Consider the following 57,671-nt stretch of genomic DNA (forward strand, 5'->3'; position numbering starts at 1 on the left):
CGCTGCTGGTTTTTGATCTCGATAACTTTAAAAAAATCAATGACTCACTGGGCCACCAACTAGGCGACACCCTACTGGCAAAGCTTGCCATGCGCCTCAACAAGTTAGCGCGTCAGCAAGATACCTTTTACCGCCTTGGCGGCGATGAGTTTGCACTTATTATTACTGGCACCAACGACATTCACACCATAACCCGCACGGCAAAACAGTTTCTAGCCGCGATAGCAACACCGTTTCGCATCGCCAATCATGAGCTGGTGATCACCTCATCGGTAGGCATTGTGCTGTGCCCAGAGGATGGCAAATCGCCAGAAAGCCTGCTGAAAAATGCCGATACTGCGATGTATCACGCGAAACAAAAAGGCAACCACTACTTATTTTTCAACGATTCGATGAATGAGCAAGCGGTTAAGCGGTTGCAAATAGAAAACTTGATGCGCTATGGCCTTAAAGAAGATCACTTCGTGGTCTATTACCAGCCTAAAATGAACATCAAAACCGGTGAGCTGGTTGGTATGGAAGCATTAGTGCGCTTTATTACGCCCAAAAAAGGCGTCATCAGCCCGGGAGTTTTCATTCCCATCGCCGAAGAAACTGGGCAGATTATCGACATTGGCGAAGTGGTGCTCGATAAAGCATGCCAAGACGTTAAACGCTGGATAGACAAAGGGCTGTTTAATGGTCGAGTGGCCGTCAATCTATCAGCGAAACAATTTAGCTTACCAGACTTAACCACTCGCATTGATATCATTTTACAAAAGAATCAACTGCCGTCTTACTTCCTTGAACTAGAAATCACGGAAGGCACGGTAATGGATGACCCCAAAGAAGCCATCGACATCATGCAGTCACTCAGTGCTCGCGGTATACATTTGGCCATGGATGACTTTGGTACCGGCTATTCGTCATTGGCCTACTTAAAACAGTTCCCACTGAATACCCTCAAAGTGGATAAAGCCTTTATTGATGACATGGGGAACGAGCGTGGCCGTAACATGGTCGATTCCATCGTTACCATCGCCCATAACCTTGACTTACATGTCGTTGCCGAAGGCGTTGAGCAAAAGCAGCAACTGCAATTATTGGAGCAGCTCAACTGCCAGACGGTGCAGGGATACTACTTCTCAAAGCCTTTATCTAGCGCTGAGTTTGAGCAATTCCTACTGCAACACCAGCAACCCGAACATGCCCCGAACCTGCAATTAGTGCAGTAACACTCATGTCTGTTATGGCAACCACCTCACCAAATTGCCACAACGTCGTAACCAAGCTCTACGGTAGTGCACTCGAAATAAGATTAATGCAACTGGGCCACTGAATAACGCCAAGGTGAACCAGCGCCGTTGCGGCATCCCGGTTTTCAGCGCTTGGGTATAAATGGTTATGGCACACAGTAAAGCTAGGATGACAAAAATCACGGCGACTCCAACAAATCGTTTTCAACTCAACAGCATAGCTGCACACATCGTTAGTGATAACTCATTTCCATGTTATGACCTTGAACTGCAAAGTACGGCAAAGTCAATTAGCTACTGCTTTGTTTCTTAATAAGTATTTTAAAGCCACCAAAGGCTAATACCTATTTCTAGGGTACCACAAAGCAAGGTTTACCAGGCTGTTTACTAACGCGGTCAGCGAGTCTACACAACGCTCACTATTTAAGCAACAAAAGAAAATATTGTTGCAAAATTTTGCATTATTTAATTTAATAGCGGACTGTCTTATGGATTTAGCAGTTCATCTTGGTTATGTCTTAAAGCAATTAACGCCATGGCGTTGCGGCTCAGTGTCGATAACCGCTTAAGATAACCGCAATACGGTGCTGCTGAACTGAGGTTCAGCAAAACACGCCGGGCAAGTCAAAGTGAACGCTATTTCTGTCACCAAAACGCACAAGCATGCGAATTAGCACACGTGCTTTGGTGAACTCCCCCGCTGGGGATGTGGCAAGTATGGAAATAAAGCGTTGGCAATTGTTTCCAAGCATTGTCCACTTTAGTTATGAAAGTTAAGCCGGATATTAAGTACCGTTAGGAAGGCCGCAGTCAGAAAGTTAAAATAGACTTTCTAAAACCCTATCTTAATGAATAAAAGTACTTTTTATTGCAGTCTTACGATAAATTGAGAGTTGTATAGAAAAATCATGAAAAGTCTGTACTTATTCAAGAATTTTCTGCGTTATCACGCTTTGGTATAGACGATCTGATAGTTTTTACCGATACACAATTACAGTATTATCCTTAGAGCTGCTAAACTTAACTTCATGTTGTATTAACTGTTACTTCAAGGACACGGGCTATGGATCAGAAAAGCGTACATGAATATTTGCAGGCCAAACCTGCAACGTTTATTACGAAACCTTTCGCACAAGATGTAGATGTATATAAGGTTCAACATAAAATGTTTGCCACTTTGACTGAGGGGAAAGAGGGGCAAGTCGATGACAATGGTGAACCGGTTTGGTGGTTAAATGTAAAGTGCGACCCTGATGAAGCCTTATTGTTACGTGATAAGTACGAATCAGTGGTACCTGGTTATCACATGAACAAGCGACTGTGGAATACAGTGATTTTAGATGGCACAGTACCTGCGGACGCGATTAAAAAAATGATCGATGACTCCTACCAAATTGTGGTAGACAACCTACCTACAGCACAACGCGAAGAGTTAGAAAAAAAGATCGCACAGCAATAACAGCAAACGGCACAGTGCTTGATTACTGCGCCGTTTTCTTTTCCAGCCTCTTCATAATACCAATCTAGATCAACTTGATAGCCTGCAGATATCGTAGTATACCATTACCATGATCACCTAAGCGCCATTCAAGGAATGCCCTATGAGTAAAAAGATTGCCATACTAACCAGCGGCGGCGATGCCCCGGGAATGAACTCTGCTATTCGCTCAGTGACACTGTCAGCGCTACGCTGTGGGTTTGAATGTATTGGCTTTTATCATGGCTATAACGGCTTAATTGAACAAGAGTTCTGCAACCTATCGGCGCAGAGTGTCACCGATATAACGCAGCAAGGTGGCACCATTTTAAAAAGTGCTCGGTGTCCGGCCATGCACACTGAAGAAGGCGTACAACAAGCGGCAAACAGCTTGCGTAAACTGCACGTAGATGCCCTTATTGTTATTGGCGGCGATGGCTCATTTCGTGGCTTGGAGGCGCTTTGGCAACATTGGCAAGGGACGCTTATTGGTTTGCCCGGTACCATAGACAATGATTTAGCCGGCTGTGATAACACCATTGGCTTTTCTACAGCGGTCAACACAGCCACCAGCGCCATTGATAAAATTCGGGATACCGCCAATGCCTTTGAACGCGTCTTTATCACTGAGGTGATGGGTCGCCACAATGGCCACATCGCTTTTCACGTTGGTATTAGCTGTGGCGCCGAGGCCATCTTGTCCTTTGAGAACTGTGACCCCAACAACCACCAAGCCATCGAAGCACAATTAATTGCAGCCATTACTAAACAACAGCAAAAGCATGGCAGCTTTATGATAGTACTGGCTGAGAACCTTTGGCCCGGAGGCGCACAAGCCCTAAAAGCACAGCTGAATAACCAGACCGAGATAAACGCGGCCATGTGTGTACTTGGCCATATTCAACGTGGTGGCGCGCCAAGCGCAGAAGACCGAATTCTCGCCACTGAACTGGGAATTGCCGCAGTAGAAACCATAACCTCAGGCTCGGTGACGACCCCCGTGATGATTGGCAAAGTACAAGGCCAGCTGCTGCAAAGTGATATCGCCGAGATATTACAACAGCAAAAACCCGTTTCACCGCAATGGGTTAAGCGCTACCAGAGTTATTTGGCAGAGCTGTAAAAACACAGCTTTGGCCGCCAGACTAACCAAACACACTGAAAGCCCCCTCGTTTAACCACAGGTGGCAAACAATGCTCGCGGCATAGCCTAAGAAAATAACCGGTGTCCATTTTAAATGACCTAAAAAGGTATAATAACCTCGAGCTTGCCCCATTAACGCCACACCTGCTGCGGAACCAACCGACAACAAACTTCCCCCTACGCCAGCGGTAAGTGTGATCAGCAACCAATGGCCGTGTGACATCTCGGGTTGCATCGCTAATACCGCAAACATCACCGGAATGTTATCGATAACAGCGGAAATAATACCTAAAAAGACATTGGCATAAGTCGCTGACCATTGCCCATATAAAAACTCTGACATAAGACTTAAATAGCCTAAGAAGCCAAGGCCACCAACGCACATGACGATACCGTAGAAAAACAGTAAAGTGTCCCACTCGGCACGAGATACCTTACTAAAGACATCAAATGGCACCACACTACCGAGCTTTTCTAAGCGCTTTTTATCGCCTTCACGCTCTGCCATAGCCCGCTTTCGCGCTAATGAACCTGGTAATGTCATGCGCAAAAAATAGCCAAAAAATTGCAAGTAGCCTAATCCCATCATCATGCCCAATACCGGAGGCAGATGCAGCAGGCTGTGGCACAACACCGCGGTGGCTACCGTAAGTAAAAACAGCGCCAAAATTCGCAATGCGCCACGTTTGAGCTCAACGCGCTCATAGACCGCAGACGGTTTTTTTGCCGCGACGAAATAACTCATGATGGCCGCGGGCACGAGGTAGTTCACTAAAGCAGGCACAAACAGCACCAAAAACTCACTAAAATGCACCATGCCAGATTGCCACACCATTAAGGTGGTAATATCACCAAATGGACTGAACGCGCCACCGGCATTGGCAGCAATGACAATATTGATGCAGCTAAGGTTGATAAAGGCCCTGTCACCTTCAGCCACTTTCATCACCACCGCACACATCAGTAATGCCGTAGTTAAGTTATCGGCAATGGGAGAAATAAAAAAGGATAAGAAACCGGTGATCCAAAAAAGATTTTGATAGCTAAAGCCTTTTTGGATCATCCATGCCCGCAGGGCATCGAATAGGCGCCGCTCTTCTAGGGCATTGATATAAGTCATGGCCACCAGTAAAAACAGCATTAGCTCGGCAAATTCTAACAAGTTATGGCGAAAGGCGTGCTCGGTGACATCTGGCTGGCCCTGATTAACATAAAACGCGCCGATCATGAGCCAAATCAAACCAGCTGCGACCAAAACCGGTTTAGATTTTCGCATATGGAGTTTTTCTTCCAACATCACTAGGGTATATGCTAAGACAAACACAATAATACAAAGCATGCCTAAGGTGGAGTCAGTGAGATCTAGGGTTCCTTGTGCTGCTAGCGCCTTAAATGGTAGGAGCATGAGTCCAGCACAAAGAAAAAGCAGTGTTCCTGTGGTTTTCATTTTTTTGCCCATTGATGAGTGCAGAAGGATGGCAATTCAGCCGCGCTCACTTTAGCATAGTAAAATGAATATCAGCATTGGACAGAAGTCTAACACAACCAGCAATAGGTACTTCATGCTTCAACTTACGCAACAGCAACAAGCTTCATTACAACAACAATTAACTAGCGATGGCTTTGCGCGCATAGACAATATCTTGGCAGACAACGACGCCGAACAGTTGCACCAATGCTTGCTCGGATTAGACTATAACACCGCACTTTTTCACCAAAATAAGGTAAAAACAGTCACTGATCAGCAGCTTGGGGCGCTTACCCCACAGGAGCGCCAAGTACTATTTGAAGATATCTATAGTGACGCCGCCCAAGGGCTCGGGTTTATGTACTGCAGACACTCAGTTGGAGCGCATAGTCCGAGCGTCTTAAACCAATTGTACCAAAGTCTCAATGCTGCCGCCCTGCAACAACTGATCTCAGACATCAGTGGCGAGCAGATCATTCACACCTCAGCGCAGGCCACTCGTTACATCAGTGGCCAGTATCTCACTCGCCATACCGATGTAGTTGAATCTGAAGGCCGAGTGTATGCTTATGTATTGGGTGTGAGCAAAAACTGGCACCCGGATTGGGGTGGATTACTGCAGCTGTTTGAAAGAGATGGCACGCCAACCACCAGCTACGCACCAAGGTTCAACTCCTTAGTGGTGTTTGACGTCAAAAAATTGCACTCGGTGACTTATGTCGCCCCTTATGCCAAGGGACCACGGCTATCTGTTACTGGTTGGTTTCGTACCAAAGCATAATAATAGCGGGCTCTGCGAGTAGTGCAGAGCCGTTTTTTAATAGCGCTGAGAAATTTTCTCTATGGCGAGAATAAGCGCCAAACCGGCGACCGCCAGCAGCACACAAGCAAGGGTTTGCGGTGCTTGGCCATAAATCTCGCTGTACTGCCATGGCCAAATGTTTGCTTGAGTCAGCGGTTTTTCTACGCCACTGGAATTAACATAGGTGGTGAGTACCTGCTTCCATGGCCACAAAAGGTTTAAGGAACCAATTAAAAACCCCGACAACAGCGCAAAAGTCACTTGTTCATAGTGCTTAAATAGCCAACTTAGCAACCGCGAAAACGACATTAAGCCAACCACACAGCCCAATAAAAATAAACCAATCAGCAATATTTGTAACTGGGTTACTGCCAACAGCACATGGCCATACATGCCCAGTAACAGCAAAATAAAGCTGCCTGAGATCCCCGGTAAAATCATGGCACAAATGGCAATGGTGCCAGATAAGAAGAACATCATGGGTGAAGCCTGGGCTTCTGCGGGCGAGAGCGAGGTAATGATAAAGGCAATCACAGCCCCGATAACACAAGCACTGATATTTACTAACCGCCAACGCGTCACTTGTTTTGCTACGTGAATAAACGACGCCACAATTAGGCCAAAAAAGAACGACCACACCAACAACTGATAATTAGCGAGTAAGTAAGTAATAACTTTCGCCAATGAAGCTGCGCTGACAATTAAGCCAGAGAATACCGCAGTTAAAAAGTTGCCATCGATGTGCTGCCAAGTTGCTTTCACCCCTTGTTGTTTGAGCAGCCGCAAGGCCTCTAAATCAACACTTTTTATCGCCGCTAAGAAACGCGCGTAAATTCCGGTAATAAAAGCAATGGTTCCACCAGAAACCCCAGGGACTACGTCAGCAGCGCCCATTCCAGCCCCCTTCAGAAACATCCAGAGATAGTCGCGTTTGCTATCTTGATACTGCACTCATGCTCTCCTTTGTATTTTTATGGCGCTAATCTTACCGTAATTTCACGCTAAATAGCGACCGCTAAAGCTTTTCACTTCGTTGCCGATAATTAATATCAACCCGCATTAATACTTGCTCAATTTGAGGGAGTAAATCTGACGCTAACTGCGCTAAAAATTTCTTATTTAGAACAACTAAATAGCAAAATTTTTGCCTGGTTATCGACACATTTTCTTGCCTCAAATAGACCACTTAATTAAGCGAGTTGATATTATCATGTTTGTGGATGCTATTACGTTATGATTATCATCGTTTTCTTATTTATTGTCTGGGGTTTATGTGGCACCGCCCTAGCTGCTGAGCACATTAATCCGCCGCCACTTGAGCATTTTTACCAACAAGATGCCGAACGTTTTTATGAGTCCTCTGAGCTGTTAACATTGCAATCAGAGGGCGAGGATTTTTATGTTTTTCATCAGCCCTACATGGCAGCCGCCAAAGCTGGGACAGTGGTATTAATCCCCGATATGCTAGCGCCGCCACTCAACAGCAGTGGCATTAGCTTTTTAGCCCAGCGCTTAAGTGATGACGGCTTTGACACCTATACCATTAGCGCTCCAGGGGTAAGCAGCAGTGCTGATATTTTGCCCCCAGATCTAGGTGCTCAGGCTCCTGAAGAAAATCAGCAAGCAGGCAACAAAGTACTTACTGGCGTCAGTGAGCGCAACCTTGATGACTACAAAACCGCCCTAATTAGCCGCTTTGAAGCGCTCTACAACACCCTTAGCAAAAGCCCAGAAGAGCAACTGGTGGTGGTGGCCTTTGGTAACAGCGCGGGCGTATTTGTAGAGCACTTAGCTACCTTACCGAGCTTGCAAATCGATGCGGTGACGGTAATAAGTCCACAACTGCCTAATGCCGCCCGACAAAAGCACCTTGCTGCAAACTTATCTTTGGTGAGCCCAGCATTACTGGATATCTATTATTCTTTTGACAACCCCAGTGTGGTCGACAGCACCAACATGAGAAAGCGTTGGGCGCTGCGTAATAATAAATACGACTACCGCCAACGCGAGCTATTTGGGGTTAAAACCGATCCGCTTCAGCATCAACGTTTACGCAAAGAGTTGCTGGGCTTTTTACGGGTACTTTAGGTTGCCGCCTTAGGCGCTTGCTTTTTTAAGGTACTCGTAAGCGCTTTGAATATCTTGGCTCTTGCGTTTAGCCACTTCCATCATGTGCTCTGGCAGGCCTTGCGATACCAATTTATCGGGGTGGTGTTGCGCCATCAATTTGCGATATGCCTTTTTAATTTCGCGTTCACTGGCGCCTTCACTTAACCCCAGCACCGCTAAAGCTTGAGTGCGACTCAAGCCCGGATCGGCAGCAGCTTGGCGTTGACCACTGTGGCGTTGCCCTTGCCCTGTTGCATTCGAGCGACGGAATTCAAACTCAGCTTGGTAACGCTTTAATAAAAATAAGAAGTGCGTTTCAGCAAAGCCTAAAGATTTTGCCACTTGCTTAAGTAAAGTTTTCTCAGCATCGGAAACGTGGCCATCACAAAACGCCATTTGAATTTGAATTTCTAAAAACAGCTGGCGTAAATCATAACGCCGAGCAAAAGCTTCTTTGAAGTCGCCCACCGCTTCTTTAATCGAAAAGTCAGCTGCTTTTCCGGCATTGAAGGCACGTTGTGCTTCGCGGCGCTCTTCCCCTTCAAGTCCCATTTCGGTCATAAATGCTGATGCGGCTTGAATATGAATTTCACTGACGCGACCATTTGACTTGGCAATATGTCCCATTACCGCAAAGCAACTAGAGAAAAACAGCGCCTGACGCTCATGAAGGTCTTCCCCTTTCATAAACCCTTGAAAGCCGCCTACTTTGTCAAAGTCTTGCTTTAAACCACGGTCAAATAAGTGCCCCAGATAAAAGCCTAGAATCGCGCCTAACCAGCGCCCAAATAAGAACCCAAAAATGGTACCGAGTAACTTACCCCACATGCTAACCTCTTCCTACTTTGTCATTTATCAACGCCAAACGCTCTGGGGTGCCAATATCATCCCACTGACCAAGATACAGCTCGGTTGAGACGCAATGATTATTAAGGCCTTCTGCAAGCATAGGGCCCAGCTTTAAAAACTCAGCCGTGTGATGGCCAAAAAAATCGCGATGATACTTACCTATGCCAGCAAAGGTGTACTTATTACTGTTCAGTGGCTGATGCGCCAGCGCAAAGTCGCCATCAGGGTTATGTGCTGGGTTTTCCACCAACACAATATGCGCTAAACATTCGCCTGGGGTATCACTGCCCAACTGCAAAGCAGTTAAACTGCTGCAGTCATAGTCCGTGAACACATCGCCATTAATCACCACAAACTGGTCACTGTCTTGGCATAATAACGGCAAGGCTTTTATAATCCCACCTGCAGTCTCCAACCCCCCTTCGGGCTCCTGACTATAACTAATAGTGACACCAAACGCGCTGCCATCACCAAAATAGTCTTTAATGGCTTCGCCCTGCCATGCCAAATTAATCACCACCTCGTCAATGCCGGCATCACGTAAACCTTGCAGGTGGTGCTCTATTAGCGGTCGACCAGCGACCTCCAACATGGGTTTAGGCTTGCTTGCGGTCAACGGCATCATGCGTTTGCCTCGCCCCGCGGCTAATATCATTGCTTTCATGTGTTAACGCTTTGTTTGAGTCAGTTTTACTGCCACTTGAGGCATTATGTCATTTTCGATCCAGCTTGCAAGCCATTGAAAGCTTTCGTGCTTTTTAGACACATCGAGAATGTATTGCAGTGTTGGCTGAATATTGTCGAGGTAACCTGCCTTGCCGTCCCGTTGTAATAGCCGAGTAAAAATCCCCGCCGCTTTTAAGTGGCGCTGAATACCAGTAATATCAAAGTAAAACTGATACTCATGGTAGGTCATGTCAGCCAGTAGCTGAGCGTCTTGCAGTAGCTGATAGCTGTATTGTTGTAACTGGGCAAATTGTTCCGCCGGTAATCGCGTATAACAATCTCGCAGTAATGACACGGCATCGTAAGTGACAGGCCCGGTGACCGCATCTTGATAATCAATTAGAAACCAGCGCTGCTGATGCCAAATCAGATTACGGCTATGAAAGTCACGATGCATGGTGACCTGAGGCTGTTGCAACATCAGCTTGACTAAACTCTCGCTTAATTGTTGCCATTGTACTTGTTGGTAAGGACTCAGCTCAGAGCCAAGCCACTTTTCCACCAACCAGTGACGAAAGATATCCAGCTCCATAGCAATAAAGTCCGCATCATATGGCTTCATTAAGGGATGATGAGGGGTCTTAGCAATGGCAGGGATCTGCTGTAATAAGGCTTGATAGTCAGCGTTAACACTGTCGAGTTCAAGGCGGTCGGCAAGGTGCTCGGTACCCAAGTCTTGCAGTAGCAATAAGCCATTGCTACTGTCTTCGGCAATAATCTTTGGAACATTCAGCCCGTGCTGAGCAAAATGTTGAGTCAGTTCAACGAACACAGTATTGTCGAGTTTATCGGTTGGGCTTTGCATTAAAACCCAAGCATGTTGGCCTTGCCAGACACGAAAATAACGCCGAAAACTGGCATCTGAGGTGATCGCTTGGTAACGGTAGTCGCGGCCGCCTAAAGCCGACTGTAAAAAGACATCAATGGCCGTTGGATTATTCATGAGGTCGTTGTCACACCTTGTTGTTGTAATTGTGTAAATGCTACTGTATTTCGGACCGTTTTCATTTATCATGAGCAGTCTAATCGTAAACGCTTGGCAAATAGGTTATTAAATGCGCAAAATTTGGGGCTTAGCTGTATTTTCGTTATGTCATACTGCAGCTTTTGCTAATACGAACATTGTCGCCGCACAATGTAAAGACTATATGCGACCAGCGAGCTGGAAGCCAGTCGCCGATCTGCCCCAAGGTGCTATTGATATTGTTGCCAATGACGTAGAGCTACAAGGCGTAGACAGCGCCGAATTTTCAGGCAATGTGGTGATTAACTCAAAGACCATGAGTCTTGAAGCTAAGCGTGCGCTTATTGACAAAAAAGAAGGCCTGTTAAGTGCTTCAGGGCCACTGCTGTATCGTGATAAATTTACCAAAGTCAACAGTAACGGTTTGTTTGCCGACCTCAATGCTAACACGATTAGCTTGCTTGGTGCTGAATACGAGTTAACCGAGCAACGCGGCCGCGGTGGTGCGGAAAAACTCTACGCCGCTGATAATCAAATCTCATTACAAAATTCGAGCTTTACTACCTGCCCAAGCACTGAGCCATTTTGGCAAATTGAAGCCAGTAACATAGTGTTGTCACGCGAAGATGGTTGGGGCAAAACTTACAACACCGTATTCAAAATTATGGATACTCCGGTGATTTATTTACCATACTTCACCTTTCCCATTGATGACAGACGTAAATCTGGGTTACTCACACCCACCATTTCCAGTTCCAATAAATTTGGTTTAGAGTTAATTACGCCTTATTACCTCAATATTGCCCCTAACTATGATGCCACTTTTTCGCCGCGCTACATGGCCAATAAAGGGTTGCAGCTGATCACTGAGTTTCGTTACTTAACCGAACAGCACCGTGGTAAAGTCGCCGTTGAATATTTACATAAAGACGATTCTGAGCCGCAACTGGATGAGCGTTATTTAGTTAACTGGCAGCAAAAAAGCTACCTATCTGAGCAGTGGCGTGCCTATGTTGATATTACTAACGTCAGTGACGATAACTACTTAACCGACTTGTCATCAGACTATGCCAATGACACCGATACTCAACTCTATCGCACTGCCAGTTTAAGCTACTTGGGCGAGTCGTGGCTCATCGATATGAAGCTACAAGATTTTGAGGTGCTGGGCGACCATGTTGAGTCTTACACGGCGCTGCCACAAATTCGTTTTAGCACCCGAGACGGCTATGAAATGCTGGGATTGGATTGGAACTTTGATGGTGAGTTCGCGCACTTTAAGAACGACAGCTTAACCATTACCGATGCTACTCGCTTACACCTCGAGCCTAGAGTGTCGTTTTCACGTAATGAATACGCTTGGTCATTTACCTCTGAGGCACGATTACTGCACACTCGCTACCAGCAAGAAGGCGACTTTATTAACAGCGACTACCAAAAGTCAGTGAGCCGCACCTTGCCTAGCGTTAGACTGCATGGTCAATTAAACTTTGAACGCAACACGGCTTTTTTCTTTGATGAGGGCACGCAAACATTAGAGCCACAGCTGCAGTATTTGTATACTCCACACCGCGAGCAAAGCCAAATAGGCTGGTACGACACCACCAAGCTGCAAGATGACTTCGTGGGGTTATTTAGAGCAAGACGTTACTCAGGCTATGACCGCATTGCCCAAGCCAATCAATTTACCCTTGGTGCCACCACCCGTATTTATGATGACACCAACGTTGAACGCTTTAATTTCAGCGCTGGTCAAATCATCTATTTAGAATCGTCTGTAAAGCCAACTGCACAGTTACTCAGTGACGAGACTAACTACAATGCACTGTTTGCAGCCGAAACCATGTTACATTGGCACAAACGTTGGTACCTTTCAGGTGGCGTACAATACGACGCTGACAGCAAGGAACTGGTACAATCACACTTTACCTTAGACTACAAAGGCGATGATAATCAATTAGTACAATTGAACCATCGCTACGTTAATGAGGTCTCAGACTACGAAATCGACCAAGTCGGTCTATTCACCAGTTTACCAATTGACGAAAACTGGCAGTTTGTTGCAAGCTATCACCGCGACATGACAGCAGATAGAAGTGTAGAGTCATTTGTTGGCATACAATATCAGTCGTGTTGCTGGGCGATTCAGTTAACTGCAAACCGTCAAATTGAAACCGATTTAAACCAAACACTGAACCATGATGAAGCAGTGTTTGATTCTGGCTTCAGCCTGAAATTTGTTCTTTCAGGACTGGGAAGTCAAAGCAGTGGTGATGCGAGTAAGCTCCTTCAACAGGGGATTTTTGGCTACCGTAGACCGTATTTTTTGAATAAATAGAATTTAGAAAGCCGTATGAATTTAAAAAAGTTGTTATTAGCTGCGTCATTGAGCGTTAGTTTGTTATCTCCGGCACATGCCGAGCGAGTAAAATTAGATAGCGTCGTTGCCACCGTCAACGAAGGCGTGATCCTAGAAAGCGAAGTTGAACAAATCATCAACCGTGTAAAAGAGCAGGCAGAGCAACAAGGTACAAAATTGCCCAGTGAAAAAACCTTACGCTTGCAGGCCATCGATAAGCTTATTGAGCAATCGTTGATGTTACAACTGGGTGAGCGTATGGGCGTGCAGATCTCCGATGCTCAATTGGACCAAACCTTGGCTAACATTGCCCGCGAGCAAGGTGCCACTATCGCCGATATGCGTCGTACCATTGAAGCCACAGGGGAAAGCTTTCAAGCCTATCGCGAAGATATTCGTAAAGAAATTACCGTGAGCCAAGTGCGACGCGCTAACGTTGACCGTCGTATTTATATCAGTCCACAAGAAGTCGCTAATTTGCAAAAAATCATCAGCGAGCAAGAAGGTGGCGGTGAAGAATACGATATTGGCCATATCTTAATTAAAATTCCTAGCAAAGCGAGTCCTGAAGAAGTTGAGGATGCCCGCGAGCGCGCCGATAACGTAATCAAGTTTTTGCGTGAAGGCAAAGACTTCAAACGCATCGCCATTGCTTCTTCAAGTGGTTCAAAGGCACTTGATGGTGGTCAACTAGGTTTTATGAGCATTAATGAAATGCCAACGCTGTTTGCTGAAGCAGTCAAAGGCGCGAAGAAAGAAGAAATCGTCGGCCCACTGCGCTCTGGTGCCGGCTTCCACATCTTGAAAGTACAAGATATCCGCGGTCGAGAAGTGGTTGAAACGGTAGAAATGCGCTCGCGCCATATTCTGATTAAACCATCGATTATTCTCAGTGAAGAAAAGGCCAAGTCTATGCTAGCTGGGTTTGTTAAAGATCTTCGCGCTGGCAAAGCCGACTTTGCCGAGCTTGCCAAAGAATATTCGGAAGACCCAGGTTCGGCACTAAAAGGTGGCGAATACGATTGGACTGATCCAACTACCTATGTGCCTGCGTTTAGAGACACATTGATGTCATTGGACAAAAATGAAATCAGTGAGCCATTCAGAAGCTCTTTCGGTTGGCATATTGTGCAACTGCTAGACAAGCGTGTGGCAGACAAAACTGAACAGGCAAAAATGAACCGTGCTCACCGCCTGCTATTTAATCGTAAATTTAAAGAAGAAAGCTTTAAATGGATTAAAGAAATGCGTGAACAAGCACATATCCAAATCATGACGGCGGAATAATACCATGACGCTTAGAATCGCAATCACACCGGGCGAGCCGGCGGGCATTGGCCCCGATCTGGTGATCAAACTGGCTCAACATGAGTGGCCTGCGCAACTGGTTGCGGTTGCCGATAAAAGCATCTTAGAAAAGCGCGCTCAAGAACTTGGTGAGCAGATAACCTTGCTGCCATTTGATGAAACCGCGGCGCCCACGGTGGCGCCTGCAGGGTCGCTTTATTACCTGCAAGTGGATAAAGGCGCAGAGGTGGTTGCTGGCCAACTGGATGACGCCAATGGCTTATACGTATTAGAAACGCTTAGAATCGCTTCGGAAAAGAACATGGACGGCACTTTTGCCGCCGTAGTGACCGGTCCGGTGCATAAAGGCATCATCAACCAAGCCGGCATCTCTTTCAGTGGCCATACCGAATATTTTGCGCAGCAGTCTGACACCGCCGATGTAGTTATGCTGTTAGCCACCCAAGGTCTGCGTGTTGCTTTGGTCACCACCCACATTCCTCTGGCTTACGTTGCTAAGGCCATTACCCCAGAGCGCTTAACCAAGGTGATTAATATTCTTAATCACGATTTACAGACCAAATTTGGCATTGAACAGCCAAAGGTCTTAGTATGTGGTCTTAACCCCCATGCTGGTGAAGGCGGTCATTTAGGTCGTGAAGAAATTGAAGTGGTTGAACCCACTCTAGAAATGCTTAATAACCAAGGCATGAATTTAGTTGGGCCACTGCCGGCGGACACCCTATTTCAAGCGAAATACCTAGATAATGCCGATGCCGTGCTGGCAATGTATCACGATCAAGGTTTACCTGTGTTAAAATATAAAGGATTTGGTAACTCAGTGAACATTACCTTAGGCCTTCCTTTTGTTCGTACCTCGGTGGATCATGGCACCGCATTAGACTTGGCAGGCACTGGGGATGTAGAAGTGGGTAGTTTTGAATTAGCGATCCGAGAAGCAATTCAGCTCGCAACGAAAAAAGCACAGAATGCATGACAGATAAAGTACATTTAGGACACAGAGCGCGTAAACGCTTTGGTCAAAACTTTCTTCACGACAACAACATTATCGACAAGATTGTCACCGCAATAGACCCTAAACCGGAAGATAATCTGGTTGAGATTGGGCCAGGCTTAGGTGCAATCACCGAGCCGGTCTGTGACCTTAGCGGTCAGCTAACGGTTGTGGAGCTGGATAAAGATCTTGCTGAGCGCTTGATCCACCACCCGTTTTTGGGACCTAAGCTAACGGTACACCAAGGCGATGCCATGAAGTTTGATTTTGCATCGTTACTGAAAGACGGTGGTAAACTGAAGATTTTCGGTAACTTGCCTTACAATGTCTCCACTCCCTTGCTGTTCCACTTGTTCGAGTTTGCTGATGACGTAGAACACATGCACTTTATGTTGCAAAAAGAAGTGGTTAATCGCATGGTTGCCGGCCCAGGTAGTAAAGCCTTTGGTCGCTTGAGCGTGATGACGCAATATTATTGTCATGCCATTCCTGTGATTGAAGTGCCGCCTAGCTGCTTTAAACCTGCGCCGAAAGTGGACTCCGCAGTGGTACGCTTAGTGCCAAAGTCGCCGGAGCAACGCACAGCAAAAAGCACAAAAATTCTTAACACGGTGTGTTTAGAGGCGTTTAATCAGCGCCGTAAAACGTTGCGCAACAGCTTGTCTAACCTATTAACCGAAGAACAGCTTCGCGATTTAGGCATAGACCCCACACTGCGCGCAGAAAACCTGTCTCTTAATCAATTTATCAACATCGCCAATTGGATTTATGACAACGCAAACTAATATGGGCTCTCCTATCAAAGTATCGGTAGAAACCTTTTATGTTGAAGCGCAATCACAGCCAGAGAAAGACAAGTATGTGTTTGCCTACACCATCACCATTAAAAACCACAGCCTGTGTAATGCTAAGTTACACAGCCGCTACTGGCTAATCACCGATGCCAACGGCAAAGAAACTGAGGTGGAAGGTGAAGGCGTGGTGGGCGAGCAACCTACCATTCGCCCTGGAGAGAGTTACAAGTACACCAGTGGCGCTGTGTTAGACACGCCTGTGGGCACCATGGAAGGCTACTACTTGATGCGTAATGAATTTGGTAACGAGTTCAAGGCGCCGATTGATGTCTTCAGGCTTTCTTGCCCTAACATCCTGCATTAAAACACCTTAATAAATGGTGAGAGAGCCCAGAGGGCTCCCCCACCAAAATAGCACAAGGCGAGTCATGGCAAAGTATGCAATAGGCGATATTCAAGGCTGTTTTAGCCAATTAGTGACATTGCTCGATCAGGTGGATTTTAACCCCAGCCAAGATCACTTATATTGTGTTGGCGATATCATTGCCAGAGGGCCAGACTCACTGGCTTGCTTAGAGTTTTTGCATAATAACGCGGGCGCTGTAAGTATTACCTTAGGCAACCACGATTTGCACTTTTTAGCCTGCCTAGCGTTAAATAAATCACCCAACCCAAAAGATAAGCTAGCGCCGTTATTTGCCAGCCCTAAGTGCCATACCTATGCCGAGTTCCTGCGCGCTCAACCACTGGCAATTTGGCTACAAAAGCAGCAAACCTTTATTTCTCATGCCGGGCTGCACCCACACTGGAGCATTGAACAAGCCTGCGAGTACGCCAAATTTGCCGAATCGATGTATCAAGGTTCTGACGCCAAAGACTTTTATCGCCATATGTATGGTGATCACCCCACTAAGGCGCTTACTCAGCTAGAGGATAAAGATAAGTTTAAAGCCATAGTTAATACCTTTACGCGCATGCGTTTTCTCACTCCTGAGGGAGCTCTCGAGCTTAATAACAAGTCGGGGTTAGATAAAGCTGGAGGCCTAGTGCCTTGGTTTGAGCTTTGCCAACTGCCACCCCAGATGCGGGTGTTGTTTGGTCACTGGGCTGCATTAGAAGGCAAAACCAATAAACCCAACATCATCGCCTTAGACACCGGCTGTGTTTGGGGCGGGGAAATGACGTTAATGAACATCAAAACCGGCGTGTTTTATCAACAACGTTAAGCGTAATTCTATGCCGAAGCATAACTTTTGAATTTTTAAAAAGTTAAGGCACATATTTTCGATAACCAAGACTTTCCCCTTTCTGGACGTTAATTTTTGTATTACAGCCTTTTTTACTGAAATTTTTAGTCACATCTGCTATAAATACTTAACTTATCAGCAATAAAACCGATAAGTACTCATATCGCTTTGTAAATTTTGTAGGAAAGCCATGAACTTGACTGTTAGCCAACGAATTTGGGGTGGTTTTATCACCATCACCCTGTTGCTTCTTCTTATCGGGGGCAATTCTCTATTAAGAATTGCTAACATTGACAACTCTACTCAACAAGTAAATAACCTTTCACTCCCTGCACTGGCAAAAAGCTCCGAGCTTAAGGTTGAGTTTACGGTAATGAGTAAAATGGCTCAGGGTAGTTTTTATGCCCGCACTGAAGACGAGCTAGCGCAACTAAAGCAGCAGTTTGCTCAGCGCCAAAAAATATTCGATAAAACCTACTCGCAATTACAAGATGTGGTTTCAAGTGATGAGCAGTTATCGGCCAGTAGCCGCCAAGTTGGCAATAGCTACACCGCCTTTGTGAAAGCCATGAATAGCCTAGTGGCTGAAAAGTCCTCTGAGCTATCTCTTAAAAACCGTTTAAAAGATCAGCTGTTTGAGGTCGATATTGCCGCGGAAGATGCCACCATGGTTACCGTCGATATCATCGATTTAGACGGCCTTGAAGCTGCCGATCAGCGAGCCTATCAAGCAGCCACTAAGATGGAAACCAACTTTACCTCCATCGTGGCCAGCGCCAACGATATGCTTACCATACAAGACTTGAACACCCTCGAGATTATTCGCAGCGAGCAACGCTTTGTGATTGAAGAAATCGAGGGCAACATCGAGCTTATGCGAGAACCTGTCAGTAATTTAGATGATGCCCTGCTGAGTGACCTAGAAGACTATTTTAGCACCTTAAAAGAGCAGATCATTGGCAGTAATAGTATTGGCGAAAACCAAAAACGCCTAATACAGGCTCAAGAGCAAACCCGTAAGCAATTAAATGACGCTGAGAAAACCACGCAAGCGGCACTTAAACAGCTAGATGAATTACTGGCTCAGGCTAGCGACGTTGCTTTTGACCTGCAAGAGGGCGTGAGAAACGACGTAGGCACGGCTAACCTGTGGACTTGGATTGGCATGACAGTCGCCACTTTAATGGCAGTAGCTGTGGCTTACATTACCGTAAGTCGCATCACTACCCCGCTTTCTGAGGTCAACCGAGTGTTAAACATTGTGGCCAGTGGCGACATGACTCAACGTTTAGATGATTCAGCCAAAGATGAATTTGGTGAACTGTCGCGCAGCTGTAATACCCTGATCACTAGCCTACGAGAGCTTATTACCGGTATTGTTTCACGCTCTACGCAATTGGCCGCGGCGTCTGAAGAGACTTCGACCATCACCACAGAGTCAAGCCAAGCGATTAAGAACCAGCAAGCCCAAGTTGAGCAAGCGGCGACAGCAACCACAGAAATGAGCAGTACCTCTCATGGTGTGAGTAATAGTGCGCACCAAGCGTTACAAGAAATCAAAAATGCTGATAAAGAAGCGGAACGCGTTAAAGGCATTTCGCAAGAAAACAAACACACCATTGAGCAGCTTGCTCGCGAAGTAGAAGAAGCTTCAACGGTGATCAACAAGTTACACCAAGACAGCGCCTCTATTGGCGGTATTTTGGATGTTATCCGTGGTATTGCCGAGCAAACTAACTTACTGGCGCTTAACGCCGCTATTGAAGCCGCGCGTGCCGGTGAACAAGGCCGAGGCTTTGCAGTTGTGGCCGACGAAGTGCGTTCTTTGGCCAGCAAAACCCAAGAGTCGACGCAAGAAATTCAGTCGATGATTGAGTCGCTGCAGTCGGGCGCCGAAGAAGCCGTATCAGCAATGTCAAAAGGCAAACAACAGGCTGAGTCTTGTGTTACCCAAAGTGACCTTGCTGACGAAGCCCTAAATTCGATCACCACCGCCGTATCACAAGCACATGACGTCAGTGAAGAGATTGCCAGCGCCGCTAATGAGCAGCAACAAGTGGCACAAGAGATCAGTGAGCGCTTAGAGTCTATCGTGACGATTGCCGAGCAAACCGCTGAAGGCTCAAGCCAAACTTCTATCTCGAGCTCTGAAGTGGCAAAACTTGCCGAAGAACTGCGGTTATCGGTGGATCAGTTCAAGGTATAATGAATTAATCAAGCAACAAAAAACCCATGCAGTGCATGGGTTTTTTATTGCTCATTGATTCTGTCCAGCGCTAAACTGGACAGATACCATTGGCATTAGAACAAGGCATTGGCCTTTTCTACTACGTTGTCTACGGTAAAGCCAAATAGCTTGAACAGCTCGCCTGCTGGTGCTGACTCACCAAAGGTAGTCATGCCAACAATTGCGCCATTTAGGCCAACGTACTTGTACCAGAAGTCAGCAATGCCCGCTTCAATGGCAACACGACGTGTTACCGCGCTTGGCAGTACGCTTTCTTTGTACTCAGCAGATTGCGCATCGAAGACGTCAGTCGATGGCATAGACACAACACGTACCTTTTTACCGCTAGCACGAAGTTGCTCGGCTGATTCCACAGCAAGCTGTACTTCTGAACCTGTTGCAATCAAGATGATTTCTGGCTCGCCATCGCAAGACAGTACGTAGCCACCTTTCTTAATCGCTGCTACCTGCTCAGCACTGCGCGGCTGTTGCTCTAGGCCTTGACGCGTAAATACCAACGCACTTGGACCGTCTGCCCGCTCAACCGCTTGCTGCCATGCTACCGCTGATTCAACTTGGTCACATGGACGCCAGCTGGTGAGGTTTGGTGTGGTGCGAAGGTTGGCCATTTGCTCTACTGGTTGGTGAGTTGGACCATCTTCACCTAGGCCAATTGAGTCGTGAGTATAAACAAAAATACTTCTTTGCTTCATCAGTGCCGCCATGCGCACCGCATTACGAGCGTACTCCATAAACATTAGGAAAGTAGCACCGTAAGGAATAAAGCCTTTATGCAGGGCAATACCATTCATGATGGCCGACATACCAAACTCACGCACCCCATAGAAAATGTAGTTGCCTGAAGCATCTTCTGCAGTAACGCCTTTTGACTGATCCCAAAGAGTTAAGTTAGAACCTGCGAGGTCAGCAGAGCCACCCATAAACTCAGGTAAAATTGGGCCATACGCGTTTAGGGCATTTTGTGATGCTTTACGCGTCGCTGGGTTGGCAGGGTTTGCTTGTAGCTCGGCAATATACTGCTCTGTCTTTTGTGACCAATCAGCCGGTAGCTCGCCTTTCATGCGGCGCTCAAACTCGGCAGCTAGCTCAGGATAATGCGCTTGGTATTCAGTGAACTTAATCAGCCACTCGCTTTGCTGGTTTTGACCACGTGATGTTGCATCCCACTTAGCATATACATCTTCTGGTACTTCAAATGCGCCATGTTTCCAACCTAGGAATTCACGTGCTGCTTTGATTTCATCATCACCTAGCGGTGCACCGTGGCAGTCGTGGCTGCCTGATTTATTTGGTGAGCCATAACCAATGACGGTTTTACAACAAATAAGCGTCGGCTTATCCGATTCAGCTTGTGCCGCCTCAATGGCCGCTTTAATGGCGTCGCTATCGTGGCCATCCACGTCAGCAATAACATGCCAGCCATAAGACTCAAAACGTTTTGGCGTATCGTCGCTGAACCAGCCCTCAACTTCACCGTCGATTGAGATGCCATTGTCATCCCAAAATGCGATTAACTTACCTAAGCCCAATGTGCCTGCCAGTGAACAAGCTTCATGGGAAATACCTTCCATTAAACAGCCGTCGCCTAAGAAGGTGTAGGTATAGTGGTTTACAATGTCATACTCGTCGCGGTTGAACTGCGCTGCTAGTGCTTTTTCGGCAATCGCCATGCCCACTGCATTGGTGATCCCTTGGCCTAATGGACCCGTAGTGGTTTCAATACCAGGGGCGTAACCATACTCTGGGTGACCTGGGGTTTTTGAATGCAACTGACGGAAGTTTTTCAAATCGTCGATTGATAAATCATAACCAGATAAATGCAGTAGTGAATAAATCAGCATTGAACCGTGGCCGTTTGACAGCACAAAACGATCGCGGTCAAACCACTCTGGGTTGTTAGGGTTATGTTTTAAAAAGTCGCGCCAAAGTACCTCCGCGATGTCAGCCATGCCCATAGGGGCTCCAGGGTGACCAGACTTGGCCTGTTGTACTGCGTCCATGGAAAGAACGCGAATTGCATTAGCAAGTTCTTTGCGAGATGGCATGAATTCTCCTACCTTTATATGTGTTTCGCGGGATGTAATACCTAAATACCCTCGACAGGCTTATGGCCAAGCACTTCATTAGCGGACCGCTAAGCGTATTGATGTCGCTTGCTCGCGGGCTTCCTAAACAGTGAAGTGGTTTGAGGGCACTTGGGTATATCAGCCCATTCTTACTTATTTGTATGGCGATGTGCAACGGCAAAAGTCATAAAAATGGCCAAAATTCGACTTTTTGCACCGACAAAAAAAGATTAAACCATTTTGGACGTCTAGGCGTAAAATAGCTGGTCAACAATATGGTTTATTGGTTACAATACGCCCCTTAATTTTTAGCGCTGTTCCTGATGTCTGTGAAGCGCAATATTTGTGAGCATAAATACAATGGCAAAACATTTATTTACTTCTGAATCTGTTTCTGAGGGTCACCCGGATAAGATTGCCGATCAGATCTCTGATGCGGTACTCGATGCCATCCTTGAGCAAGATCCAAAAGCACGTGTTGCGTGTGAAACGTACGTAAAAACCGGCATGGTCATGGTAGGTGGCGAAGTCACCACCAGTGCTTGGGTTGATATCGAGGAACTTACTCGTAAAACCGTGCGCGAAATCGGCTACACCCACTCAGATATGGGCTTTGATGCCGATTCATGTGCAATTTTAAATACCATTGGTAAACAATCACCGGATATCAACCAAGGTGTTGATCGCGCTCGCCCAGAAGAGCAAGGCGCTGGTGACCAAGGCTTGATGTTCGGTTACGCCTGTAATGAAACCGATGTACTTATGCCGGCCCCAATCACCTATTCACACCGCTTAGTTCAGCGTCAAGCACAAGTACGTAAAGACGGTACTTTACCTTGGCTTCGTCCTGACGCTAAGTCGCAGGTCACTTTTGCTTATGAAAATGGCAAAGCAGTAGGAATTGATGCCGTTGTGCTTTCAACGCAACATTGTGATTCAGTGTCACAAGACGACTTAGTGGAAGCGGTAATGGAAACCATTATCAAGCCTACCCTACCGGCAGAGCTTATCACCGACGCCACTAAATTCTTTATCAACCCAACGGGTCGCTTCGTAATTGGTGGTCCTATGGGTGACTGTGGTCTAACTGGCCGTAAAATCATCGTTGATACCTACGGTGGTATGGCACGTCACGGTGGTGGTGCTTTCTCTGGTAAAGATCCATCAAAAGTTGACCGCTCAGCAGCATACGCAGCACGTTACGTAGCGAAAAACATCGTTGCGGCTGGGTTGGCGGATAAATGTGAGCTGCAGGTGTCTTACGCGATTGGCGTGGCTGAGCCAACTTCAATTAGCATTGAAACCTTTGGTACTGGTAAACTGGAAGAAGATCGCCTCATTGCCTTAGTACGTGAGCACTTCGACCTGCGTCCATACGGCCTGCTAAGTATGCTGAACTTAGAACGTCCAATTTACAAGCCAACGGCGGCATACGGTCACTTTGGTCGTGATGAGTTTCCGTGGGAAGCAACAGACAAAGCCGACGCTCTGCGCCAAGCTGCGGGACTGTAACCCAGCAGCGAATGAGTTTAAAAGGCGCCTATGGCGCCTTTTTTGTTTCAGTTGATAAAAAGATCATTAATGTCGTCTTTTAAATCTTGATACTCGTCCTCACTGAGGTTGAGCTCCACCATTACTCTGTCTCGAAATACATGCCAATCAGCACAACTACGAAAGTGTTTAGCTTCAAAGCAGAGGTTTTCAGCTAATTTCAACGCCGCAAAGGTTTGCCAATACTCCACCCCATGTGACTCGTCTAAATAGCTGACATCATGGTGACGTAAAATCATCTGGCAGGTTTCTTTTGGTAGGTTCCAAGAGCTGGCTAAAAAGTATCCCACCACAGTATGGGGAGCTGGATAACGCTGCTCTTCGTAATACACTAAGGTTTGTTCGGGGCGCTCAATAGAGCAAGTGAACACTTCGTTGTAGTCTGGGTATTTTACCGCCATGGCGGGTATGCCAGCATCGTGAAACAATCCCAACATCTGCAGGTTTTCAGCAGGCACGTCCGACTTTAAATAGCGCGCTATCACCATAGCAGCTTGTGAAATGTCAGCGGCGTTATCCCAAAATTGCTGCAACGAAATACAGCATTTCGACTGATCAAAGGCATTTTTCAGTAAATACCCCGTCACCAACTGGGTAATACAAGTCACCCCCAAGAACATCACAGCCTGCTTGATATCGGTGATGGTTCGGGCTAAGCCATAGGCGGGAGAGTTAATCACCTTTAATACCGCGGCTGACGCCCCAACATCCGCAGCAACAATATCAGCCACGGCAATCAGCTCAGGTTCGGGTTTTGCCAGTTCATTTTGCAGTGCTTGTAAGGTTTCTGGCTTTGCAGGTAGGTTAAAGCCACCACGCAGGTCGCTAAGCACTTTTTCATCTATATCTATCATTGGAGTACCTCAAGATGGATATAAAAAAGTGTAGCCCAGCAAAAAATAAATGTGAGAAATTAAATTAGTTTTTTGATGACATAAGCAGTGGCGTAAGCCACTGCTATAGAGTGTGTCTTTATGCCCAGTAAGGTTCGCTGTTCATCGACGATTGTCGGCTTTGCTCCATGGCACTGATGAGAAACTCGGATTTTTGCCGTAGCCATGATTGCACTTCTTGCAATGCCTCAGAGTTTTGGCTTTGGCATAGTTGGTGTAGGTACGCCAAGGTTTCTAACTCGTAAATACCATAGACAATATCAATCCATGGGGTGCGGAACGCTTTACGCGCCTCTTTATCGTACAGCTTACCTAAGCAGTTACCGCTTAACAGGGTGTTTTCCAGTTTCACCCGAACTTGCAAATAATCCTGCTGTGTTAGGGTGCTGTTTTCCGGTAACAAGGCTTTTAAATCATGCCAATCTTTATCAAACAGCTTAGCAGCAATGTCTTTTACCGAGGCTTCTGCCGCCGTCATGGCTTTTTGATCCCAGTTCTTACGCCATGCTTTATCTACTAACCAACGTGTCAGTGACAAAATTAAGCGGTTATAGCGGGTGCAGTGAAATAAGTCTTCAATGTCGGTGGCGGTGGGTTGCACGTCTTTTAAGTCATTAATGACTTGCGCCAACTCTGGGAATTGATTGAGCTTTTTATAGTAAGCATGACGCTTAGAGGTGTAAGTTTTAAGGTGGATGGCGTTTTCAACCCACGCAAGTTCTGACAATAGCCACTTCAATTCATTGCGAATGTGTTCGGTGGAGCTCTTGTCTACAATGTCGTCGAATAACCAAAATGCATGGCGGATCAAGGCAATGCCGTCAATCACGCGCTTCAATGTGCGTAAACTTGCTTTGTTAAAGTAACATTGCTCATGCTTTTGCACGAACTGAATGCCATAGCTCACTGCTGCAATTAAGGCCTGCTCTTGCGTGACGTTTTGCTCCAGTGGCACAAAACCAATAAAGCGATCGGACTTTAATGGTTTGTCGTCGGCGATGCGATAGCCTCTGGCCGCCTTAGAATAAAGCCCTAAGCGCATACCAGCTTGTTTAATGAGATGATCGGCCAGTAAAAATAAATCTTCTCGGCTGCCTTCAACCAACTCGATTTCCATTTCGTTAATGGCTTCAACTTGGCCATTGGCAGCAATTTCACCCTTGTCTAACACCACTTCAATCTGGCTTCCTGAATCGGTTTCAATTAACCAGGTGCGGCGAATAAAGTTGGTGCTAAAAATCGGGTAAATGTTGTCGGCTATGGACTCCAACTGCATACCATGGGGCCAAATATTGGCATCAAAAGCATGGAGATCAGGACGGCCTGACTGAATAGGTAAGTTGTACTCGGGGCGCTGATGGAGCCCACCAACGACCTCCCCTGCCAGTTTTATAGTTTGTTCACAGTCATCATTACAACAACGCGTTCTTAACCCTATGTCTAACGCTCGTAACTCACGATTTGGGGTATCGAAATACGCATTGGTAAGGTTTTTCGCAGGCTTGTTGGTGACCGTTTTTGCAAACTGGGTAATTAGTGCAGGGATCCGCGGAACTTCATTATCTGAAACCAAGAATTTCAGTTCTATTTCAGTATCCATTAGGGCTTTGTTTTACCTATTTGTCTAAGGGAGGATCAAAATATACAAAGGTGACGGGCTTTGCAATCTTTTTATCCGATAGAAATGACCATTAATATGAGTCAAATCAATAAGCATGGCAGCCCTATTGTCACTTTGATTCTAATAGGGCGTTGGCACTTAGCTTAAAAGCACAATAAAATTATTCAGTTACCTGCTGTTGCGATGGCCATAAAGGCAACTAGCTCTTGCTATTAAGCGGCGAAATCCCTACTATTTTGTTAACTTTACGTCCGAAAAGAATAAAAGGCCAACGCATGTTCAACTTAAAGCAATTTTTCATTGCGAGCCTGTTCTTCAGTTGCTTTACTGCTTTTGCTGAGGAACCTGCGCAAACCAGCACCACAGAAGGTGCAAATCCAAACGGCTATATAAGTGACGACTTATACATTTTTATGCACACCGGTCCGAGCAAAAACTATCGCATTTTAGGCTCGGTAGATGCCGGCACGCCGATTACCATTATGAGCGGTGCCGAAGATGGTTTTGTCCAAATTAAAGATGACAAAGCACGTGAAGGCTGGGTTGAGAGCAAATTTATTACCACTGAGCCGGGGCTAAAACAACAACTAGAGTCGGTTAACCAAACCTTAGTAGACACTCAGGAAGCGCTCAATCAAGCGCAACAACAACTGCCAGTGCTGCAACAAAACAACACCAACCTACTGGCTGAAAACGCCGCACTGCAAGACACCATTGATGGCCTAGAGCAACAGCTTGAAGAAGAGCGTCAGATGCAGCAGCAAAAAGTACAAAAAGAACAGCACTTATTGCTTACTTATGGTGGTGGTATTGGTATTGGTGGCATTATTATCGGAGTGATTTTAACGCTGTTTTTATCGCGTCGACGCCGCTACGACGGATGGTAACCACAGCATTAAGGTAGTACGAGCGCAATACTCGTACTACCACAATAATCACTTTTCTTTATCCCATACCCCAGGCTCCGTACTTCCTTGAACCTTTACTTGTAATACCTCAAACTCTGGTTTTTTACCGCTGCGCTGTTGCTGATGATAATCTGCTGTGACGGCCAGTACTGTAGGGGTTAAGCGCACGATGGCGATAACGTTTACCACCGTCATTAACCCCAGGGCAATATCGGCCAGATCCCACACTTGCTTCAAGGTGGCCGACGCGCCCCACAGCATCATGGATAAATAACACACTGTGTAGATGCCGCGGCCAAGCTTATTATCTAATTTAAATAAGTGCAGGTTACTTTCGGCGTAGGCGTAGTTAGCCACCACCGAGGTAAACGCAAATAAGGTAATGATCGCCGCAACAAAATACACGCCCCCTGCTGCGAGATGCGCTGTCATTGCTGATTGGGTTAAGCGGATCCCCTCCATTTCACTGCCAATATCAATATCGGCCAGTAAAATAATCACCGCAGTACAGCTGCACAGTACGATGGTATCGAAAAACACCCCGAGCATTTGAATGTAGCCCTGAGTGGCCGGGTGATTCGGGTTAGGTGTGGCACAGCCTGCGGCATGCGGTACACTGCCCGCCCCCGCTTCGTTAGAATATAGCCCCCGCTGGATACCATTTTTAATCGCTGCCCCCAGCGCTCCTGCGCCAGCCTCTTGTAAGCCAAAGGCACTGAGTAAGATGTCTTCCAACATGGCTGGAAGCTTGGCGTAATTAATTATGGCAATAATCACCGCGGCCACCACAAAAACCAAGCCCATAATGGGCACTATGCGCTCAGCAAAGCGAGCAATGGCTTTAAAGCCGCCCAGTATAATTGAGCCGGCCAACAGCGTAATGACAATACCGGAATAATGAGTAGGAATAGCAAAGGCGAAGTTCAGCGCATCGGTGATGGTGTTGGTTTGCATGGCACTGAAGGTAAAGCCATAGCCGAGGAATAAACAAAACGCAAAGCACACTGCCAGCCAACGGCTACCAAGACCAAGTTGAATATAATAAGCCGGGCCGCCGCGAAACTCACCTTGGCTGTCGCGCACCTTATATACCTGACCCAGCACACTTTCGGCAAAGCCCGTGGCCATACCTAAAATGGCGATCATCCACATCCAGAACACCGCGCCACTGCCACCTAACGAAATAGCCACTGCGACCCCAGCAAGGTTACCCGTTCCTACCCGTGCCGAAAGCCCGGTACACAAGGCTTGAAACGAGCTAATGTTGTTTTTATCGTGACTGCTACTGCTTTTCAGTAAGCTAAACATATGAGCAAACTGACTGATCTGTATTACTTTAAGCCGAATTGAAAACCAAAACCCGGCAAATAAAAGGATATAGATGAGTAGCTGTCCATCTCCCCAAAGTAAGCCATTAATGGCCTTAACTGCGGTATCAAACATAGGCAGTTCCTGTTGTTATGATTGTTATTATGGCTGGTGCCATTTACTTTTGTGGTAAATGAATGCCTGCTATCATGCAGCGCACTGAGCCACCCGCCGACTCTATGGTCGGAATATCAATGGCTACTAGTTTAGCGCTTGCCGAGATTTGCGCCTTTTGTGCTTCGCTTAAGGCCGCAAAGGCCGTAGTTGAAAGCGCCAACACCCGCCCAGAGCTGCCCTGTAGTTCAATGGCGTTGCCACAAAACTGCTTAATTTGCGCCACTGACAAGTTAATCCCTTGCAAACCGTTTTGTTCAAATTGCGCCAACAGCTCGCCTTGTTGAGAGGCCGGCACCATATCCAAACATAGCATGACAAACTCTGTGGCTACACACATAAGTACATTAGTGTGATAAACCGGCATGTTATTATCATCAAAGGCGTTGAATACCATGGCATCTAACCCCAGCTGTTGGCAAATGCTCGACACCAGCTCGCGGTTGGTGCGTTTAGACTCCACCGCGTAAGCCACACCATGAGCATGATCAATCACCATGGACCCCGTGCCCTCTAAAAACACCTCTTGCGCCACTAGATGGCTAAAGTCATGATGCTGAGTCATTTGGTAGTTGGCCGCTAAGAAGTCGATAATATCTTGGCGTATTTCCAGTCGCCGATTAGGCGCATACATCGGATAGGTAATAAGTTGACCATCGCTGTGAGTAGAAAACCAGTTATTGGGAAACACCGAATCGGGAGTCGCTGTGGTCATATCTTCAAACAGATGCACCTTAACGCCCTGCAGCTCCAGCTGCTGCACCGCTTGTGTCACTTCCATATAGGCTCTTTGGCTTGGATGCATGTCGCTGCAATGCTGCTGAAACGCATTATCCTGCATGGTTTGTGGGTTAGAAATAAAGTGATGGGGACGGATCATCACCACCGCATTAGGAGCTTGTACTACGCTTGTCATTGGCCTGCTTACCATTACTGTGTTGTCATTAACTATCAGTCTAGCTAGACAAGACGTCAATTAAAATGGCATAAACTTATACAAAACGTGCAAATTTTTAGCATAATGATAAGCTATTTTAAGCAATATGAATAACACTGGCCTATTTGCTTATGACGCCTTACCTCTACGACAGCCTCGACCAAGCCTTGCTGGCAGAACTGAGAAAAGACGGCCGAGCGCCCATTGCCACTTTAGCTAAAACCCTAAATGTATCCCGTGGCACAGTGCAAAACCGCCTCGATAGGTTAATCTCCAGCGGCGCCATTCAAGGCTTTACCGTGCGAGTGCACGAACACATCGGCGCTGATCTGGTGAACGCCATTATGATGATAGAAGTGACGGGTAAATCCACCACTCAAGTGATCAGCGCCCTGCGCGGCATTGCCGAACTAAAAAAAGTCCACACCACCAACGGCAAATGGGATCTAGTCGCCGAAATTCAAGCAGCCAACCTCAGCGACTTTGACGGGGTACTGCGGCGGGTAAGAGAAACCAACGGCGTACTCAACAGCGAAACCAGTATTTTGCTCTCAAGTACTTAACGATTTGTTAATAGAAAAAATGCTTGGCAAAAAGTAGCGACGAATGAGAATAAGCCAAGCGTTTTGCGTCCTTTTAAGCAATTTCTTAGAGCTCGTCATGCCCTATAGCACCCAGTTCTTCAGTAGCAAAGTTTGACTTTATTACCTTAAGCGCATTATTAAATAGCTCCATCATTTCTCGTTCTGAAATCTTCTGTTTTTTCAGCTTGGCATCTTTTTCTTGAAAATATGCCATACAAAAGCTTAAGTAAAATGGATCAAGGAACGAATACTTCCCTGAGCTTTCCTCAAATTTAACTAGCTCCCCAAATTCTTCTTGTTCAAGTTTTATTAAATCTTCGTAAAGCTTCTTTTTAGTCGTTCGTACAAGGTTATCTTTTGACCATTGAAATAGGTCATCGAGGTGAGCACCATCAATATCCTGAGATGCTAATATCCTCAGTGAAGTTTCTACTTTGGATAATTTAAGTGCAGAATCAAAAGCATCCTTAATAGTATCTTCTTCATCCTTAACATAATCATTAAGTGCTATCTGTAGGTCTTCAAAATTAAAGTTAACTGTCTCTTCTGCGGTTCGATCCACCAACCCTGATTTACACATCAAATAACATAGCTTATGACATATAGCGGCCAATCCATTGGAATATTTTGCAATCTCATCTTTAACGTCTTGGTCCATCGATATATTTAGAGCTTTACAACCTTTTTCAATAATTTCTAATATTTCTTCAGATTCCATGAGCTCGACATGTATTTCAGAGATTCTTTTTCTCATTTCTTTGTCGGACTTTACAACTAGTCGTGCAGTGTTAACTGCACCAAGCGCCACTATTTTTAGATCTTTAAATTGAATTGAAAGGTTTACAAATACCTTCATCATTTGGGCTAGCTTATCTTTCTCTTCTCCTTGAATTTTGTGAAAATCTTCTAGAACCCAGCAATATCCAGACTGACCCAATAAGCGACCTAAGCTTTGAGGTGTTAATTGTGGTGGTAGCATTCTTACTTGCTTTTCACCTTCTGCATTTTCATATACAGCGCCTATTTGTGCTTTTATTGCTAGATAGTTAGCTTTTGCTTTTACATCTACTTTAGTTTTTTTGTTATTGGTAACTTCATCTACATAGAACTCTTCTAGCTGATCAAAAGCATCAAGTATGACTTCCTCGAAAGTCATTCCTGTCATGCAATTTGTATTGATCTGTTTTTCATAAGTTCTGAACAAGACGTTTTCTAGCAGTGTGGTTTTACCTGAACCAGAATGACCATAAATCACAACTTGATTTCCAGGTAAGTCTAATGCTCTTACCAACCTGTCATTAACATCCTCTTTAACCCTATCGACGAATGTCACAACGGCAGGTGTCATTGGTGTAAAAACTTCTGTTAATTCGTACCTTTGGCTCATATAACTCCCTTTAGAGCTCTAACATTGCACTGGCGCAAACGCAGAAATATCTCGATTGATGAAATGGTTCATTTCATTCCGCCAAAGTATTTTATTTACAAACATTACAATAACTTACCACTAAATGTATTGGCGCTCAAGCAACAGTCAGCTGGATAAAGTGAGACCATAGATATTCGAGCCCCTTAGGTCTCGTTATGTAACAGTATGATGTTTCAACTTTTCATATACTTAATAGCCAATTTTAGTTATTCGAGACCATAAAAAAGTGGCTTAAACGAGAGCGACCACTCGTAAATCATTTAATTGCTCTTATTGGTGCTATAAACATACTTGATAAGTAGCAATAAAATACCCTTACTTTGTTGAGTTGGGTGTATGCAAGCCAATGCATTCAATCAGCTATAAAAGTGTTGGTTAGAAGCACACAACTAACAGCAACTTTTCCTCCCTCATCACACCCTCAAGTCAGCAGCCAATTAACCTATTTCGCGCCGGGATAGCGCGAAAAAGCATGACAGGGCCAAGGACGGCCTTTTCATGCTGGTAACGTTAAAATTGGCTGATTACTTGAGGTTCCCGGTGTGATGCTGGGAGTGCCCTTTCTTTTGCATACTTTTCTTTGGGCAAGCAAAGAAAAGTGTGTCGGCGCCCATGGACGGGCGCAGAAACCCGTCACGAGGACAACGGAACCAATGCACAAAAGTTATTGATCTCTACCTATGTTGATAAGTGCTGGGAGCGCCCTTTCTTTTGCTTACTTTTCTTTGGGCGGCGTCGATAAGTCAGTTGACGCCCATGGATGGGCGTCGAAACCTGTCACGAGGACAGCTAAGCCAATACACCAAACACAAAAAAGGGAAGCAAAGCGCTTCCCTTTCTACATAAAAACCAAAAGCTTAAATACAATAACGCGCAAACAAGCTCGCTACGGTCGCGGCAGTCGGCTTACCATGCTGCCAATCACCGCCTTCAACGCCACTACCAGCAATGTCCATATGCACATAAGGCAGAGGTTGCTCAGCATTACAACCGTGCTTATCTAAACCACCCACAATCGCTAAGAACGCCATTGGGAATTGGTGACCACGGGCTGTCACTGCAGACGCGGCATTGTTACTCGATAGCACATCATCGGCCAGGGTACGCGGTTGAATAAAGTCATAGTCTTCACGACGACTGCGCGACACCTCAGCGCAATCCGCCCACAAGTCACCCAGGTCGGCGATTTGGCGCGATACTTTGGCCGCTCGAGCCGGGCCATTTTCAACATACGCGCTGTATGGACCCATAGCACGGGCAGCATGCCCCGTTAGGGTAGCAACGGTGAACAACTCTGGATTTTTCTCACCCAGCGCTAAGTCTTTAGCTTCACTGAGTAAGTCGCCCATGGCAAGGCGACCTTCGGCATCGGTATTACCAATGCGCACGCGCACGCCTTCACGACCGGCAATAATTTCATCCGGCACAAAACAGTCTGAGCCAATTGAGTTGCGTACCACGGCTAAGTAAGCAATGACTTTAACGCCCTTAGGTTGGTATTTTGCCACTGCTTCCATAAAGCCAACCACCGATGCCGCACCACCTTTATCGCGGCTCATGCCTGCCATAAAGCCACCTACTTTTAAGTCGGCACCGCCGGTGTCATACACCAAGCCCTTGCCAACAAAAATCAAGGTACGCTCAACATCACCTTCTGGCTCATACGCCATTTTTACTACTCGTGGGTGATGGCGCTCAACCGCATAAGAAGCGCGAGCAACGGTACTTAGCAGCGGGTACTGCTCATCAATGGTTTGACGGTCGGCAATCACTTCCACATTCACCGCTGAGTCTTTAAATAGCTCAACGCAGTAATCGGCAAAACGCGGTGGAGCCATACGCTCAGGTTCGGTACCACAAAGATCACGCGCCGCATATTGACCAGCAGAAATGGCCGTTAACTGTTGGCAACTTTGCTCTGTTGCCGAGAATAAATAAATACTGCTAATTGGCTCAATCTCTTCGCCACGATACTCTCGTGCTTCAAGAGGTTGCCAAAGACCTTGGCAAGCACCTAAAAAGCTCACCGCTAGCGCGTTTTCATAGCGCGCATCGCTTGGGGCATTAGCCACAACAAGTAAAGGTTTTACGGCACCGGCGGCTTTAGCTTCTAACACGCCCGCTTTCGCCGCCTCAAAAAAGCGTCTTACGTCATCGTAATCTCTGTCTACAGGCCCAGTAGGCGCAATCACTAAACGATTGCCAGGCACTTGGTCAGAAACTAATAAAGTGGTTTTTTGCGCAATGCGCGCATCTACAGCGATGTAGGGAGCAGCAACTTCATCGAGAGTGGAATTGCCAAGGTGATTGATGTCATGGGTGATGACGACAATGGCGTCGGCATCGTTAGTGAAAAGATCATTACAAGATAATGCAACTGGAAAAGACATAAACGGCCCTTTTCTATTTTAGAATTAGGGCCGACTATAGGGGATTTCCCCTGAACTTCCAAGGCCTCTAGGAGATATCTTGGCTTTTTTCAGGGCTGGCTTTGGTTTTGTTTATCACCGACCACGCTTCAAGCATCACCAACACGCTCACCACTAAGACAATGACATCGAGCACCACCAGCAGCCAATTGCCTTGCTGATAATACTCACCGAGTTTAATAATTCCGGCAAAAAACGCCATCACCAAGACAAACACCATAGGCACTAGAGTGTAACGGGCCGGACGTCCCAATTTTATTAAATACACCGAGATAACCAACAAGGTTAGGCTGGCCAAAATTTGGTTGGTTGAGCCAAACAGCGGCCAAATCACCATACCGCCACTGCCTGAAGCGCCACCAGCACCAAAGGCCAACAGCAAGCAGCAGCCTACCGCCAATAAAGTGGCAACAATGCCATTACCAAGCGCTTTGATGTTATAAATCTCACCCCACTCTTGAATAATGTAGCGCTGCAAACGCACCCCAGAGTCCATGGTTGTGCCAGCAAACAGCACCACCATCACCGCTAACAAGGTCGAGGCAATTTCTACTGGGATCCCCCAGCCGCTACTGATCAGGTTCGAGCCACCATCGACAAATGCCGTGACACTGCCTGCACCTAAGTGGCTGTATATTTCATGCCACTGCTCAGGAGAAACCGCCAGCATCACGCCACTGACGGCAACCAAAGTGATTAGAGCTAACGAGCCTTCACCTACCGCACCTAAATAACCCACAAAGCGGCCATCGGTTTCTTTGTTAAGCTGCTTCGAGCTGGTGCCTGAAGAAACAATCCCGTGAAAGCCTGATACCGCCCCACAAGCGATGGTTACAAACAACAGCGGAATAATACTGGGTGTGTTTTCAACGGTTTGCGTATTAAATGCCGGCGCGGTAATGTCTGGCATGACGACAAACACAGCACCATACAAGAGCACTAACCCAACCAACAGCTGCATGCCATTAATAAAGTCACGAGGCTGTAATAGCATCCACACCGGAAGTAACGAGGCGACTGCCGCATAAATGAACAGAATAATGATCCAATTGGCTTTATCGCCTAAACCAAACATTTCCAACGGCAAGCTCAGTGGCATACCACTGCCCACGTAAATCGAGGCATAAAGGATAAACACCCCAATAATACACAGTGGAATTAACGGCACTTTACGCTTTAATAGCTGCCCTATCACTAGCGCCACCACAATGGCAGACCAGGCTGGGAAAACCGCTTCGGGGTTACCCACAAAGGAATTGGCGATCACTACGCCAAACACGGCGTTCACCATCAGCAACACCAGGAAAACCACAATCATAAATAAAGAGCGCGTGCGTTTACCAATAACACTTTCAGACAGCGCCCCCATGGATTTACCTTTGTGCCTGGCACTGGCCCATAACGCCCCCATGTCATGCACACCAGCGAAGAAAATAGTACCAATCACCACCCAAAGTACGGCAGGCACCCAACCCCAATACACCGCAATAGCAGGACCGACAATAGGCGCTGCGCCCGCGACCGAAGTAAAGTGGTGCCCCCACAGTACCACCTTGTTGGTGGGCACATAATCAACGCCATCTTCCAGCTCATGAGCCGGGGTGACGAAGCTGTCATCCATTTTAAATATTTTCTCGGCAATAAATTTGGAGTAAACAAACCACCCAAATAACATGCCGATAATGCCAAAAAGCACGATCATTATGGATTGCATTACGCTTTCCTCTTGTTGTTGTTTTAAACACACTTGCCACTCGAAGCTAGCATAATTTTTTTAAATTGCAGTTAGCTTTTAGTCTAGGGTAGTGAAAATTTTCTGAGGGGATATACCAACTCGCTTATTTCAGGCAAGTGTTAATCAAATAAACCCAGCTGGGTATGATCGTGAGACTGTTCGTTTAAACCGATATGTAGCCCCACCAGCCTAACGGGCTTGTACTTATGCCGAGCAAGCGCTTCGAGTAACAGAGTTTCAAACACCTGCAAATCCAGTTGCTGATATTGACATTCTTTGGTGGTTTGGCTGAAGTCATAAAATTTAACCTTAACACCCAGCTTATGAAAGCCACGCTGTTGGTATGGCTCTGCGCGCCGAGTCAGCTCAGGTAAGAGCTTATTTGCGATGATTTGCTTTAGCGTCTCCGGCTCGCTAATGTCCTCGGAAAAGGTGCTTTCTACTCCAACCGACTTGCGCACTCGGTCTACTTCAACACCGCGCTCATCAATGCCTTGGCAGCGCCGCCATAATACTGCACCAAACTTGCCAAAGGCTTTACGCAACTGCATTTCGTTTAAGGCCTTAACATCGCGACCATACTCCAACCCCATTGCTAAGAGCTTTTGCTGCGTCACCTTACCCACGCCAGGAATTTTTTTCAGCGGCAAATTATCAATAAAATCCGCCACCTGATCCGGTGTGATCACACACTGACCATTAGGCTTATTTTCATCGCTGGCGATTTTGGCTAAGAACTTGATTGGCGCAATGCCTGCCGATGCCGTGAGGCCAGTTTGCTGATGAATTTCGCGGCGGATCTGCTCGGCAATTAGGGTGGCACTGCCATTACAGGCTTGGCAGTCGGTAACATCGAGGTAGGCTTCATCCAACGACAGCGGTTCGATAAGCTCAGTATACTTTGCAAAAATCTCCCTGATCTGGCGAGAAATCTCTTTGTAGAGCGCCATTCTTCCCGGCACGATAACCAGCTGAGGACAGAGCTTTTTTGCCTGATAGTTCGACATCGCTGAGCGCACGCCATACTGCCGAGCAATGTAATTTGCCGTAGAGAGCACTCCACGATGGCTATTGCCACCGATGGCCATGGGCACCTTGGCAAGTTCTGGGTTATCACGCATCTCTACCGAGGCGTAAAAGGCGTCCATATCAATATGTACAAACTTACGCATATCAAATACTGTGTAAATAAACAGTGTTCAGTATGCGCTATATTTACCCTTGATGCAATAATGACCACGCAAAACCCAGCACCATACGTTAAGCTAATAGAGTTGCCGCATAGAGTTGCATCAACGGCGATAAAGCAGCCATAATGATTTTAGTTAGAGGGTGTTATACATGCTGTACAAGTTGTAGCCATGGCCCTTTTGGGGCAAAAGGCACAACTCACCCAATTCTTTTTTGTCCATTTTCATCAGGAGCCTGCATGAAGTATTCACGACTCGGTAGTAGCCCGCTAGAGGTTTCACGGATTTGCTTAGGAAGCATGACTTGGGGCTTGCAAAACAATCAACATGACGCCGATGAGCAGATCAACTATGCCTTAAGTCGCGGCATCAACTTTATCGATACCGCGGAAATGTATGCGGTTCCGCCCGCTCCTGAGACTTATGGCAAAACCGAGGAAATCATCGGTAACTGGCTCAGTCGCCATCAAGAAAAGCGTGAGCAGTTGGTGATAGCCACTAAAATTGCCGGAAATGGTCTGCCTTGGATCCGCAATGGTGGCCACATCACAGGAGATGCGGTAGTCAAAGCCGTAGACGACTCACTTACTCGCTTGCAAAGCGATTACATCGACCTGTATCAACTGCATTGGCCCAACCGCACTTCTCCGCACTTTGGTAAACAGTGGCCAGGCATGCTCGCCATCAACGAAGTAGACAGCACTGCAGAGCGCGAGGGCATGCTCGATATTCTGCAAGGCCTAGAGAAGTGCATTAAAGCCGGAAAAATTCGCCACTGGGGGTTATCGGACGATACTCCTTGGGGAATTCAAACTTATCTAAGCCTGGCTCAGCAACACAACCTGTCTAAGCCGGTGGCGATTCAAAATGAGTTTAGCTTGCTCCACGCCAAAGACTGGCCTTATCTGATTGAGCAATGTAAGCACGAAGACATTGCGTATTTACCTTGGTCGCCTCTTGCCAGTGGCATGCTCAGTGGTAAGTATTTAGGCGGCGCACGACCGGAAGGCAGCCGCTGGACACTTGTACAGCGCCAAGGATTATTCAGAGACACCCAACTGGCGCAAGAAGCCGTGGCCAAGTACCAAGAGATTGCCCATGAGTTTGACTTAACGGCAGCGCAACTGGCCTTGGCCTGGTGTGACCAAGTTGAAGGCGTCACTTCCACCATTATTGGTGCCACCTCCATGGCACAGTTAAAAGAAAATGTCCAAGCCTTCGAGCAGCCCCTTTGCCCAGAAGCACTGGCGGAAATCGATACCGTATTTAAAGCGTATCCGGCGCCGTTCTGATACCATAACTACATCCGTTATTAAAAGCGCCACGCACGTCGTGGCGCTGTTGTTGTAGTTAAACCATGCAGAACTTAAATCCGACTGCCGTCAGCCCACCTGCTGGCAGCTGTTTTACCCGAGAAACCACCCGCGCGATTGTGTTACGCGGCGATGAAATTTTATTACTCTATACCGCACGTTATGACGATTACACCCTGCCAGGCGGCGGTGTTGATGCCGGAGAATCACTACCTCAGGCGCTAGAGCGTGAACTTAAGGAAGAAACCGGTGCCAAAACCCTGTTAACCATCACCGAGTTTGGCCGCTATGAAGAATATCGCCCTTGGTATAAAAGCGACTTTGATAATGTTCATATCGTTTCACACTGTTTTGTTTGTGAAATTTGCGGTGAATTTAGCGCCCCAGAAATGGAAGCCTATGAACAGGCCAATGGTATGAAGCCGGTGTGGATGAAACTCAGCGACGCTATTGCTCATAATCAGCAAAAGTTGGCCGACCCCAACAACAAAGGTCAGTCAGTTCGCCGCGAATTAACGCTACTTAACCACATCGCTGAGCAATTGCTGTAACGCTAACAGTTAAACACCACAGCAAAATGTTAAGTTAAAATAGTAAGCAATAAAACGGTTACCCCAGTGACCTCCAAACGTCAGAGAGCATATTATGCAAAGCGTTACCATCTTAGTTGATGCCCAAAACGTCTATTACACCACTAAGCAGGCCTATGGTTGCGGCTTTGACTACAATGCTTTTTGGCGTCAAGTAACCCACAACCGCACGATTCATAAAGCCATCGCTTATTCCAGCGATCGCGGCGATGACAAACAGCGACAATTTCAGAACATTCTTCGCGCCATTGGCTTTGAGGTAAAATTAAAACCTTACATTCAACGCAGTGATGGCTCCGCTAAATGTGATTGGGATGTCGGGATCACCATAGACGCCATGGAAGCGGCGGCGCACAGTGATGTTATCGTGCTGGTCAGCGGCGATGGCGACTTTGATATTCTCGCCACTAAGCTTAGAGAAAAATACCACACTCGCGTCGAAGTCTACGGCGTACCGCAACTGACCGCCGCCTCATTGACGCGAGCGGCCAGCGAGTTTATCGCCATTGACGGCGAGCTATTAATAAGCCAAAAGTAAACTATATGACTTAATAATAGCGTTCAAGAAAGGGGCCGTGCGGTTAACACAGCATTAATCCGACAGGTAATACTCGACGCTGGTCACCACTCGCACAATCTTAATTTGCGGGGTATTGCTATCGCGGTCACGAATACTAAACTGCCCTTGGCGTGCCGATTTAATTTTACCCAGTACCGAATCCGAATCTTTAGCAAACTTTACCGCCACCTCGCGGGCCTTTTGCGTCGCTTCTTGCACCATTTGTGGTTTGATGTCGTTAAGCCCGGTAAACAGGTATTCAACGCGGTTTTGATAATCGTCTTTGGTAATGGCAATGCCCTGCTTTGCCAGCTCATTAAGCTTACTTAGGGCTTGGGCCACCTTGTCTGGGCTGTTGCTGTAAACGGTTACTCCCGATTTGGCGACATAGCGAAAGCCTTGGCCATTTTGACCGTACTCTTGGGCATACTTATCGGTAATCGAAGGCGCAGAGACCGAAAGCTCCTCATTATCAAAACCATGTAAGGTTAAAAATGCGCGGATCGCTGCGTTCTTGCTTTCAATACGCTCCACCAGCGCTTCTAAATCGTTGTCGGCATCGCGGTAAAACACCGGCCAAATCACGGTGTCGGCTTTTACTTCTTGCTCCGCCAAGCCTTTTACTCGCACACTGCGCTCCATGCTTTTTACTTCTAAAATGGTGTCTTTCACCAGCCAAGCGCTGGTCACCACTGCTACCGCCAGTAATGCAGCGGGGGCGATGTATTTGTTAAATGTCGACATACGGAGTCCTTATAGCCGCTGTGAATAGAATATAGATCAAAGTCTACCTGAATTACGCTCGAAAACTATCAGCAAAATGGTAGAGTGGAGAATATGAGCTGCGGCTGAATCAAGGACCAAGCATGAGTGTAAAGCGCATAAGTCAGTTTTTTAACCCCAAATCCATTGCCGTTATTGGTGCGTCGAATAACCCCGACCGCGCCGGATTTATTGTCATGCGAAACTTACTGCAAGGCGGCTTTAAAGGGCCGATCATGCCGGTTAGCCCAAAACACACTGCGGTGCATGGAGTACTGGCCTACGACAGTATTAAGCAGCTGCCAAAAGTGCCCGACCTAGCGGTGATCTGCACCAACAAAAATACCTTAACCGACATTATTACCGAACTGGGAACGCTTGGCTGTCGCCATGCCATTATTATTGCTGCCGGCTTAGATAACCCGCAAAAGCAGCAGTTAAAACAGCACGCTCTAGAGGCAAAAGTGACCTTACTAGGGCCCAACTGCTTGGGTTTATTAATCCCCCATTTAGGCGTGAATGCCAGCTTTTCTCACACCGTTGCCAATCCCGGTAAGCTCGCTTTTGTATCGCAGTCAGCGGCGGTGTGCTCAACCATTTTAGACTGGGCGCAACAACGTAAAATTGGCTTTTCCTACTTTGTTTCTGTGGGCGATTGCCTTGATATCGACTTTGACGAGCTGCTCGACTTTTTAGGTCGTGATGCCAAAACTCAAGCCATTTTGCTCTACATCGACAACATCGATGACGTGCGGGCGTTTATCTCAGCCGCCCGTGCTGCCGCATTCAGTAAACCGGTGATCGCCATCAAAACCGGAAAAACCAAGGCCGGCGCCTTGGCTGCGCTCAACCATACCGGTGGTAATAGCTCGGACGATGCCGTTTACGATGCCATTTTTCAACGCGCGGGGATGCTGCGGGTAAACTCGTTAAGCGAGTTATTTGCTGCCACGCAAACCCTGTCATTGCACCCCAAACTGCTGCAAGTGGAGCAGTTGACCATCTTAACTAATGGCGGCGGCCCAGGGGTGATGGCAGTGGATACTCTGTTACAAAACTCCGGTAAGCTGGAGGTACTCAGTGAGCAAACCAAGCAAGCCTTAAGCGACTTAATTCCACAAACCGATCACGCTTGTAACCCCGTTGATATTTTTGGCGACTCGTCACCTAAGCGTTATCAACAGGCTTTGGAAATATTACTGAAAGCGCCAGAAGTAAAAAACTTACTCATTATTCACACCCCTTCGGCACTGGCGCCAAGTACTGCCTACGCCAATATCGTGGCCGATACCTTGAGTAAAATCCCAAAAATGGCACGGCCCTACGTGATGACCAATTTTATGGGTGAAGAGGCAGCCTACGATGCTAGATTAGTCTGTGCCAACGCCCAAATCCCCACGTACCGCACTCCTGAAGGGGCTGTCAGCGCCTTTATGCACTTGGTCAGTTACCGCCGCAACCAAAAGCACCTCACGCAAACTCCCGAGTCTTACAGTGATGACACTCAGTTGCAGCATAAGCAAACCAAAGCACTGATCAACCGATACTTAGACCAAGGTGCCTCGCAGTTATCGACCCATTTAGCCCGAACCATCTTAGATTATTACGATATCGATTGTATCGCCACCGAGGTGGCACTGACTCCCTCAGAAGCCAAAGAGCGGGCTGAGGAAATGGGCTTTCCTGTGGCGCTTAAACTTATCAGCCACGATATTCCCTCGAAGTCAGAAGTCGGCGGTGTGGTATTGAATTTAAACGACGCTGAAGAGGTCGAACAAACCGCGTTTGCGATGCTATTACGGGTGCGTAATAACGCTCCTGACGCTGAGATTGAAGGCTTTTCATTACAGCGCATGGCAAAACGTGCTGGCGGTCAAGAACTGAGGATCGCGGTGAAAACCGAGCCTGGAGTTGGTCCGGTCATCTTGCTTGGGGAAGCTGGCACTGGGTTAAACTTTTCCAATGCCGCTGTGGCACTGCCGCCGCTGAATATGAACCTGGCCAAATACCTGATCGCCGCGGCTCATGATAAAGGCGTGATCAAAGAGCGGGCATTACCTGAAAAGGTCGACAAATACCGTCTCTGTGCCTTATTAACGCGGTTGTCGCAGATGGTGGTAGACCAAAGTGATATTTATGAAATTGAACTCAACCCCATTTTAGCCTGTGCCGGACAATTCCAAGTACTGGATGCCAATATCACTCTGAAACGCTATCAGCCTACCCCAGGCAGAAAGCGTCTTGCTATTCGCCCCTACCCCAGAGAGCTGGTAACCACAGTAACCCTGAAAGATGGCCGAGCGGCAACATTAAGGCCCATTCGACCGGAAGATGAGCGCGCCCACCAAGAGTTTGATCAGTCACTCAGTAAAGAAGACAGATATCGGCGTTTTTTTGGTGAGCTGCCACAGTTTAATCACGACCAACTGGCGAAAATGACCCAAATTGATTACGACCGAGAGATGGCATTTATTGTTACTGTGCCCAACAAATCCAGTTATCAAACCTTGGGGGTGTCTCGAGTACTGATGGACCCAGATAACCAGGTGGCGGAGTTTGCCGTGGTGGTGCGCTCCGATTGCCAAGGCTTGGGACTTGGAAAAATACTCATGCAAGCGGCCATTAAGCACTGCCAAAAACAAGGCGTTGCTACCATTGAGGGGATCACCCTACCGGAGAATAGCGGCATGATAGGACTGGCAAAAAGCCTTGGTTTTACGGTTTCTCGGGACTTTGAAGAAGGCACCATCGAAATGGTGTTACACTTAGATAAAAAACAATAAAGGAATTGGATTGGCGATGTCGCTTCACATAAGAGAAAAGGTGGCTGCGGTACTTGAAGAAACTGGGCAGTATCAACGCCTAGGACGCGCCGTGGATATTTTTCTAATTTTACTGATTCTAGCCAATGTCATTGCCATTGTCTTAGAATCAGAAAAAGCTTTATCTCAGGCATATCATAGCCACTTTCTGCGCCTCGAAATAATCAGTGTCAGCATTTTTGCCCTAGAATATTTGCTGCGTTTGTGGTGCTGCGTTGACAAAATTGACTATGCTCAGCTTAAGCAGCCTAATTGGAAAAAGCGCCTCAAATACGCCACTTCGCCGCTGGCAGTGATTGATTTAATCGCCATCTTGCCCACTATCCTGATGGCATTTATTACCTTTGACCTGCGCTTTTTACGGGTTATTCGGTTATTGCGCATTTTTAAACTGACGCGCTATTCTCGCGCAATGCAATTGTTGCTCGCGGCATTTAAAGAAGAGTCGAGCTCCTTGCTGGCAGCCTTTTTTATCATGAGTGTGGTGTTGATCATGGCCTCTTGCGGGATTTATTTGATTGAGCACGACATTCAACCCGATAAATTTGGCTCCATACCGAAAGCCATGTGGTGGGCCATGGCAACGCTGACAACAGTCGGTTATGGTGACTCTGTTCCTGTTACGCCATTAGGGCAATTTTTTGGTGGTTTGATCACCTTACTGAGCATGGGCATGGTGGCCATTCCCACCGGTTTGCTGGCCTCAAGCTTTGCCGAGCAGTTACGTAAACGTCGCGATGCCTTTAATGAGGCCATTTTACATGCCCTCGTCGATGGTGAAGTAGACGAAAATGAGCGACAACACTTAGAAGCACTGCGCATTGAACTTGGCCTCAGCCCTTTGGAGGCTAACCAAGCGATTAAGCTGATGACCAGCCAACGAGTGCATCATATGTACTGCCGCCATTGCGGTAAAAAACTGTAACGTCATAGCACACTAATGGCTGTGCTGTGACGGCTCACGTTGTTGGCTGATGTCGGTTAGCACCACAACATAGCTGTGCAGTTCATTTTGGTTATTAGCCACCGCGCTAATTTTCACCAGTACCGTTCTTTGCTCTTGATTTGGTAAAGTGATCACTTCCTCAGCGCTAAAGTGCTGATGTACTTTTAACGCCAAGGTTTTGCGAATATAGGCCATGCGCTGTTGTGTGGATAACCCCAGCGTCACTGAGGTGCTTGAGCGCGGAACAGACGCAATGTTAAAGGCGTTTTGTAGTGCCCGGTTACAGGCTTGAATACGTAAGCGTTTATCGAGGATCATCACCCAATCTCGGGTTTGTTCAAATGCCGCGCCAAATAACGAGGCGCGCTCTTCAAACAGGCGTTCACGGGTTAAGTTGGTGTACGTGCCGGCTACCTGGGTTGGTACCCCGCCATCCCATTCCAATACCTTGCCAAAGTCTTTGTACCAGCGCCACTGCCCTTGCTTATCGCGAAGCCGGTAAGTGCAGTCGATAAAGCCTTTGTCGGTGGTGACAAACTCTAACCATTGTAACCGGAACATAGCCCGATCGGCTGGATGAACTTTGTGTAGATAGTCATCTAAGCTCACGCTTTCCATGTCGTAATTAAGCTCAGAAACCAGACGCGGCTGATAGATTAACGTACTGCCAGCATGCCACTCCCAAACTCCAGAGTTACTGCCTTCTAAGGCCATTTTCAGGCGAGCTTCACGGTCTTGCGTGGCGCGGTGAGCGGCTAAAATCAGTTGTTCAACGCGATGCTTACGATAGCTCCAAATGGATAATATCAATAATAATAAAAACACATACCCCGCTATCGCTGCAGGCGAGCGCCACAGTGGGTAATTAACCTTAATACTAAGCTTGGCTGGCGGCGTGTAGTCTCCGGTTAACGGGTCTTTAGCCCAGACTTTGAGGTCGTATTCCCCGGGGTTGAGCTTGGGAAACATCACACGGTTTTGATTGCGGCTGAGAATTTTTTGCCCACCTGAAATTTGATACTCGTAAATAATGCGGTCTTGATAACTAAATGCCATGGCTGAGAACGACACTTCTAAACCAATGTCATCATGTTCCAGTTCAATGTGATCAAATTGTTTTAGCCCGGCCTCTTGATTGGGGCGAGAGATTAAGTCAACACTGGTAATATTAACTTTATCGAGCAACGGTCTTTGTGGACGGTTTTGCTCAGGAGAGAAAATCACCGCCCCTTTAATCATGCCATAGGCTATTCTGCCATCAGAAAGCTGCGCTGAAGCGCCGCCATTGAACTCATTGGACAGAATGCCATCCTCGGTTGTGAACTGCTGTAAGTGCAAGTTATCTGGATCTAAGCGCCAAATACCTTTGTGCGAAGACATCCAGATCATGCCTTTTTCATCCTGGCGCATTTCATACATTAGGGTATCAATTTTATGTGCTTTAAGGTCAATGTTATAAATCGGCTCGTAACCATCTAGCGTAAGACCCACTAAGCCAAATGAAGACAGCGCCAACCAAAGTACGTTGTTTTTATCTATGGTGTAGGTGGTCACGTCCACCGCTAAATGCTTATTGGCCTGAGGTGACTTGTAAATTGGCGATAGCTTTTGCGCCTCAGGGTCGTATTGGTACAACACCCCAGCATTAAAATAGAGTGGCTTTTCTGGCGCCGTGGGTAAAGGCGGATAAAAGCCATAAGTCAAAAACGGGTCGACGTTCTCAAACGATTTAGTTAAGTGGCGTAGCTCACCACTGTCCATATTGTAAACAAACATGCCAATGTCACCATTAACAAAGTACAGTTTGCCATTGTCTAGAAACACACCGCCTTTAACAAAGTCAGTTAGAATATCTTTATCTTTTTCTCTGGTCACTTTGGGTCGAGTTATTTCATGACTCACTGGATCAAAAACAAATAAACCTTTGACGGTAATGAGCCATAGCTTTTCTTTATACAGTGCAACTCGCCAGATAATAAACTCGGATAAAATGTCATCGCCTAAATAGCCCTTTAAAAACTGTTTAGTTTCTCTTGTTTGGGGGTCGTAGCGAGTAATGCCATCATTGGTTGCTAACCATAAATAGCCACATGCCTCCACCATTGACCAAATATTACTATGGGAAAACCCTTCCCCCTTAACACTGAGGTCGCTGACATTATCAAAGCTCAGGGTGCGATTAGGGAGATAAAAAGCGCCGTCTTCTTTGGTGGCCACCCACAGGCCTTCATTACCATCACGGACAATATCAATCACGCTGGTATCAGACGGTAAGAACACACTATTGGATAAGCGCTTATCACGCACCACACTGTGGTCGTCAAGGTGATAATAGACTAAGCCTTTGTCGGTTCCGAGCAATAAGGTGTTTGGCCCTTCTCGAAGCATTTTCCACACGTTGAGCGAGGTTAAACGGGTTTGATAACTGACATCGGCACTAAAGTCTTGTCGCAGTGCACTGATATCCAGCTCATACAAGCCTTGCACTGTGCCCAAAAGCAAGGTGTCGTCATCGAGTAAAAATAATGACTTAGCATTACTTTGAAAAGGGTGTTCGAGGGTTTCAATGTGATCTATTTCACGCAATGTTTTGGAGGGTAAATGGTAGCCATACAGGCGCTCAGAGGTGGCAATAAACAAAATATCGCCATGCTGTTTTACCGCACGGATAAAGCCACTTTCTTCATCCAGTGGCAAAGTCACTTCTTTGCTAAGCTCTCCCGAATCGATGTTTAACACAGCAATGTCATTAGTGCGCACAATCCACATATGCTCAGCGTCTTTGCTGAGCACTCGATATACTAAATTATTAAAAAACTCGTCTTCCGATGACGGCGCTGCAATGTAGGTGCGATATTCGTCTTTTCGCGGGTCATAACGCAACAACCCAGAAAGCCCTGTGGCTATCCACACACCGTGCTGGCTATCTTGATAAATATGATTTACTTGCACCTTATCCAACATGCCATCTGGTCCACTGACCTCTAGCACTTGATAGCCATCGTATCGATTAAGGCCCCCCTCGGTTGACACCCATAAGTAGCCTTGCTTATCAATCAGTAGGGTATTGACGTAACTTTGTGACAAGCCTTCAGCCGGAGACAGACGAGAGATTTGGGTGGCACTTATAGACAAAGAAATAACGCTGAGCAACAGCAATAAACAGAGGCGTAACATAAAAAGCCGAGGTTGTTAATTAGACATAATACATTGCCACGAGTTGACGTTTTTGTCCAAGATAACTAGACAAAAGCGACTGTAATTCCGGCATAAGTTGCTCACACTGAGCAAAGCCTAAGTCGCAATAAAATGACTGCAGATGCGCATAGGCAAAAGTATAAATGGTGGTGCCTGGGAGAAGTTGTTGGAATTCGACCATGGCACAGCTCAGCAAACGTTTGGCAACACCTTGGCCACGCCATTTGCTATCAATATAGACACCACAAAGCAGCCACTGCTCAGCCACCGGGCGATATCGACAAGCGCCAATGATGGCACTTTGAGCCCTGGCAACCCATACTTTGTCGTGTTTAGCCGCTCTTCCTCTGGCACCTTGCTCAGCATAGAACTTATTAACTAAGGGAGTTTTTATCACCGCTAACGGAGTAATTTCTAGGGTCATCGCAGAGTACGATTTTGCCGCCAAGGGTTACGCCAACATCAGGCTCAGGTAATGCTCGAAGTGTTGCTTTAAGAAATCTTGCTCCGATACCGGCCGCTGATTGATGGTGTCGTACACCACCTCGCGACTTTTTTTACCACGCTTAATTTGGTAAGCCCAAAAAGAGGCCTCATACTCTAGCTGAATTTTATACTTTTCGTGTCTGGGTAAAAGGCAAAGGTTATGACTCATATTCACATTTCGACTGACTTAATCTCGTTTATAAGTATACCACAGCACAGCGCGAATGAACTTTTTACAGGCTAATTTCCTGCCCTTGACGATAAAAGTTTTGTATAATTCTTAACAAAGAATACCCCGTGTTCATGCGTCTCTTTGCTTAGCTGGGTTACTATCAATCACTTTATCAAGATAAGGAAAATAGTTGCGAGCTTTATTTCTATGTTGCCTGTTGTTCTGTGCGCTCTTTAGCCAAGGCAGTGAGAGCAATAAGGTTATGCGCTTTAATGCTCCTGCCGATGTTCCACAGGCACGCTATGTGATTGAACTCATGACCCGTGTGTATGCTGAACTGGGTTATAAATTACTGGTGCAAGATTTTAATCACCCTAACGCGTTAATTGCGGCCAATGCCGGTTCACTCGATGGCCAACTGGGCCGCGTTGCCACGGTTAGTAATGACTACCCTAACCTGCGCCGCATCGATTTTCCGCTTTTTAAGTTCAAGTTACAGCTGGTGAATTTCTGTCGTGATTGCCGTTATCAAGACGTCAACTCGATCACCATTCGCAGTGGCTACCCAGTCGCTGAAGACTATCTTGCTCAGCACCCCACCTCAGCGTATGTGGTTAAAGTTAAAAGCGCAGTGGCGCAGCTTAACTTGGTGATGCAACAACAAGTGGAAGCGGCACTGCTGCTCGACTTCCACCTGAAACCACACCTAGCCAAACTGAACCTTGATAAGTTGCAAATGACAAACTTGGCTTTAGTGGAGAGTTTTCACTTTGTGCATAAACGCCATGATGATTTGGTGCCCTTGCTTAAAGATAAGCTAGAGGAGCTTGAACGGGCAGGAGTGGTTGCCGAGCTCAAAGCTAAATATCAAATTTGAAGTTTTCCCCACTTGCGACATCGGATTGTTGTGCCTTGGCTTGCTTTTGTAAGTAGCGTTTATAACGCTGTTGGCACAGGGCAATGACTTTGCGCTTTTGTTCGTTGCTTAATGAATTCCAGGCAAAACGTTCCTCACGGCTGCGATAGCAGCCTTTACAATAGCCACGATTATTAACCTGACAGATCCCCTTACACGGACTGGGGATCTCAAATATTTCTATCTGTTCCATTTGCGCTTTACTTGCTTGCCCCTAAGTTAAGCATACTGGCTAGATTGTGTGCTGCCAAGGTGTAATACCAATCCACATTACTACCAGCTCAATTTGAAGAGCAAAATGCTGTAACCGATAAAACCCACTACAGAATATCATCGCGACATAAAGTCGCGCCTACCCTTTGCTTTATACCAATCCGCATTAATACTTGCTCAATTTGAGGGAGCAAATTCGACGCTAACTGCGTTAAAAATTTCTCATTTAGAACAACTAAATAGCAAAATTTTCGCCTTGCTATCGCCAGAATTATCTCGCCTCAAATAGACCACTTAATTAAGCGAATTGGTATTAGATAGCTTCTGTTTCGTGTTTCTATAACTTTATACCGAGCCCTTCCCCAATGGTAGGAAGCGGTTTATCCGGCGAGACCTCAATGGCATAAGCTATTCAGAGCCAGGTGCCGAGGCCGCAAAAACAAAAAACCCAGCGCTAGGCTGGGTTTTTAACAAGCTTGGAAAAACTTACTTTTTCTTTTTAACCGCTTTTTTGTTTGGTATGTCAGTAATAGACCCTTCAAAGATTTCCGCAGCCAAACCGATAGATTCATTCAATGTAGGGTGAGCATGAATGGTTAGCGCGATGTCTTCGGCATCCGCCCCCATCTCAACACCTAGGCCAATCTCACCTAGCATTTCACCGGCATTGATACCTACCATAGCACCACCAATTAGGCGATCGGTGTCTTTATCAAAGATCAGCTTAGTTTGACCTTCAGTACGTGAGGAAGCGATAGCACGGCCAGAAGCTGACCACGGGAATACCGCAGTTTCAATGTTTAGACCTTGCTCTTTTGCTTCTTTCTCTGTAACACCTACCCATGCGATTTCTGGGTCTGTGTAAGCAATTGAAGGAATGCATTTCGGATCGAAGTAATGTTTCTTACCAGAGATAACTTCAGCTGCAACGTGACCTTCATGAACCGCTTTGTGGGCAAGCATTGGCTGGCCTACGATGTCACCAATGGCGAAGATGTTATCAACGTTGGTCTTCATTTGTTTGTCAGTATTAATAAAGCCACGCTCATCAACGTTTACGCCCGCTTTATCCGCATCGATTAGTTTACCGTTTGGCGTACGACCAACCGCAACCAATACTTTGTCATAACGTACTTGCTCTTCTGGCGCTTGCTTGCCTTCGAAGGTAACATAGATGCCGTCGTCTTTTGCTTCTACCGCCACAACTTTGGTTGATAGCATAACGTTGAACTTGTTTTTCACGTATTTCTGGTAGATTTTGATAACGTCTTTGTCCGCTGCAGGAACCAATTGATCGGCGAATTCTACTACGTCAATTTCTGAACCTAGCGCACGGTAAACTGTACCCATTTCAAGACCAATGATACCACCGCCTAGAACTAGCAGCTTTTCAGGCACGTCTTTTAGCTCAAGTGCACCCGTTGAGTCAATGATACGCTCGTCTTCAGGAATGAAAGGTAGATTTACTGGCTGTGAGCCCGCCGCGATAATCGCGTTCTCGAAGGTCACTGTTTTTTCGCCGTCTTTGGTTTCAACCGCAATGGTGTTTGAACCTGAGAATTTACCGTAACCAGTCACTACGTTTACTTTACGCATCTTAGCCATGCCGCTAAGACCACCAGTAAGTTGACCGATAACAGACTCTTTCCATTCACGGATTTTATCTAAATCAATTTCAGGAGCACCGAAAGAAACACCGTGTGAAGACATTTCAGCAGCATCATCAATTACTTTTGCAACGTGAAGCAATGCTTTTGAAGGAATACAACCTACGTTCAAGCACACCCCACCAAGAGTGTCACGTGAATCGATTAGTGTTACGTCTAAACCTAAGTCCGCCGCACGGAATGCAGCAGAGTAACCACCAGGACCACCGCCTAGCACAACAACTTGAGATTTAATTTCGTTGCTCATGTTATTACCTTAACTGTTATTTGAACGGGTTTACTCATCAAGAGTGTCCGACCCAAAGTGCCTGCCTAACACCCGACAGTGGGCACTGGGCAGAGAGTTTTTGTTGCGGGAAAGTGTATCATTGACACCGCCCATTGTCCCGCCTAAATATCAGGCAAGACCATAATATCAATAAAATAAAACCGCACAGTGAAGCACTGCGCGGTTTCTTTATTACATCACTAGCTGGCGAATATCGCTCAGGTAGTTAGCCAGTGTCACAGTAAAGCGAGCTGCTAGCGCACCGTCAATAACACGATGGTCGTATGAACAGCTTAGCGGCACCATCAGGCGCGGCTCAAACTCTTTACCATTCCACTTCGGTTTAAAGTCTGACTTAGACACACCTAAGATAGCCACTTCAGGGGCATTCACAATCGGTGTAAATGACGTACCACCAATGCCACCTAGGCTTGAGATAGTGAAACAGCCACCTTGCATATCCGATGAAGTCAGCTTGCCATCACGAGCTTTCTTAGAGATTTCCATCAACTCACGCGACAGCTCAATGATGCCTTTCTTATTAACATCACGAACCACTGGTACCACTAGGCCATTTGGCGTATCTACTGCGATACCAATGTGCACGTACTTCTTCAAGATCAAGCTTTCGCCGTCTTCAGACAGTGATGAGTTAAAGGTTGGGAAGTCTTCCAGTGCTTTAGCAGCGGCTTTCATTACGAATACTAATGGCGTGATCTTAACGTCCATTTTCTTCTTCTCAGCCAGCGCATTTTGCTCTTTACGGAACTTCTCAAGCTCAGTGATATCGGCTTCATCAAACTGCGTTACATGTGGAATTTGTACCCAGTTACGGTGAAGGTTAGCACCAGAAAGCTTGTTGATACGTGAAAGCTTCTTCTCTTCCACTTCACCAAACTTACTGAAGTCTACTTTTGGCCAAGGAATAAGACCTAACTCACCACCACCAGCGTTTCCACCTTTGCTAGCTTGACCAGACTCAACTTGCTTAACCACTTCTTTAACGTAGTTTTGCACGTCTTCTTTCAGTACGCGGTTCTTGCGACCTGTGCCTTTAACGCGAGCCAAGTTAACGCCAAATTCGCGCGCTAAACGACGCACAACCGGTGAAGCATGGGCGTAGTCGTCATTAGCCACAAAGTCATCTTTTTGTGCTGATGCTTTGGCGGCCTCTGGTTTTTGCGCTTGGGCTTTCTCAGCAGGTTTCTCTGCAGGCTTGTCAGCTGGCTTTTCTGACTGCTTTTCTGCCGGAGCCGAACCTTCCACCTCAAAGACAAAAATCAATGAGCCAGTTGAGACCTTATCACCCGTGTTTACCTTAACTTCTTTCACTTTACCCGCGAAAGGAGCAGGTACTTCCATAGAGGCCTTATCGCCTTCAACGGTCAGTAATGACTGCTCTTCTTCAACCGCGTCACCCGCTGCCACTAAGATTTCTGTTACTTCTACTTCGTCGCCACCGATGTCAGGCACATGCACTTCTTTCTCGCTGCTGCCTACAGGCTCGGATTGCGCGGCTTCTGAGTCATTTGATGATGCACTTTCAGATGCTGCAGCGTCACCACTGCCAGCCGTTTCAAAGATAAAAATCAATGAGCCAGTGGATACCGTATCGCCGGTATTCACTTTAATTTCTGCTACGGTACCGGCAAACGGCGCCGGCACTTCCATTGACGCTTTATCGCCTTCAACGGTGATCAGTGACTGTTCTTCTTCAACGCTATCGCCTTCAGACACTAGAATTTCGGTGACTTCAACATCGTCGCCGCCAATGTCTGGCACGTGCACTTCTTTGCGCTCGGTTTTGCCCGATGACGCTTCAGCTGGAGCCGATTCTTGCTGTTGCGATGCTTCTGACTCTTTACTCTCTTCTTTTTCACCGTCTGCGGCGTCAAAGATCATAATTAATGAGCCAGTTGAAACCGTATCGCCTTCAGCAACTTTGATTTCTTTAACCGTTCCGGCCACTGAGGCAGGCACTTCCATCGAGGCTTTATCACCCTCTACGGTAATAAGCGACTGCTCTTCTTCAACCGAATCCCCTACGCTTACTAGGATCTCGGTTACTTCAACCTCATCGGCACCAATATCTGGAACATGAATTTCGATTGCCATCACTTGTCCTCTTATGCGTAAAGTGGGTTAGTTTTGCTGGTGTCGATATCAAATTTCTTGATAGCTTCGCTCACCACTGACTTTTCAACGCTGCCTTGTTTTACCAGCTCAGTTAATGCTGCAACCACAACATAGCCGGCGTTCACTTCAAAGTGGCGACGGAGGTTTTCACGGCTATCTGAACGACCGTAACCATCGGTACCTAGCACCTTGTATGATGCGCTTGGCATAAAGGCACGTACTTGATCGGCGTAACTCTTCATGTAGTCGGTTGCTGCGATAGCAGGTGCATCACCGACAACGCTAGTAATGTAAGGGACTTTTTGCTCAGCACCCGGATTAAGCATGTTGAAACGCTCAGCATCCTGACCATCACGTGCCAGCTCATTAAATGAAGTGACAGAGAAGACATCAGAGCCCACACCATAATCGTCGCTTAGGATTTGCGCCGCTTTACGTACTTCGTTCAAGATAGTACCTGAGCCCATCAGCTGAACTTGTGCCTTATTACCGGCATAGCTTTCAAGCTTGTAAATACCTTTACGGATACCCTCTTCGGCTCCTTCTGGCATCGCAGGCTGATGATAGTTTTCATTCATTAGAGTCAGGTAATAGAACACGTTTTCCTGATCTGGACCGTACATACGACGAATACCGTCTTGCAGAATCACCGCCACTTCAAAGGCAAAGGTTGGGTCGTAAGAGATACAGTTAGGTACGGTACCCGCTTGAATATGTGAGTGACCATCTTCGTGCTGAAGACCTTCACCGTTAAGCGTTGTACGACCAGCCGTTGCACCTAGTAAGAAACCACGTGCTTGCTGGTCGCCCGCCATCCACGCCATATCGCCTACACGTTGGAAACCAAACATGGAGTAGTAGATATAGAACGGGATCATCGGTAGGTCGTTAGTTGAGTATGACGTTGCCGCCGCTACCCATGAAGACATAGCACCGAGTTCGTTAATGCCTTCTTGCAGTACCTGACCAGAGGTGGCTTCTTTGTAGTAAGAAACAATGTCGCGATCTTCTGGCTTATAGTTCTGGCCGTGCGGGTTATAAATACCAATTTGACGGAACAAGCCTTCCATACCAAAGGTACGCGCTTCATCGGCAATAATTGGCACAATGTTTTTGCCAATGTTTTTGTCTTTGAGCAGGATATTCAGAGCACGCACATAAGCCATGGTGGTAGAGATATCACGCTTTTGCTCTTCCAGTAGTGGCTTAAACGCATCAAGCTCAGGGATAGTTAAGTCTTCTGAGAAATTTGGTAAGCGCTGCGGCGTGTAACCATGAAGTGCTTTACGACGCTGATGTAAGTACTCATATTCTTTTGAGTCTTCTTCCAGCGTAAGGTATGGCAAGTCTTTTAATTGCTCATCGGATACCAAGTCATCCAGACCCAAACGTGAACGTAAATGCTCAACGTGCGTCATGTCCATTTTCTTCACTTGGTGGGCAACGTTTTTACCTTCAGCCGCCGCACCCATGCCATAACCTTTAACGGTCTTAGCTAGGATAACGGTTGGACGGCCTTTGGTTTCTTGCGCGGCTTTAAACGCGGCAAACAGCTTAGATGGTTCATGACCACCACGCTTCAGCGCAAAGATTTCTTCGTCGGTCATGTCAGCAACCAAAGCTGCGGTTTCTGGGTAACGACCAAAGAAATGCTCGCGGACGTAGGCGCCATCTTTTGATTTATACGTTTGGTAATCGCCATCCACGGTTTCGTTCATCAGCTGTAGCAATTTACCTGTGGTGTCTTTTGCCAGTAGCTTATCCCAGCCTGAACCCCACACCACTTTAATCACGTTCCAGCCGGCACCTTTAAATAGGCCTTCAAGCTCTTGAATGATCTTACCGTTACCCATTACTGGGCCATCTAGGCGTTGTAGGTTACAGTTGATTAGGTAGCAAAGGTTGTCGAGCTTTTCACGAGCGGCAAAAGAAATCGCACCACGTGATTCTGGCTCGTCCATTTCACCATCACCAAGGAAAGCGTAAACGCGCTGCTCAGACGTATCCTTGAGACCACGACCATCTAGGTACTTAAGGAAACGCGCTTGATAGATTGAAGCAATCGGACCTAGACCCATAGATACCGTTGGGAACTGCCAAAACTCTGGCATTAACTTCGGATGCGGGTAAGAAGAAAGACCTTTGCCATCCACTTCTTGACGGAAGTTGTCTAATTGCTCTTCGGTTAAACGTCCTTCAACAAAAGCACGCGAGTAAATACCTGGAGAAATATGACCTTGGTAATACACTAAATCGCCGCCGTCTTTTTCATTTGGCGCGCGGAAGAAATGGTTGAAACACATTTCATAAAAAGCAGCTGACGACTGATAAGACGCCATATGCCCGCCCAGCTCAAGATCTTTCTTCGAGGCACGAAGAACGATCATCACGGCATTCCAACGAATGATTGAGCGAATACGACGCTCAATATTAACATCCCCTGGGTATGCAGGTTCATCTGCAGCTGGGATAGTGTTGACATAGTTAGTCGTAGTGCCTGTAGGCATATCTACGCCATCAAGACGTGCTTGCTCTAATACTTGTTCTAACAAGAATTGAGCGCGTTCGACGCCTTCTTCTTTTACGACCGACTCAAGCGCCTGTAACCATTCTTGGGTTTCGAGCGCGTCTACGTCAATTTTATTGACTTCAGACATATGGAGTGTTCCTTATGTTTAAAATACGAATTTATTCTATTTGTGCCAATTCTTACGGAGCTAAGCGGAATTACTGCTGCTTGGTTCTACGTAAAGAACGTTCAATGCGTGAACGCTCTTTACCGGCTTCCAGTAGTGCCTCTTCGATAAAGGCTAAGTGGGCGTTACTGGCTAAGCGTGCTTGCTCTGGATTACCATTGATCACCGCATCTAATAACAACTTTCGGTGCTCGCCGAGTTGCTCACTGACATCGGACTTTTGTACCAATACCGTTAAGTTTTGCAACACGTTTTGCTCCAGCAATGACTGCATGCCTTTGACTAAGTGAAGTAACACCACATTATGAGATGCTTCTGCTACGGTAAAGTGAAAGGCGTTAATCGCCCTTGCCTTCAGCATTAAGTCTTCACCAACATCGGCGATGTTATCAAAGCTTTGTTGTACTTTTGCAAAGTCATTTTCGGTGCCACGGAGCGCCGCATAATAGGCGGCAATGCCCTCAAGGGCATGACGAAACTCGAGCAAATCAAACTGTGACTCTGGGTGTTTACTGATCAAATCAAATAAGGGATCAGTTAAGCCCTCTTCCAGCTGATTTTTGACGTAGGTACCGCCGCCTTGACGACGAGTGACTAAGCCTTTTGCTTCTAATTTCTGAATCGCCTCTCTTAGAGACGGTCGTGATACCTCAAATTGCTTGGCAAGCTCACGTTCTGGCGGCAGCTTTTCTCCAGGTAACAACGACCCCTCGAGGATCATATTCTCAAGTTGCTGGAGTATTACGTCGGATAACTTTGCTGCTTTTATCTTTAAAGACATTGAAATAACGCCAAATTTTTATGATGTGACCGAGCCAGGCGACTGACTTATTTTAATCAATTTGGTAAGAATTAACGCCATAGGTAAATTGGTCATACCAAATTTGCACAATACGTTATCAAAATCCATAGCAGCTGTCAAAATTCAGCCAAAGCGAATAACTATTCAAGTGTAAAAGCTGAGCGCAAAATGTCTAAATTTTATGCAAGAAAGTGTAAAATTTAAAAGACGATTTAAATGGTCAGACCAGATAAATTCCACCTATGCTTCATACTTAGTTTACTTATTTCAATTTCACTGACACTCTCGTTATGTCAGTCTTAATTCTTTATAAATATCTTAGTTTTAGTTGACTAATAAAGGTGATTGATTTGCTTTGGCGTATACTTACTATTATTTCTATTCTCTGTGTTCTAGGAGCTGTGGCAATACATTTGTATTTTTTTGAGTCAAAGCAGTCGATCCAACCACTTCGACAAGAGTTATTGCTGCAATTGGATATTCAAACTAGAGCGATGACCAATACTTTACCTCCTGAGCCGCAAAACCAAACCACAGTTAAACGTATTGAGCGCCCCAGCTCTGCAATATCTCCACCCCCGGTTAAGCATCAAATTAATAACTTTAATGCTCATAGCGACTTAAGTGCTATGTTCAGTGGCATGACCAAGCAAACATGTGGCGTCATTAAGCAAAAACTATTTCAAGTACAAAAGCCAAGTAATAATCGAGCTTTTGCTTTACACCTTACCGGGCTTAATATGAATGCAAGTTTTGTAAGAGAAGCTGAAAAACGACTTTGGTTGATCTATCACTTTTATAGATACGCCTTAAGCCAATCAGCGCAAAAAGTAGCTTTCCCAACAATCCAATTAAATATGCACATTGCCGCTAATGAGAGCGATTACAACTCTCTTATTCGAGCCCGTGAAGGGCAACCGGAAGGGACTGATGGAATGTATTTTTTGCTCGAAAATCAGGGATTCGTTAAATATAGCGGCGATGAGAAGCAAGCGCTTAGCACTTTAGTACACGAAGCAGTGCATGCTTTAAACTTTTATTTTTTTGGTTTTACTCCTAGGTGGGTTACCGAAGGCTTAGCAGTATATTTTGAAAACTTGAGCATGACTAAAGATAATCAATTTGTTATTAAGCCTGCTTTAAACGGCTGGTTAACCAAAAAAGGGTTGTTAAACAATCACTTCAATGCACTTGATATTGATACTCTATTTAACAGTGAAGGTCAGTGGCAGACCGACCAGAAGCACACTCTCTATGCCAACGCTTACCTTTTCACCTCATTTATGCACGATAAAAACCCTAAATTGCTTTACGAGTATTTACAGCAAGAGCGCAGCAATCCATGCAATATCATTCCAGCAGAGCGAAGTGCTTCACTGCTACGTAATTATCAACCCACTATAGAGTCAGAATATTTACATTACCAACAACAGCCGGTTATCGCGACTTTTGGAGAGTATGAAATATTGGATTAGCTCAAAACCAAGTGCAGCGCTGGTGATAATCCGTAACATAGTCACCGTCTGACCATAATGTGCTAATGCCAGCGTCGAACACAGCGGCCAATTGAGGCTGG

The 57,671-nt window shown here is 46.4% G+C and carries 47 protein-coding genes (2 of these 47 cut by a window edge); 22 read left to right on the plus strand and 25 right to left on the minus strand.

Going from position 1 to position 57,671, the window contains the following annotated elements; translation table 11 throughout:
- On the plus strand, positions 1-1,214 hold the 3' portion of the coding sequence (locus tag R3P39_RS10015) for a sensor domain-containing protein (RefSeq protein WP_336567248.1). It extends 943 nt beyond the left edge of the window; only the last 1,214 of its 2,157 coding nucleotides appear in the window; its start codon lies beyond the left edge, outside the window; the stop codon is at positions 1,212-1,214.
- A 12-nt stretch (positions 1,215-1,226) separates the two neighbouring features.
- Here R3P39_RS10015 and R3P39_RS10020 read toward each other — a convergent pair whose 3' ends face one another.
- Positions 1,227-1,418 (minus strand): hypothetical protein, encoded by a 192-nt coding sequence (locus R3P39_RS10020; RefSeq protein ID WP_336567249.1) that lies wholly within the window; start codon positions 1,416-1,418, stop codon positions 1,227-1,229.
- Positions 1,419-2,298: 880 nt separating this feature from the next.
- On the opposite strand from R3P39_RS10020, the gene R3P39_RS10025 reads away from it, so the two are divergent.
- Positions 2,299-2,694 (plus strand): MmcQ/YjbR family DNA-binding protein, encoded by a 396-nt coding sequence (locus tag R3P39_RS10025; RefSeq protein WP_336567250.1) that lies wholly within the window; start codon positions 2,299-2,301, stop codon positions 2,692-2,694.
- A gap of 142 nt (positions 2,695-2,836) precedes the next feature.
- Entirely contained in the window at positions 2,837-3,835 is a 999-nt protein-coding gene (locus R3P39_RS10030; protein ID WP_336567251.1) for a 6-phosphofructokinase, read from the plus strand.
- Between the two features lie 22 nt (positions 3,836-3,857).
- Here the strand turns inward: R3P39_RS10030 and nhaD are convergent, their stop codons facing one another.
- A complete protein-coding gene (gene nhaD, locus R3P39_RS10035) occupies positions 3,858-5,303 on the minus strand; it encodes a sodium:proton antiporter NhaD (protein WP_336567252.1) in 1,446 nt (481 codons plus the stop codon).
- A gap of 115 nt (positions 5,304-5,418) precedes the next feature.
- Between nhaD and R3P39_RS10040 the strand changes: the two genes are divergently transcribed.
- On the plus strand, positions 5,419-6,105 hold the full coding sequence (locus R3P39_RS10040) for a 2OG-Fe(II) oxygenase (RefSeq protein ID WP_336567253.1): 687 nt from the start codon (positions 5,419-5,421) through the stop codon (positions 6,103-6,105).
- 36 nt (positions 6,106-6,141) lie between these two features.
- Here R3P39_RS10040 and R3P39_RS10045 read toward each other — a convergent pair whose 3' ends face one another.
- Entirely contained in the window at positions 6,142-7,077 is a 936-nt protein-coding gene (locus tag R3P39_RS10045) for a DUF368 domain-containing protein (protein WP_336567254.1), read from the minus strand.
- A 282-nt stretch (positions 7,078-7,359) separates the two neighbouring features.
- On the opposite strand from R3P39_RS10045, the gene R3P39_RS10050 reads away from it, so the two are divergent.
- Entirely contained in the window at positions 7,360-8,214 is an 855-nt protein-coding gene (locus R3P39_RS10050) for a DUF3530 family protein (RefSeq protein ID WP_336567255.1), read from the plus strand.
- Between the two features lie 9 nt (positions 8,215-8,223).
- Here the strand turns inward: R3P39_RS10050 and djlA are convergent, their stop codons facing one another.
- Genes djlA through R3P39_RS10065 form a run of 3 tightly spaced genes read right to left on the minus strand, consistent with a single transcriptional unit; the run spans position 8,224 to position 10,753 of the window.
- Complete coding sequence (djlA, locus tag R3P39_RS10055) at positions 8,224-9,063, minus strand: co-chaperone DjlA (protein ID WP_336567256.1); 840 nt, start codon at positions 9,061-9,063, stop codon at positions 8,224-8,226.
- 1 nt (position 9,064) lies between these two features.
- Positions 9,065-9,748 (minus strand): N-acetylmuramate alpha-1-phosphate uridylyltransferase MurU, encoded by a 684-nt coding sequence (murU, locus tag R3P39_RS10060; RefSeq protein ID WP_336567257.1) that lies wholly within the window; start codon positions 9,746-9,748, stop codon positions 9,065-9,067.
- A gap of 3 nt (positions 9,749-9,751) precedes the next feature.
- Positions 9,752-10,753, minus strand: a complete 1,002-nt coding sequence (locus tag R3P39_RS10065) for an aminoglycoside phosphotransferase family protein (protein WP_336567259.1) — start codon at positions 10,751-10,753, stop codon at positions 9,752-9,754.
- A 112-nt stretch (positions 10,754-10,865) separates the two neighbouring features.
- Between R3P39_RS10065 and lptD the strand changes: the two genes are divergently transcribed.
- The 7 genes from lptD to R3P39_RS10100 all read left to right on the plus strand — a co-directional run bounded on the left by lptD (position 10,866) and on the right by R3P39_RS10100 (position 19,682).
- Complete coding sequence (lptD, locus tag R3P39_RS10070) at positions 10,866-13,112, plus strand: LPS assembly protein LptD (protein WP_336567260.1); 2,247 nt, start codon at positions 10,866-10,868, stop codon at positions 13,110-13,112.
- 15 nt (positions 13,113-13,127) lie between these two features.
- A complete protein-coding gene (gene surA / locus R3P39_RS10075) occupies positions 13,128-14,420 on the plus strand; it encodes a peptidylprolyl isomerase SurA (protein ID WP_336567262.1) in 1,293 nt (430 codons plus the stop codon).
- A gap of 4 nt (positions 14,421-14,424) precedes the next feature.
- Positions 14,425-15,417, plus strand: coding sequence for a 4-hydroxythreonine-4-phosphate dehydrogenase PdxA (pdxA, locus tag R3P39_RS10080; RefSeq protein ID WP_336567264.1), 993 nt, complete (start codon positions 14,425-14,427; stop codon positions 15,415-15,417).
- Complete coding sequence (gene rsmA, locus R3P39_RS10085) at positions 15,414-16,220, plus strand: 16S rRNA (adenine(1518)-N(6)/adenine(1519)-N(6))-dimethyltransferase RsmA (RefSeq protein ID WP_336567265.1); 807 nt, start codon at positions 15,414-15,416, stop codon at positions 16,218-16,220. The genes pdxA and rsmA overlap by 4 nt, the downstream gene beginning before the upstream one ends.
- Positions 16,204-16,593 carry a Co2+/Mg2+ efflux protein ApaG gene (gene apaG / locus R3P39_RS10090; protein WP_336567266.1) on the plus strand — a complete coding sequence of 130 codons (390 nt, stop codon included), beginning with the start codon at positions 16,204-16,206 and terminating at the stop codon, positions 16,591-16,593. The genes rsmA and apaG overlap by 17 nt, the downstream gene beginning before the upstream one ends.
- A gap of 64 nt (positions 16,594-16,657) precedes the next feature.
- Complete coding sequence (locus R3P39_RS10095; protein ID WP_336567267.1) at positions 16,658-17,455, plus strand: symmetrical bis(5'-nucleosyl)-tetraphosphatase; 798 nt, start codon at positions 16,658-16,660, stop codon at positions 17,453-17,455.
- Between the two features lie 211 nt (positions 17,456-17,666).
- Entirely contained in the window at positions 17,667-19,682 is a 2,016-nt protein-coding gene (locus tag R3P39_RS10100) for a methyl-accepting chemotaxis protein (RefSeq protein WP_336567268.1), read from the plus strand.
- A gap of 95 nt (positions 19,683-19,777) precedes the next feature.
- Here the strand turns inward: R3P39_RS10100 and tkt are convergent, their stop codons facing one another.
- Positions 19,778-21,769, minus strand: a complete 1,992-nt coding sequence (tkt, locus tag R3P39_RS10105; protein WP_336567269.1) for a transketolase — start codon at positions 21,767-21,769, stop codon at positions 19,778-19,780.
- A gap of 381 nt (positions 21,770-22,150) precedes the next feature.
- Between tkt and metK the strand changes: the two genes are divergently transcribed.
- A complete protein-coding gene (metK, locus tag R3P39_RS10110) occupies positions 22,151-23,302 on the plus strand; it encodes a methionine adenosyltransferase (protein WP_336567271.1) in 1,152 nt (383 codons plus the stop codon).
- A 47-nt stretch (positions 23,303-23,349) separates the two neighbouring features.
- Here metK and R3P39_RS10115 read toward each other — a convergent pair whose 3' ends face one another.
- Together R3P39_RS10115 and R3P39_RS10120 are read right to left on the minus strand one after the other, a co-directional pair.
- Positions 23,350-24,195, minus strand: a complete 846-nt coding sequence (locus R3P39_RS10115) for an HDOD domain-containing protein (RefSeq protein ID WP_336567272.1) — start codon at positions 24,193-24,195, stop codon at positions 23,350-23,352.
- Between the two features lie 118 nt (positions 24,196-24,313).
- Positions 24,314-25,834 (minus strand): CYTH and CHAD domain-containing protein, encoded by a 1,521-nt coding sequence (locus R3P39_RS10120; protein ID WP_336567273.1) that lies wholly within the window; start codon positions 25,832-25,834, stop codon positions 24,314-24,316.
- A gap of 296 nt (positions 25,835-26,130) precedes the next feature.
- Between R3P39_RS10120 and R3P39_RS10125 the strand changes: the two genes are divergently transcribed.
- Positions 26,131-26,742: a TIGR04211 family SH3 domain-containing protein gene (locus R3P39_RS10125; protein WP_336567275.1), complete on the plus strand. Its 612-nt coding sequence runs from the start codon at positions 26,131-26,133 to the stop codon at positions 26,740-26,742.
- Positions 26,743-26,790: 48 nt separating this feature from the next.
- Here R3P39_RS10125 and R3P39_RS10130 read toward each other — a convergent pair whose 3' ends face one another.
- Positions 26,791-28,206, minus strand: a complete 1,416-nt coding sequence (locus R3P39_RS10130; RefSeq protein ID WP_336567276.1) for an alanine/glycine:cation symporter family protein — start codon at positions 28,204-28,206, stop codon at positions 26,791-26,793.
- A 43-nt stretch (positions 28,207-28,249) separates the two neighbouring features.
- Positions 28,250-29,161, minus strand: a complete 912-nt coding sequence (gene ctlX, locus R3P39_RS10135; RefSeq protein WP_336567277.1) for a citrulline utilization hydrolase CtlX — start codon at positions 29,159-29,161, stop codon at positions 28,250-28,252.
- A 152-nt stretch (positions 29,162-29,313) separates the two neighbouring features.
- On the opposite strand from ctlX, the gene R3P39_RS10140 reads away from it, so the two are divergent.
- Positions 29,314-29,745, plus strand: coding sequence for an Lrp/AsnC family transcriptional regulator (locus R3P39_RS10140; protein ID WP_336567279.1), 432 nt, complete (start codon positions 29,314-29,316; stop codon positions 29,743-29,745).
- Positions 29,746-29,830: 85 nt separating this feature from the next.
- Here R3P39_RS10140 and R3P39_RS10145 read toward each other — a convergent pair whose 3' ends face one another.
- From R3P39_RS10145 to dinB, 4 genes are all read right to left on the minus strand, one after another.
- Complete coding sequence (locus tag R3P39_RS10145) at positions 29,831-31,153, minus strand: hypothetical protein (protein WP_336567280.1); 1,323 nt, start codon at positions 31,151-31,153, stop codon at positions 29,831-29,833.
- Positions 31,154-32,052: 899 nt separating this feature from the next.
- On the minus strand, positions 32,053-33,585 hold the full coding sequence (locus tag R3P39_RS10150) for a M17 family metallopeptidase (RefSeq protein WP_336567282.1): 1,533 nt from the start codon (positions 33,583-33,585) through the stop codon (positions 32,053-32,055).
- Between the two features lie 67 nt (positions 33,586-33,652).
- Positions 33,653-35,338 carry a carbon starvation CstA family protein gene (locus R3P39_RS10155; RefSeq protein WP_336567283.1) on the minus strand — a complete coding sequence of 562 codons (1,686 nt, stop codon included), beginning with the start codon at positions 35,336-35,338 and terminating at the stop codon, positions 33,653-33,655.
- 140 nt (positions 35,339-35,478) lie between these two features.
- Positions 35,479-36,531 carry a DNA polymerase IV gene (dinB, locus tag R3P39_RS10160; protein WP_336567284.1) on the minus strand — a complete coding sequence of 351 codons (1,053 nt, stop codon included), beginning with the start codon at positions 36,529-36,531 and terminating at the stop codon, positions 35,479-35,481.
- A 257-nt stretch (positions 36,532-36,788) separates the two neighbouring features.
- On the opposite strand from dinB, the gene R3P39_RS10165 reads away from it, so the two are divergent.
- From R3P39_RS10165 to R3P39_RS10175, 3 genes are all read left to right on the plus strand, one after another.
- Positions 36,789-37,841, plus strand: coding sequence for an aldo/keto reductase (locus R3P39_RS10165; protein ID WP_336567286.1), 1,053 nt, complete (start codon positions 36,789-36,791; stop codon positions 37,839-37,841).
- Between the two features lie 65 nt (positions 37,842-37,906).
- The gene (locus R3P39_RS10170) at positions 37,907-38,413 is read left to right on the plus strand and encodes an NUDIX hydrolase (RefSeq protein WP_336567287.1); all 507 of its coding nucleotides are present in this window, start codon (positions 37,907-37,909) and stop codon (positions 38,411-38,413) included.
- Positions 38,414-38,507: 94 nt separating this feature from the next.
- Complete coding sequence (locus tag R3P39_RS10175; RefSeq protein WP_336567288.1) at positions 38,508-38,990, plus strand: NYN domain-containing protein; 483 nt, start codon at positions 38,508-38,510, stop codon at positions 38,988-38,990.
- A 54-nt stretch (positions 38,991-39,044) separates the two neighbouring features.
- On the opposite strand, the gene R3P39_RS10180 is transcribed toward R3P39_RS10175, so the two are convergent.
- On the minus strand, positions 39,045-39,755 hold the full coding sequence (locus R3P39_RS10180; RefSeq protein WP_336567289.1) for an SIMPL domain-containing protein: 711 nt from the start codon (positions 39,753-39,755) through the stop codon (positions 39,045-39,047).
- A 122-nt stretch (positions 39,756-39,877) separates the two neighbouring features.
- Here R3P39_RS10180 and R3P39_RS10185 point away from each other — a divergent pair, with 122 nt between their 5' ends.
- Positions 39,878-42,556 carry a bifunctional acetate--CoA ligase family protein/GNAT family N-acetyltransferase gene (locus tag R3P39_RS10185; RefSeq protein WP_336567290.1) on the plus strand — a complete coding sequence of 893 codons (2,679 nt, stop codon included), beginning with the start codon at positions 39,878-39,880 and terminating at the stop codon, positions 42,554-42,556.
- 16 nt (positions 42,557-42,572) lie between these two features.
- Positions 42,573-43,520 (plus strand): ion transporter, encoded by a 948-nt coding sequence (locus R3P39_RS10190; RefSeq protein WP_336567291.1) that lies wholly within the window; start codon positions 42,573-42,575, stop codon positions 43,518-43,520.
- Between the two features lie 12 nt (positions 43,521-43,532).
- On the opposite strand, the gene R3P39_RS10195 is transcribed toward R3P39_RS10190, so the two are convergent.
- The 3 genes from R3P39_RS10195 to R3P39_RS10205 are packed head-to-tail and all read right to left on the minus strand — an operon-like array spanning position 43,533 to position 47,394.
- Positions 43,533-46,718, minus strand: a complete 3,186-nt coding sequence (locus tag R3P39_RS10195) for a two-component regulator propeller domain-containing protein (protein ID WP_336567292.1) — start codon at positions 46,716-46,718, stop codon at positions 43,533-43,535.
- A gap of 19 nt (positions 46,719-46,737) precedes the next feature.
- Positions 46,738-47,187 (minus strand): GNAT family N-acetyltransferase, encoded by a 450-nt coding sequence (locus tag R3P39_RS10200; protein WP_336567293.1) that lies wholly within the window; start codon positions 47,185-47,187, stop codon positions 46,738-46,740.
- A 3-nt stretch (positions 47,188-47,190) separates the two neighbouring features.
- Positions 47,191-47,394 (minus strand): DUF3283 family protein, encoded by a 204-nt coding sequence (locus R3P39_RS10205; RefSeq protein ID WP_336567294.1) that lies wholly within the window; start codon positions 47,392-47,394, stop codon positions 47,191-47,193.
- A 193-nt stretch (positions 47,395-47,587) separates the two neighbouring features.
- Between R3P39_RS10205 and R3P39_RS10210 the strand changes: the two genes are divergently transcribed.
- On the plus strand, positions 47,588-48,274 hold the full coding sequence (locus tag R3P39_RS10210) for a hypothetical protein (protein ID WP_336567295.1): 687 nt from the start codon (positions 47,588-47,590) through the stop codon (positions 48,272-48,274).
- Here R3P39_RS10210 and R3P39_RS10215 read toward each other — a convergent pair.
- The 5 genes from R3P39_RS10215 to pdhR form a co-directional block, all read right to left on the minus strand.
- Entirely contained in the window at positions 48,258-48,506 is a 249-nt protein-coding gene (locus R3P39_RS10215) for a DUF1289 domain-containing protein (RefSeq protein WP_336567296.1), read from the minus strand. The genes R3P39_RS10210 and R3P39_RS10215 overlap by 17 nt on opposite strands.
- Before the next feature lie 506 nt (positions 48,507-49,012).
- On the minus strand, positions 49,013-50,440 hold the full coding sequence (gene lpdA / locus R3P39_RS10220) for a dihydrolipoyl dehydrogenase (RefSeq protein ID WP_336567297.1): 1,428 nt from the start codon (positions 50,438-50,440) through the stop codon (positions 49,013-49,015).
- A gap of 213 nt (positions 50,441-50,653) precedes the next feature.
- Positions 50,654-52,576 carry a pyruvate dehydrogenase complex dihydrolipoyllysine-residue acetyltransferase gene (gene aceF, locus R3P39_RS10225; RefSeq protein WP_336567298.1) on the minus strand — a complete coding sequence of 641 codons (1,923 nt, stop codon included), beginning with the start codon at positions 52,574-52,576 and terminating at the stop codon, positions 50,654-50,656.
- Positions 52,577-52,587: 11 nt separating this feature from the next.
- On the minus strand, positions 52,588-55,254 hold the full coding sequence (gene aceE / locus R3P39_RS10230) for a pyruvate dehydrogenase (acetyl-transferring), homodimeric type (protein ID WP_336567299.1): 2,667 nt from the start codon (positions 55,252-55,254) through the stop codon (positions 52,588-52,590).
- Positions 55,255-55,324: 70 nt separating this feature from the next.
- Positions 55,325-56,074: a pyruvate dehydrogenase complex transcriptional repressor PdhR gene (gene pdhR, locus R3P39_RS10235; protein ID WP_336567301.1), complete on the minus strand. Its 750-nt coding sequence runs from the start codon at positions 56,072-56,074 to the stop codon at positions 55,325-55,327.
- Positions 56,075-56,736: 662 nt separating this feature from the next.
- Here pdhR and R3P39_RS10240 point away from each other — a divergent pair.
- Positions 56,737-57,570, plus strand: coding sequence for a DUF1570 domain-containing protein (locus R3P39_RS10240; protein WP_336567302.1), 834 nt, complete (start codon positions 56,737-56,739; stop codon positions 57,568-57,570).
- A gap of 1 nt (position 57,571) precedes the next feature.
- Here R3P39_RS10240 and R3P39_RS10245 read toward each other — a convergent pair whose 3' ends face one another.
- Positions 57,572-57,671: the end of a substrate-binding periplasmic protein gene (locus R3P39_RS10245; RefSeq protein ID WP_336567304.1), read on the minus strand. It continues 644 nt past the right edge of the window; only the last 100 of its 744 coding nucleotides appear in the window; the start codon falls outside the window, past its right edge; the stop codon is at positions 57,572-57,574.

It is taken from the genome of Pseudoalteromonas sp. UG3-2, assembly GCF_037120705.1.
Taxonomy (GTDB): domain Bacteria; phylum Pseudomonadota; class Gammaproteobacteria; order Enterobacterales; family Alteromonadaceae; genus Pseudoalteromonas.

Excerpts from the sequence above, each read along its gene's own strand:
- dinB (WP_336567284.1), bottom strand. The coding sequence starts at position 36,531 with ATGCGTAAGTTTGTACATATTGATATGGACGCCTTTTACGCCTCGGTA.
- pdxA (WP_336567264.1), top strand. The coding sequence starts at position 14,425 with ATGACGCTTAGAATCGCAATCACACCGGGCGAGCCGGCGGGCATTGGC.
- R3P39_RS10120 (WP_336567273.1), bottom strand. The coding sequence starts at position 25,834 with ATGGATACTGAAATAGAACTGAAATTCTTGGTTTCAGATAATGAAGTT.
- R3P39_RS10240 (WP_336567302.1), top strand. The coding sequence starts at position 56,737 with ATGACCAAGCAAACATGTGGCGTCATTAAGCAAAAACTATTTCAAGTA.
- R3P39_RS10050 (WP_336567255.1), top strand. The coding sequence starts at position 7,360 with ATGATTATCATCGTTTTCTTATTTATTGTCTGGGGTTTATGTGGCACC.
- R3P39_RS10195 (WP_336567292.1), bottom strand. The coding sequence starts at position 46,718 with ATGTTACGCCTCTGTTTATTGCTGTTGCTCAGCGTTATTTCTTTGTCT.
- R3P39_RS10100 (WP_336567268.1), top strand. The coding sequence starts at position 17,667 with ATGAACTTGACTGTTAGCCAACGAATTTGGGGTGGTTTTATCACCATC.
- R3P39_RS10030 (WP_336567251.1), top strand. The coding sequence starts at position 2,837 with ATGAGTAAAAAGATTGCCATACTAACCAGCGGCGGCGATGCCCCGGGA.
- lpdA (WP_336567297.1), bottom strand. The coding sequence starts at position 50,440 with ATGAGCAACGAAATTAAATCTCAAGTTGTTGTGCTAGGCGGTGGTCCT.
- R3P39_RS10170 (WP_336567287.1), top strand. The coding sequence starts at position 37,907 with ATGCAGAACTTAAATCCGACTGCCGTCAGCCCACCTGCTGGCAGCTGT.
- aceF (WP_336567298.1), bottom strand. The coding sequence starts at position 52,576 with ATGGCAATCGAAATTCATGTTCCAGATATTGGTGCCGATGAGGTTGAA.
- murU (WP_336567257.1), bottom strand. The coding sequence starts at position 9,748 with ATGAAAGCAATGATATTAGCCGCGGGGCGAGGCAAACGCATGATGCCG.
- R3P39_RS10150 (WP_336567282.1), bottom strand. The coding sequence starts at position 33,585 with ATGTCTTTTCCAGTTGCATTATCTTGTAATGATCTTTTCACTAACGAT.
- lptD (WP_336567260.1), top strand. The coding sequence starts at position 10,866 with ATGCGCAAAATTTGGGGCTTAGCTGTATTTTCGTTATGTCATACTGCA.
- aceE (WP_336567299.1), bottom strand. The coding sequence starts at position 55,254 with ATGTCTGAAGTCAATAAAATTGACGTAGACGCGCTCGAAACCCAAGAA.
- rsmA (WP_336567265.1), top strand. The coding sequence starts at position 15,414 with ATGACAGATAAAGTACATTTAGGACACAGAGCGCGTAAACGCTTTGGT.
- ctlX (WP_336567277.1), bottom strand. The coding sequence starts at position 29,161 with ATGACAAGCGTAGTACAAGCTCCTAATGCGGTGGTGATGATCCGTCCC.
- R3P39_RS10025 (WP_336567250.1), top strand. The coding sequence starts at position 2,299 with ATGGATCAGAAAAGCGTACATGAATATTTGCAGGCCAAACCTGCAACG.
- R3P39_RS10125 (WP_336567275.1), top strand. The coding sequence starts at position 26,131 with ATGTTCAACTTAAAGCAATTTTTCATTGCGAGCCTGTTCTTCAGTTGC.
- R3P39_RS10040 (WP_336567253.1), top strand. The coding sequence starts at position 5,419 with ATGCTTCAACTTACGCAACAGCAACAAGCTTCATTACAACAACAATTA.
- surA (WP_336567262.1), top strand. The coding sequence starts at position 13,128 with ATGAATTTAAAAAAGTTGTTATTAGCTGCGTCATTGAGCGTTAGTTTG.
- R3P39_RS10185 (WP_336567290.1), top strand. The coding sequence starts at position 39,878 with ATGAGTGTAAAGCGCATAAGTCAGTTTTTTAACCCCAAATCCATTGCC.
- R3P39_RS10205 (WP_336567294.1), bottom strand. The coding sequence starts at position 47,394 with ATGAGTCATAACCTTTGCCTTTTACCCAGACACGAAAAGTATAAAATT.
- R3P39_RS10190 (WP_336567291.1), top strand. The coding sequence starts at position 42,573 with ATGTCGCTTCACATAAGAGAAAAGGTGGCTGCGGTACTTGAAGAAACT.
- djlA (WP_336567256.1), bottom strand. The coding sequence starts at position 9,063 with ATGTGGGGTAAGTTACTCGGTACCATTTTTGGGTTCTTATTTGGGCGC.
- R3P39_RS10065 (WP_336567259.1), bottom strand. The coding sequence starts at position 10,753 with ATGAATAATCCAACGGCCATTGATGTCTTTTTACAGTCGGCTTTAGGC.
- R3P39_RS10155 (WP_336567283.1), bottom strand. The coding sequence starts at position 35,338 with ATGCAATCCATAATGATCGTGCTTTTTGGCATTATCGGCATGTTATTT.
- metK (WP_336567271.1), top strand. The coding sequence starts at position 22,151 with ATGGCAAAACATTTATTTACTTCTGAATCTGTTTCTGAGGGTCACCCG.
- R3P39_RS10215 (WP_336567296.1), bottom strand. The coding sequence starts at position 48,506 with ATGGAACAGATAGAAATATTTGAGATCCCCAGTCCGTGTAAGGGGATC.
- apaG (WP_336567266.1), top strand. The coding sequence starts at position 16,204 with ATGACAACGCAAACTAATATGGGCTCTCCTATCAAAGTATCGGTAGAA.
- R3P39_RS10115 (WP_336567272.1), bottom strand. The coding sequence starts at position 24,195 with ATGATAGATATAGATGAAAAAGTGCTTAGCGACCTGCGTGGTGGCTTT.
- R3P39_RS10140 (WP_336567279.1), top strand. The coding sequence starts at position 29,314 with ATGACGCCTTACCTCTACGACAGCCTCGACCAAGCCTTGCTGGCAGAA.
- pdhR (WP_336567301.1), bottom strand. The coding sequence starts at position 56,074 with ATGTCTTTAAAGATAAAAGCAGCAAAGTTATCCGACGTAATACTCCAG.
- R3P39_RS10130 (WP_336567276.1), bottom strand. The coding sequence starts at position 28,206 with ATGTTTGATACCGCAGTTAAGGCCATTAATGGCTTACTTTGGGGAGAT.
- R3P39_RS10180 (WP_336567289.1), bottom strand. The coding sequence starts at position 39,755 with ATGTCGACATTTAACAAATACATCGCCCCCGCTGCATTACTGGCGGTA.
- tkt (WP_336567269.1), bottom strand. The coding sequence starts at position 21,769 with ATGCCATCTCGCAAAGAACTTGCTAATGCAATTCGCGTTCTTTCCATG.
- R3P39_RS10145 (WP_336567280.1), bottom strand. The coding sequence starts at position 31,153 with ATGAGCCAAAGGTACGAATTAACAGAAGTTTTTACACCAATGACACCT.
- R3P39_RS10165 (WP_336567286.1), top strand. The coding sequence starts at position 36,789 with ATGAAGTATTCACGACTCGGTAGTAGCCCGCTAGAGGTTTCACGGATT.
- nhaD (WP_336567252.1), bottom strand. The coding sequence starts at position 5,303 with ATGAAAACCACAGGAACACTGCTTTTTCTTTGTGCTGGACTCATGCTC.
- R3P39_RS10095 (WP_336567267.1), top strand. The coding sequence starts at position 16,658 with ATGGCAAAGTATGCAATAGGCGATATTCAAGGCTGTTTTAGCCAATTA.
- R3P39_RS10175 (WP_336567288.1), top strand. The coding sequence starts at position 38,508 with ATGCAAAGCGTTACCATCTTAGTTGATGCCCAAAACGTCTATTACACC.